The following is a 57,671-nucleotide window of genomic DNA, read 5'->3' on the forward strand; positions in this document are numbered from 1 at the left end:
TGTCCCGGTCGGACGTTCGGCCCGCCCGCGGACCCACACCAAGGCTAAATGTCGGTGGGGACGCTTAACCTGGTGACCATGGCTTTCGCTACCGAACATCCCGTGCTGGCGCATTCGGAGTACCGACCTGCCGCCGACGCCGTCGACGGCATCGTGCGTGCCGGCGGCCGGTTCGAGGTGGTCAGCGAGTACGAGCCCGCGGGCGATCAGCCGGCGGCCATCGAGGAACTGGAACGCCGGGTCCGGGCGGGGGAGCGCGACATCGTCCTGCTGGGCGCCACCGGCACCGGTAAATCGGCGACCACCGCCTGGCTCATCGAACGACTGCAGCGGCCCACCCTGGTGATGGCGCCGAACAAGACGCTGGCCGCCCAGCTGGCCAACGAACTGCGGGAGATGTTGCCGCACAACGCCGTCGAGTACTTCGTGTCGTATTACGACTACTACCAGCCGGAGGCGTACATCGCGCAGACCGACACCTACATCGAGAAGGACAGCTCGATCAACGACGACGTCGAGCGGCTGCGGCACTCGGCGACCTCGAGCCTGCTGTCCCGGCGCGACGTGGTGGTGGTGGCCTCGGTGTCCTGCATCTACGGCCTCGGCACCCCGCAGTCCTATCTGGACAGGTCGGTGGAACTGAAGGTCGGTGACGAGGTCCCCCGCGACGGGTTGCTGCGGCTGCTGGTCGACGTCCAGTACGACCGCAACGACATCGCGTTCACCCGCGGCTCCTTCCGGGTCCGCGGTGACACCGTCGAGATCATCCCGGCTTACGAGGAACTCGCGATCCGCATCGAGTTCTTCGGCGACGAGGTCGAAGCGCTGTACTACCTGCACCCGCTGACCGGTGACGTGGTGCGCCAGGTCGACTCGGTGCGTATCTTCCCGGCCACCCACTATGTGGCGGGCCCGGAGCGGATGGCCACGGCGATCTCCAGCATCGAGGCCGAACTCGAGGACCGACTGGCCGAACTGGAGGGCCAGGGCAAGCTGCTGGAGGCCCAGCGGCTGCGCATGCGCACCAACTACGACCTGGAGATGATGAAGCAGGTCGGGTTCTGCTCCGGCATCGAGAACTACTCCCGCCACATCGACGGCCGCGGCGCGGGAACGGCGCCGGCGACGCTGATCGACTACTTCCCGGAGGACTTCCTGCTGGTCATCGACGAATCGCACGTCACGGTGCCGCAGATCGGCGGCATGTACGAGGGCGATATGTCGCGTAAACGCAATCTGGTGGACTTCGGGTTCCGGCTGCCCTCGGCCGTCGACAACCGCCCGCTGACGTGGGAGGAGTTCGCCGAACGCATCGGCCAGACGGTCTATCTGTCGGCGACACCGGGCAACTACGAGATGGCGCAGGCCGGTGGTGAGTTCGTCGAGCAGGTGATCCGCCCGACCGGTCTGGTCGATCCGCAGGTGCACGTCAAGCCCACCAAGGGCCAGATCGACGACCTGATCGGCGAGATCCGGCTGCGCACCGAACGCGACGAGCGGGTGCTGGTCACCACGCTGACCAAGAAGATGGCAGAGGATCTCACCGACTATCTGCTGGAGATGGGCATCCGGGTGCGGTACCTGCACTCCGAGGTGGACACGTTGCGCCGGGTCGAACTGCTGCGCCAGTTGCGGCTCGGCGAATACGACGTGCTCGTCGGCATCAACCTGCTGCGTGAGGGGCTCGACCTGCCCGAGGTGTCCCTGGTGGCGATTCTCGACGCCGACAAGGAGGGCTTCCTGCGGTCCCCGCGCAGCCTCATCCAGACCATCGGTCGCGCGGCGCGCAACGTGTCCGGTGAGGTGCACATGTACGCCGACAAGATCACCGACTCGATGAAGCAGGCGATCGAGGAGACCGAGCGGCGCCGGGCCAAGCAGATCGCCTACAACGAGGCGCACGGGATCGATCCGCAGCCGCTGCGCAAGAAGATCGCCGACATCCTCGACCAGGTGTACCGGGAGGCCGACGACACCGAAGCGATCGAGGTCGGCGGCTCGGGGCGCAACGCCTCCCGGGGCCGGCGGGCGCAGGGCGAGCCGGGTCGTGCGGTCAGTGCGGGCATCGTCGAGGGACGCGACACCGCGAACATGCCGCGGGCCGAACTCGCGGACCTGATAAAGGATTTGACCGCGCAGATGATGACGGCGGCTCGCGACCTGCAGTTCGAGCTGGCCGCCCGGATCCGCGACGAGATCGCGGATCTGAAGAAGGAATTGCGCGGCATGGATGCGGCGGGGCTGAAATAGCCGGGCGTGCTTGAGCTCAACCTCGGTTGAGCCTTTACGGTGATGCCATGACCGAGACAACCGCATCGGCCGCAGGCAGCTGGCGCGAGCTGCTGGGCCGCGACTATCTCGGTGCTGTCATCGTGCTGGCCGGTGGCGTGGCGATCTACGCCATCAACGAGTTCATCACCATCAGCCTGCTCCCGAGCGCCGTCGCCGACATCGGTGGTGAGCGGCTCTACGCCTGGGTGACGACGGTGTATCTGGTTGCGTCGGTGACCGCCGCGACGACGGTGGGCCCGGTTCTGACCCGATTCGGCCCGCGCACCGCGTATCTGGGCGCGTTATTGTCCTTCGCCGCGGGCAGTGCGCTGTGCACGCTGGCGCCGTCGATGCCGCTGCTCCTCGGCGGTCGGGTCGTACAGGGCCTGGCCGGGGGTGTGCTGGCCGGCCTCGGCTATGCGGTGATCAGCGCGGCGCTTCCCGACCGGTTGTGGACCCGCGCATCGGCGGTGGTCTCGGCGATGTGGGGAGTGGGCACCCTGGTGGGGCCGGCCACCGGTGGCTTGTTCGCCCAATTCGGTTTGTGGCGAGGCGGATTCGGCTTACTTGCGGTTTTCGCGGTGGCGATGAGTGTGCTGGTGCCGCTGGCGTTGCCGGCACGGGCCGACACCGACCAGCAGCCGCCTCGGACGCGAATCCCGATGTGGTCGTTGCTGCTTCTCGGCGTGGCAGCGCTGACAGTGAGCGCGGCGGTGATTCCGCACAGCGTGGGCGTCATCGTGGGACTGCTGATCGCGGGCGCTGTGCTGGTGGGGGTGTTCATTGTCGTCGACCGCCGGGCTTCGGCGGCGGTATTGCCGCGCAAAGCATTTGAGCCGGGGCCGTTGAAGTGGATCTACCTGACCCTGGGTCTGTTGATGGCGGCCACGATGGTGGACATGTATGTGCCGCTGTTCGGTCAGCGGCTGGGCGGTCTGGCGCCGGTCGTCGCGGGCTTCCTGGGTGCGGCTCTGTCGGTGGGCTGGACGGTGGGGGAGATCGCCAGCGCGTCGATCACCAATGTGCGGATCACGGTGCGCGTGGTGGCGATCGCCCCACTGGTGATGGCCGCGGGTCTGGCGTTGGCGGCAGCGACCCAAACCGACGGTGCGCCAACAACAGTCGTAGCGCTATGGGCTGCGGCGCTGGTGATCACGGGCTCCGGTATCGGGATGGCGTGGCCGCATCTCTCGGCGTGGGCGATGGGTTCGGTGGTCGACGACGCTCCTCAGCAGGCGGTGGCCGCGGCCGCGATCAGCACCGTGCAACTGATGTGCGGAGCGTTCGGTGCCGGGTTGGCCGGTGTCGTGGTGAATCTGCGTGTTGCGCCCGATGCGAGCGCGAGCCGGCTGATGTTCGGTGCGTTCGCCGTTCTGGCGGCGGTGGGCTGCGTGGCCTCCTACCGTTCCGGGCGTGAACGGGCGGACTGAGGTCTACTCGTCCTTCTCGTCGAGCCGGTGCACCGTGGTGACGCCGGCTATCGCGGCGACTGTGGTTGGGGCGCGCAGGATTTGGCTGCCCGACAACGTCAACATGACACCGCCGTCGCTGTCGGTACTCAGCTCGGTGAGGCTCCACTGGTGCTTCTCGCAGGTGGCGAGGATGCGGGTCAGCACGCCGCGGTCGACGTCGTAGGTGACCCGCAGCCGCACCGAGCCGGCCAGCCGCGCGGTCAGACGCCTGCTGAGCGGGTTGAAGCCCAGGACGATGACGAAGTGCAGGATCGTGACGACTATCGCGAGCTTCACCAGCCCCGCGGCGGCGGCCATGCCGATGGCCGCGCACTCCCAGATCGCGGCCGCCGTGGTCAGCCCGTGCACGGCGCCCTGCCGGGTGATGATCAACCCGGCGCCGAGGAAGCCGATACCGGAGACGATCTGGGCGGCCACCCGCGACGGGTCGACCTCGACCAGGCCTGTGCTCAGCACGTCGGAGAAGCCGTACTTGCTGACGATCAGGATCAGGGCTGACGCGGTGCCGACGATCGCCTGGGTACGCAGGCCGGCGCTCTTGCCGTGAATCTCACGCTCCAGGCCGATCAACGCGGTCAGCCCGAACGCGATCAGGAGTTCGACCATCTGCCGCGTGCCCTGTCCGGGACCGCCGAGCAACGGCGGATCGGCCAACCAGATCTGCATGTCGACACCGTATTAGCCCTGTGGCGGCTCGGGCAGCAATCACGCTGAGCCAAAAGATGGGCGAGTCGCGGCAGCGCTGGAAAAGTTCCGCCTGACACGCGGGTGTGGCTGAGTGGCTAGGCACCGGCCTGCAAAGCCGTTTACACGGGTTTGAATCCCGTCACTCGCTCTGATCGTGCTCTCGGTACCGTTGCCTGCCGTGGCGAAGTCGAAGAACAAGTGCTGTCGAAGCACGCCACGCTGCAAGCGCTGCCCGCTGGTGCTGCACAAGGTCCGACAGGCCGAACGGAGAGGCGTCAGCGGCAAGGACCTCGACAAGGTGTTCCGGCGCGCCCGCAAGTCCTGATCTGGTTGGCCGCGTCGACCTGCAGTTCGGCGAGTGTTTGCGCGATCAAATTGTCGCCGGGGTAACCGCGACAACACCGCTTAGCAACAGTTCGGTAACCCCCTGAATGGCTGGTCCCGGTTAGGTACTTACACGTCTGTAGTTTCCCTGTCAGGCCTCTCACAGAAACGGGGAAATGATGTCTCGGACCACCTCTCGCGTGGCGGCGGTCACTGCCATGGCGACGGCGGGGTTTTTCTGGACGGCTCCGCTGTTCAGCCCCCGTGCGGTTGCCGACTTCGGCAGCCCCGGTGTTCCGTGCATGGGCATCCTTCACCAAGGTCTGACGACGCCCCCTGACCTCTCCCAAGGCATCCCCGGCACGTCGAACACGCTGTTCACGAACAATCCGCCGACCGCGGGCGGTCCTATCCCGCCCGCGACCGTGCCCGGCACCATTCGCGTCCCCCCGGCCAGCGCTCCCGGCTCGCCCGGGATGCCCGGCACCGGCGGCGTGACCGTCCCGCCGGCGTCCGTCCCCGGCGCGCCCGGGACCAGCACGACACGCGGAATCCCGACGCCGCCCGCCGCCGTTCCCGGCGCTCCCGGCGTTCCCGGTGGTGGGGGCGTCCCCGGTACGCCGCTCGGCGTTCCTGGCACTCCTCCCGGTGGTGGCGGTGGCGGTATCCCGGGTGTGCCCGGTGGTGTTCCCGGTACTCCTCCCGGTGGCGGGGGTGGCGGTATCCCGGGTGTGCCCGGTGGTGTTCCCGGTACTCCTCCCGGTGCTGGCGGTGGCGGCATTCCCACCCCGCCCGGAGGTGTGCCCAGCGCTCCGGTCAGTGATGCTGCGGGCGTTCCCAACGGCGGTGCCGGCGCGGCCGGCGCACCGGTGAGTGATGCGGCTGCCGGTCTGCCCGGTGGTGGTGGACCCGGTGGCGGGGCGGGCGGCCCGGGCGGCGGTGCCGGCGGTGGCTCGGGTGCCGGTGGCCCCGGCGCGCCCGGCGCTCTGCCTGCCGGTGCCGGCGATGCCGGTGCTCCGATCTCCGATGCCAACGGACTCGCTCCGGCCGGTGTTCCGGCCGCCCCGCTCGCCGACGCCTCCGGTCTGGCGCCTGCGCCGCCGGCCGCAGCTCCGCCCGCCGCCGTCCCCGGTGGCGGGGCAGTCCCGCCCGGGCCGCCCGCCGGCGTGCCGGGCATCCCCGGCGGCGGTGGAGGCGACGTCCCGGGTACTCCGCCTGCCGGTGTTCCGGGTGTTCCCGGTGGTGGCGGTGGCGACGTCCCGGGTACTCCGCCTGCCGGTGTTCCGGGTGTTCCCGGTGGTGGCGGTGGCGACGTCCCGGGTACTCCGCCTGCCGGTGTGCCGGGCGTCCCCGGTGGCGGAGGCGGTGGAACCCCGCCGGTTCCGCCGGCCGCGGTCCCGGGCGATGTTGTGCCCGAATCCGTTGTGACTCCGCCGGTTCCGCCGGCCGAGGTCCCCGGTGGCTCGATCCCGGGCTCCGGTGGAACCCCGCCGGCACCGCCGGCAGCGGTCCCCGGTGGCGACGTCAACGGCTCGGTGTCAACGCCTCCGGCCGAGGTTCCCGGCGCCCCCGGCGGCTCGAACCAGGTCACCGTCAACACACCAGGGGTTCCGCCGGCCGCGGTGCCCGGCAACGTGATCAACGATGCGTCCGGCACGCTTCCGCCGCCAGGAGCTTCGGTGCCGGGCGTCCCGCTTGGCGGCGGCATGCTCAACGTTCCCGGAACTCCGCCGGTCACCCTGCCGGGTGTGCCCAGCGCGGCGTCGACCCCGGGCCTCGTCACCCCACCCGCCGCGGTCCCGGGTGGCCCCGGCGTCCCGGTCAACGTGAATGTGCCGGGAACACCCGTGGCGGTGCCCGGCACCCCGGGAACCCCCGGCATGGAAATCCCGCCGACGCCGCCGCAGGTGATCCCCGGCACGCCGGGAACTCCTGGCGACGAATCGCTTCCGACCCCGCCGGCCGCCGTTCCCGGTGCCCCCGGTGAGGGCACCGGTGGTGGTCTGCCGACCCCGCCGGCCGCGGTCCCCGGTACTCCCGGAGGAAACATTGTCGAGACCGGTTCGACCCCGCCGGCCGCCGTTCCGGGTACGCCCGGTGAGGGCACCGGTGGTGGTCTGCCGACCCCGCCCGCGGCGGTTCCCGGTGGACCCGGCGAGGGCACCGGTGGTGGTCTGCCGACCCCGCCCGCGGCGGTTCCCGGTGGACCCGGCGAGGGCACCGGTGGTGGTCTGCCGACCCCGCCCGCGGCGGTTCCCGGTGGACCCGGCGAGGGCACCGGTGGTGGTCTGCCGACCCCGCCCGCGGCGGTTCCCGGTGGACCCGGCGAGGGCACCGGTGGTGGTCTGCCGACCCCGCCCGCGGCGGTTCCCGGTGGACCCGGCGAAGGCACCGGTGGTGGATTGCCGACGCCTCCGGCTGCCGTCCCAGGTGGTCCCGGTGGTGGCACCGGTGGCGGTGTGCCGACCCCACCGGCTGCCGTGCCCGGCGCGCCGGTCGGCGAAGGCGGCGGCATCCCCGGCCCCGCCGGCGTCCCGGCCGCGCCGATCACCGACAACGCAGGCGCCGCTGTGCCGGCGGCACCGATCACGGACAACGCCGGTGCAGCCGGTGCGCCGGCTGCCGCGGTCTCCGACAACTCCGGGCTCGCTGCCGCTGGAGCTGGAGCCGGTGGCGGTGGTGGCGCAGGCGCTGCCGGAGCTGGTGGCGCGGTAGGCGCGCCGGTCGCCGACGCTTCGGGTGTCGTCGCACCGTCGGCCGGTGTGCCCGCGGCGGACATCGCTGCTGCCGCAGCCGGTGTGCCGGCCCCGCCCGGGGCGCTGCCCGCGGCCGCGGACGCCGGCGGTGGCGCCGGCATCCCGACTCCGCCGGCTGCTGTTCCCGGTGGTCCGGGTGGTGGCGGCGGTGGTGGAGTTCCGACGCCTCCGGGTGCCGTTCCGGGTGGTCCGGGTGGTGGCGGCGGTGGTGGAGTTCCGACGCCTCCGGGTGCCGTTCCGGGTGGTCCGGGAGGTGGTGGCGGTGGTGGAGTTCCGACGCCTCCGGGTGCCGTTCCGGGTGGTCCGGGTGGTGGCGGCGGTGGTGGAGTTCCGACGCCTCCGGGTGCCGTTCCGGGTGGTCCGGGTGGTGGCGGCGGTGGTGGAGTTCCGACGCCTCCGGGTGCCGTTCCGGGTGGTCCGGGAGGTGGTGGCGGTGCAGGGCTGCCCACTCCGCCTGCCGCGGTGCCGGGCACTCCGTTCACCAACAACATCGTGACGCCGGGCACGCCGCCCGCAGCGGTGCCGGGCGGTCCCGGCGGCGGCGGAGGAGCCGGACTCCCGACTCCGCCCGCAGCGGTGCCGGGAACGCCGGGCGGCAATCGGGTGCCGACCCCACCGACCCCGCCGACAGTGCTGCCGGGTGGTCCGGGCAGCTACATCGGACCCACACCGGGTGGCCTCGGAACCCTGATCCCGTCGGCGCCGATCTCCGACGCCGCGGGCACCCTGCCCACTCCGCCGGCGCAGCTGCTGCCGACGATGGCGCAAGGTGTCGCGACGCTGCTCTCGCCGCCGCAGATCACGATCCCCGGCATCCCGGGCTTCGGGATTCCGTTGCCGTCGACCATCTCGACGCCGCGCGACCTGCTGTGCGTGGGCACCGGCTGGTCGGCGAAGGCGGGAACCGAGTCCGGTGCTCCGGCCGGGGCTCTGCTGGGCACCGAACTGCCGCCGGCGAACCGCTGGTTCGGTAACTGACGTCGGAAGCGAGCTCGGGGGTCAACCCTCGAGCAAGTGAGCGAAGATGTCCGGGTAGTAGAGGTGAGCCAGGAAGTGCCCGCCGGGTCGCTCGTGCAGGGTCGCGCCGGGAATGCGGCGGGCCAGCTCGGGCGGCCAGGCGTGGTCGACCAGTTCATCCTGCTGACCGCCCCAGACGTCGGTCGGGACGGTGATCTGCTCGGGGGCGAAACCCCACGGTCGCAGCCAGGCCCGGTAGTCCTCGGCGACGCCGTCGGGTCGGCGCAGTGCCTCGGCCGACATCCGGGCGAACTCGGCGTAGCCCTCGTCGCGCAACACGGCGGCGTCCGCGGCCCCCAGCTGACCGGCGGCGAGGCGCCCATATAGCGCGGGCGCCCGCCGCGCCGTCAGCGCCATCGCGGCGAAGCACGGTCTGACCAGCAGTGGCGCGCGGTGCGACAGCCGGGTGTAGATCCGGTCGAACGCCGGCAGGCGCGCGAACACTCCCGGCTCGGTCAGCGGCAGCACCCCGGCGACGATCGCCACCCGCCGCACCCGTTCGGGCAGCGCCCAGGCCAGCGCGGCCGCGTACTGGCCCCCCATCGACCAGCCCATCGCGGCGAAGTGTCCGACGCCGAGCTGGTCCATCAGGTCGGCCACGTCGTCGGCCCAGTCCAGGATGGTGCGGCCGGGCTGCGGGTCGGATCCACCGATTCCGGGCCGGTCCGGAGAGATCAACCGGACGCCGGCCGTACGCGCGGCGGCATCGGCGGCGGCCACATCCAGTCGGCAGGCCAGCCCGCCGTGGGCGTTGACGACGACCTCGCCGTCGGGTGCGCCGTACTGCGTGTAACACACCGCGCGCCCGTCACGCAGTCGCATGGTGAGGCTGTCGGCGGGTGCGGACATCGGCGCTCGCTTTCTCGTCAGCCGGATACCGGCCCCGCGGGCCCAAAGTCACTGCCCGGCAATACTTGTGCTGTTCTTCTCGGTGTTCGGCGGCGCATCAACGAACTGACTTGGTGACCTGTGCGAAATTGAACTGCCAGCGTTCGACGATGTGGAAGCCGAATCGGTAGGGCACCTGGTAGGCCAGCGCCCGCCCGAGTCGCGGACCCGCGTGCAGTGCGGGGCCCTGCTCGTGCCGCGGCAAGGACTTGTCGTGCTCGGACACTGTCCAGATCGCCGGGCAGTAGGGCATCTTGTCCGCCCACGCCCAGACGGCAATGTGGGCGTCCCACAACATGTTTCGTTGGATGCCTGTTGGGCCGCGGCCGTAGTCGCGCAGCTTGGCGAACGCCGCGGGTCGCGCGGCGATCAGCGGGCGGATCGGGCCGGGTTTCCACGCCGTCGAGTTGTCCATCACCAGGCAGTCGCCCGGTGCCGCATGCCGGGTGATGACGTCGGCGACCTGGCTGTAGTCCATGCCCTCCTTGGCATACGGCCCGCGCTGGGCCAGGTAGTTCGGCGTCGCCGCGATCGCGAACACCACGAGTAGGGCGGTGATCCACGCACGGGACGAGCGCCCGAGCGCCACGATGCACAGGCCGAGGATGAGCGCCATGGCGGGAGTGGTGAACGACAGGTAGCGCGGGTAGTAGAGCGGCTCGTGCAGCAGCGAATAGCCGAGCACGACCATAGTGGGCACAACGATCCACGCGAGAGCGACCACGGCCAGTCGTCGCGGGCGCCACCCGGACCGACGCCACGAGATCAGGCCGGCGAGAACCAGCAGTCCGCACAGCACCGCGACCGCTCGTGAACCGTCAAAGTACTGGTCTACCAAGATCATTCCGACGGTTCCGGCACTCAGCGGCGAAATCCACCCGACCTGGAACAGCTGGCTCTGGCTGAAGAACAGGAAAGGGCATGTCGCGGCGCCGACTGCCGCCGCTGCCAGCACCCAGTGCCACCGCGCCTTCCTGGATTCAGCCATGGTCGCGACCATCACGGCGTGCACCGGCAGCAGCAAAATCGAGAAGACATTCAACAGCGTCGCGGCGATCGCGAGAACCGCGTATCCGAACCACCACCTCGGCCGGTCGCGGCGCAGCGCCACCACACACAGCACCGTGAGCCAGACGGCGGCGACCATGGTCAGTGCATAGGAGCGGGCTTCCATACCTGCCCACGTCACGCGGGGGAGCATCGCGAAAACGACGCCTGCCGTGACCGCCACCGTGCGGGTCGACAGAAGGCGGCCCAGCACCACGACACCAGCGGCCGCCAGGCCCACGGCGACCGAACTGGACAACCGCGACCAGAACTCCGTCGCGGGGAACACCGCGAACCAGCCGTGCATGAGCACGTAGTACAGGCCGTGAACGGCGTCGATGTTGCCGAGCATCCGCCACAAGTCGGGCATCGGCCTGGTGGACGCCGAGATCGTCGCGGCTTCGTCGAACCACAGTGATGGCCGCGCCGCCCCGGCGGCGCTGAGCGCAGCGGCGAACACCGCCACCCACACGGCGTCCAGCGGCCGAGCGGGCGCGGTGCGCCGCTGCTCGTCGCCGAGGACCCGTTCGGGCCGAAGGGTGATACTCACGTGGGTCGTCCTGTACCGCGGTCGATGGTGCGCCAAACGTTAACCCGCAGCCCACCCATCCTGTTCGGCGAACTAAGGGTTGTGCCTGGCAAAATTCGTGAGGTTTGAATTGCGCTTATTGGTCATCATTGGTGTGGCAGCGCCGACAATCGCGAATCGGATGCGATGTGGATTTGCAATTTCGGGTGCTGTCGTACCGCTCACGCAACTGTCGAGGGCGCTATTTTCCCCGGTAGAGTGGCATCGCGCGGCGCGCCGGAATTGCCGCGTGACGTGAATCGCACCCTTGTGAGGTGCCAAAGCGATAGTGTTCCGGGTGGCGTTGAAATTGGAGACTGGAGGGTACGAATGGGCGGTTACAAGACCGTGGTCGTCGGCACGGACGGCTCGGATTCATCGCTGCGTGCAGTCGACCGGGCGGGTTACCTCGCCTCCGAACCTGGCTCCAAAGTCATCGTGGCGACCGCCTATTTCCCGGCCAACGAGGACACCCGCGCGGCAGACCTGCTGAAGGACGAGGGCTACAAGATGGCGGGCAATGCCCCCATCTACGCGATCCTGCGCGAGGCGCGTGACCGCGCGAAGGCCGCAGGTGCGGCCGAAGTCGAAGAGCGCGCAGTTGTCGGGGCTCCGGTTGACGCGCTGGTGGAATTGGCTGAAGAGGTCAGCGCCGATCTCCTCATTGTCGGCAACGTCGGCTTGAGCACGATCGCCGGCCGTCTGCTGGGTTCGGTGCCTGCCAATGTGGCACGCCGGTCCAAGTGCGACGTGCTGATCGTTCACACCACTGGTTAGCCAACCCGGTCGGGGGTAGGCGCAGACTGGTCTGATGACCTACTGCCGAACCCGCCTGTGGGTCGATGGCGAACTGAAGACGGAAGACTTTCCGCTCCAGGAAACCTCAGACCACCTTGCCGAGCGCAACGCGCTGGTGTGGGTGGACATGTGCAATCCGGATCACGAGGTGTTGTGCGAGCTTGCCCAGGAACTGGGCTTCGATCAGCACGCGATCGAGGACACCGTCGCGCACGCCGAACGCACGAAGGCGACTCGGTATGCGACGCATACGTTCCTGACGGTGTACGCCACCGCGCTGGCCCCGCCGCTGGCCAATGATCTGGAGTCGCGTCTGCTGCTGACGAGGGTGTCCATCTTCGTGCTGCCGGCCGGGATTGTCACCGTGCGCCACGAATTGGACCCGCAGAAACCGGTTTTCGACATCGACGAGGTGGTCCGGCGGTGGGATGAGAACGCCGATCTGCTGAAGATGGGTCCACCGGCGTTGCTGCACGGCTTGCTCGACGTAATCGTCGACGGACAGTTCGACACCATCCAGCAACTCGATGACGCCATCGAGGCGCTCGAGGACGGCTTGTTCGACGACCGGGCGGTGACCCGCACGATCCAACGTTCCACCTACCGGCTCCGTAAGGAACTCGTGGAGTTGCGCCGGGTCGTGCTGCCCATGCGCGAGGTCATCAACACGATCATGCGCCGTCGTGCCGAGCATGCCGACACCGTCGCACTCGACAGCTGGTATTCCGATCTCTACGACCACGTGATTCGCGCGGCAGAGTGGACGGAGTCGTTGCGCGACATGATCACGACGGTGTTCGAGACGAATCTGTCGCTGCAGGACGCGCGACTCAACACGATCATGAAGAAGCTCACCGGCTGGGCGGCGATCATCGCGGTGCCCACCGCGGTCACCGGGTGGTACGGACAGAACGTCCCCTACCCGGGCTTTCAAAGTGTGGTCGGCTTGGTGTCCAGCGCGGTGATCATCGTCTTGGTGTCGGGGCTCCTCTACGTCACCTTCAAACGACGCGGCTGGCTTTGAGACGTCAGACGCGCAGTGCGGTGAACGGCGCGAAAGGCAAGTTGCGCACGATGAACCATGCCGACACCAAGCCGAGCGCGATGAACGGGGCCCATCGATGGTGTTGCCATCCGACTAGCTGGCGGCCGGTGACCCGACCGTAGGTCCAGGTTCCGTAGGCGACAGCGAGAAAGCCGAGCCCCACCAACGCCAGTGCGTTGAACCGGATCGCCGCCAGCAGGTCGCCGTGCAGCAGCGAATAGATCATGCGTAGGGTGCCGCAGCCCGGACAGTCAACGCCCAGAAGGGCTTTCGTCGGGCACACGGGTAGAACGCCGCCCGGGGTGCGGAGGAGGCAATCATGACGGTCCGATTGCTGAGTTTCGTTGGCGCAGTGGGCAGGTCGGCAAGCCCTTCGAGGCCCTAGGGCCCGACCTGCCCCTAGGGTCCGGCCTCACGCATGTCGCCCAGTACGCGGACAACGACTTTCGCGGCCAACCACAGTGCCACCCGGTCGTCCTCGGGCACCCTCGTCATCCAGTCGGCGATGCGCTGCTTGCGGATCTCGGCGCGGGCATCCCAGTTCTGCTTGCCCTTCTCGCTGAGCATGACGCGCGAGGCACGGCCGTCCTCTGGATCGCTCGACCGCTCGAGAAGCCCTTGCCGCTCCAAGCGTTGGACCAACTGAGTCATCCCTGACTGACTGGCTCCCTCGGCCGCGGCCAGTGCCGTCACCCGCATCGGACCCTCGTGGGACAGTCGATTGAGCACCAACGCCGCGCTGGCACTGAGATCGTCGCGGTTGATCAGATACCGCCACAGGGTGTCCGTCGCCAGCGCAATCATCTCGGAAACCGACTCGACGCCGTCGCCGGCCGCTGATTCCATAGCCCAGTTATATCACTTAAGTGATGTGCTGGGAATAAATTGGCGCGGCCGGGCGTTGTCGCGCCCTCGACTAAATAGCCAAGTAGTGTGCTTCACAGCAACCCCAAAGGTGGAATATGCGGGTAGGACTTGCGTTCCCCAACTGCATTCTGCATAGGATGCAAATGTGGGGCAACGTCGTAACGGTCGGGCGGTCTTGGCCAGGACCTGGCTACCTCTGGTGGTTGTCATCGCGCTCGCCGTCGGCGCGTTGTGCATGTGGAAGGTGCGCGAGTCGTCGGCGCCGGGACCGATCCTGGCGGTCAGCCCACCGCAAGCCCCCGAGGAGTTCACGCCCAAGCGGCTGACCTACGAGTTGTCCGGTGATCTCGGCAGTAGCGGGATGCTGGACTACATCGACATCGACGGGCATCCGCACGAAGTCGATCTCACCGAACTGCCGTGGACGCACACCGAGACCACCACACTCACAGTGGTGTCGGGCAGCATCTCGGCTCACGTGCACGGTTCGCACATTGCCTGCCGGATGCTGGTGAATGACGTTGTGCGCGATCAGCAGTCGGCCGACCGTGAAGACGCGGACGTCACCTGCAGAGTGAAGTCCGCGTGAGTGCCCATCAGGCGAAGCGCCCGTTCTTCCCCAGGATGGTGCGGCTGTTCGCAATTCCCATCATCGTCTTCTGGGCACTGCTCGCCATCACGACCAATACGTTCGTGCCGAAGGTCGAAGACGTCGCCACCGAACTCGCGGGGCCCGAGATCCCCACCTACGCGCCATCTCAAGTGGCTCTGCTACACATCGGCGACAAATTTCACGAGTCCAACTCCACCAGCCTGACCATGGTCGTACTGGAAGCCGACCATCCTCTCGACGACCAGGATCACCAGTACTACGACGGCCTCGTCCAGCGACTGAAACACGACACCCGGCACGTGCAGTATGTGATGGATCTGTGGGGCAAGCCGATCACCGCGGCCGGCGCGCAGAGCATCGACGGCAAGGCCACGTATGTGTTGCTGCGGCTGGCCGGCAACGTCGGCCAGATACAAGCCAACGAATCGGTGCAAGCTGTCCGCGACATTGTCGACAACGACAGTCCGCCAACAGGTTTGAAGGTCTATGTCAGCGGTTCGGCGCCCATGGCGTCGGACACCCTGTCCATCGCGAACTCGAGCCTGAACAACATCACCATTGTCACGATCATTCTGATCTTCGTGATGCTGCTGCTGGTTTACCGCTCGCTGACCAACGTGGCCGTCCCGATGTACAGCGTGCTGTTCGAGATCCTCATCGCCAAGGGCGTCGTTTCCACCCTCGGTCATTGGGGCATCATCCCGATGTCATCATTCGCGGTGAACATCGTTGTCTCCCTGACCCTTGGTGCAGGAACCGATTACGGCATCTTCCTGCTGGGGCGCTACCACGAGGCCAGGCAGCTGGGGGAAAGCCGGGAAGAGGCCTACTACACCGCCTATCGTGGCGTCGCCCCGATCATCATCGGATCGGGGCTGACGATCGCGGGTTCGTGTTTCTGTCTGACGTTCGCGCGTCTTGACTACTTCCACACCATGGGCCCGGCCGTCGCCATCAGCATGCTGTTCACGATCGCCGCGGCGCTGACACTCGCGCCGGCTCTGCTTACGCTGGGATCCTTGTTCGGACTCTTTGATCCCAGGCAGTCCAGGCGGGGACGGTTGTACCGGCGAATCGGTGCCAGCGTGGTGCGCTGGCCGGTGCCGATACTGGTGGCCAGCACCGCGGTGGTGGCGCTCGGGGCGATTTTCGTGCCGAGCTACCGGGTGAGCTACGACGACCGCGCGTACCAGCCGGCGAGCGGCGCAGCCAACCAGGGCTTCACGGCATCGGATCGGCACTTCCCGCCCAGCAAGCTGTTCACCGAGATGATGATGATCGAGTCCGATCACGACATGCGCAATTCGGCGGACTTCATCTCGCTGGATCGGGTGGCCAAGGAGTTGATTCGGCTACCCGGCGTCGCCATGGTGCAGAGCATCACCAGACCGCTGGGCCGGCCACTGGACCATGCGAATATCCCGTACCTGTTCACGGTGCAGGGTGGTGCCGCCGGTCAACAACTGCCGTTCAACGAACAAGCCAACAACAACACCGATCAACAGGCGCAGATCCAGGCGGACACCGTGGCGACGCTGGGTAAGACCATCGACCTGACCCAGAAGTTGGCCGATGATCTGCACACCACGGTGCTCACGTTCGAGAACCTGCAGCAGGTCACCGATGAGATCAACCAGGACATCTCGAATCTCGACGATTTCATCAGACCGCTGAAGAGTTATTTCTATTGGGAGCCTCACTGTTACGACATCCCGATCTGCTACTCGTTCCGGTCGTTGTTCGACGGGCTCGACGGTATCGACGCCCTGGACGCGCAGATCCACAACGCCGTCACCGACTTTCAGGCTGTCGATGCCCTCATGCCTCAGATGGTCGCCCAGTTGAAGGTCACGCGCGATGAGACGCGGGCGTTGCAGGCGGTCATTGTCAACAGTTACGGTCCGGCGCATCTGCAATCAGCCCAGACTGATCAGACCTTCGAGGATCAGATCAATGTCGGCAACGACTTCGACAAGTCGCGCAGCGACGACTACTTCTACATGCCTCGAGAAGCGTTCGACAACGAAGACGTGAAAACTGGTATGCAACTGATGATGTCGCCGGACGGCAAGGCCGCACGGTTTGTCATCACCCACGAGGGCAACGCGATGGCGCCCGAGGGTATCGACAACGTCAACGCGTTCCCGGACGCGGTGAAGGCGGCGCTGAAGGAGACGTCGCTGGCCGGAGCGAAGATCTACATCGGCGGCGCGGCGTCGAACAACAAGGACATCAAGGAGTACGCCGCGTCGGATCTGAAGATCGTGGCCATCGCAGCGTTCGTACTGATCTTCCTGATCATGCTGGTGCTCACCCGCAGTCTGATCGCCGCGATGGTGATACCCGGCACCGTGGCATTCTCGTTCGCCGGAGCGTTCGGTCTGTCAACGCTGGTGTGGCAGCACCTCATCGGCCTGCATCTGCACTGGCTGGTGCTGCCGATCACCTTCGTCATCCTGGTCGCGGTCGGATCTGACTACAACCTGTTGCTGATCGCCAGGGTCAAGGAGGAAATCGGGATCGGATATCAGACCACCGGCTTGCACACCGCGCTGATCCGGGCGCTTGGCAGTACCGGCGGCGTGGTGACATCAGCCGGTCTGGTGTTCGCGTTCACCATGCTGGCGATGCTCGCCAGCGACCTGAAAACCATTGCGCAGGTGGGCACTACGGTGTGTATAGGCTTGCTGCTGGACACATTGATCGTGCGGTCGTTCATCGTGCCGGCGCTGATCCGCGTTCTCGGTCCGTGGTTCTGGTGGCCGACGCTGGTTCGCGCGCGCCCGTCGCCGGCGCGATTTCTGGCGGTGACTCGATGAGTCTCAGTACACACACCGCGGGACTCGGGCTGTGGGGCCTGTTGATGTTCGTCGCCCTGGGATTCGAATTGATCTTTGCCAGTTGCGCGTTCGTCTACACCCGACGCCTGCTGCGGCTGAAGACCTTGCCGCTCGGCGACGAGCTCAACGGCTATCAGAAGGCGCTGCGCAGTGTGCGCAAGAACGAACCCATGTCGCGCGACGAGTGGAATCTGGCCGAGCGGATCATCGACGTCCGCCGCTCGCCGTTGGCGTACACGGTGCCACTGTCGTTCATGACGATGGGCCTGTTCTATGTATTCGGCAGCCTGGAGTACCTGCACGGCCACACCCCGTCGGAGCGGACGTTCCTCGGGGTGATCCCCATGTTCACCGCCACCAACCTGATCATCCAGATGCGCAAGAGCGCGCGGCTCAAGAAGCGACTGTCGCGTGCCACGATCGTAGAGTCGAACGCTGAAGCAGAGTCCTCGCCCGCCGGGGCGCGTTAGAAACTGAACGCCAGGAAGTTGTACTGCCGGGAGTCGACCTCGAACACGGCCAGGGAGGTGGCTCCGAGTTTCGTAGTAGTGGTGTGCAGCGACCGGGGGTTGTCCGCGGCGACAAAGAGCACTCCCAGGTCGAAGCGGTCTCGATAGGCCGCCCGGGTGGCCGCATTGAATGCCGAATAGACGCCGCGGCCTCGGACGGACTCGTCTAGGCAGACCGGTCCGCGCAGCGCGAAGCGCTGCTGCGCAATTGGTGTGCCGTTGAATGTCAGTGACTCGGCGAGATCAAGCACCGCCTGGAGGATCGGCGACGACCCTACCTGTGAGCGGCTGGGCGGATCGGTTACGCCGATGAATCCGACGACACTGTCGTCATCGGTGACCGCGACGTGTATTCCGGCGGAATCCACCGCCCAGGTGAACCAATCCTTCGATTGGAGATTGGAGATGAAGCCCTTGGCGCGCTCGGACGGATCGAGGTTGCCGATGTAGTACTTGGCTTCCAGCGCCATCATTGCGGGAATGTCGTGCCGGGTCGCCACCCTTATCGCCACAGCAGGCGTCATTCAGATGTTCTTAGTCGCCGTTGTAGACCGCGTTCCCGGAATCGACAATCTGCACGCGCGTTCGTCGGCAGCTGCGCACCGAGGGACGGGACCGATCACCATCCGCGCTCACGCCACTCGGCCAGGTGTGGGCGCTCGGCGCCCAGCGTGGTGTCGTCACCGTGTCCGGGGTAGACCACCGTGTCGTCGCCGTACCGCCCGAACACCTTGCTGTCCACGTCACCGAGTAATTGCTCGAACGCGCCGGGCTCCCACGTCTTGCCGACGCCCCCCGGGAATACCGAAGGGGTCTAAAGCATGAATGTGAATTGTGAGAGCTGTCTACGGGCCAGAGCGCAGAGCTGAGTGCGCTGGGCTCGGTGGGCCAAGCCGCGCCACCTGAAGAATTTGATTCTCAACAATTTGACGACCGCGACATTAGAGTTCGACCCGCATCCCGGCGGCGTGAGAGGTGAGGTCAGGCATGGACGTTTTCGGTGATTTCGATGTGCCGATCGATCGGTCGGGTGATCCGCACCGGGAGCCTGGGCCGATTAATCTGCGGCGCTACCAGTACACGCCAGCGTTTGCGGGTATCGCGACCTTTCTCGGGGTTCCGTTGTGTCTCAACCAGGAAGACCTGCGTGCGGGCAAGGTCGACGTGGCCATCGTCGGTGCGCCTGTGGACATGTCGCTTGGACACCGGGGCGCCGCGTATGGGCCCCGAGCGCTACGGGCGGACGAGAGACTTCTGCCGAACATGCCGGAGATGTTGATCAATGCCTCGACCCGGACGAAGCCGTTCGAGACGTTGACGGTGGTGGACTACGGCGATGCCGCGGTTGACGGGATGAGCATCGAACGATCGATGGAGCCGATCCGGAAGCTGGTCCGCGAGATCGCCGAGGTGGGTGCCATCCCGGTCGTGCTCGGCGGGGATCACTCGATTCTCTGGCCGGATGCCGCGGCGATCGCCGACGTGTACGGAGCCGGCAAGGTGGGGGTGATCCACTTCGACGCCCACCCGGACTGTGGCCACACCACGCTCGGTCACCTGGTGTCGCACGGGACTCCGGTTCGCCGATTGATCGAGGACGAACACATTCCAGCGCGGAACTTCATCCAGATCGGCCTACGTAGTGCCGTTGCGCCCGACGATGAGCTGTTCGAATGGATGCGCGACAACGGATTGCGGACGCACTATATGGCTGAGATTGACGAGCGTGGATTCAACGCGGTACTGGACGACGCCATCGCCGAAGCGCTGGATGGACCGGAGTACCTGTTTTTGTCGCTGGACATCGACGTCCTCGATCCGGCCTTCGCCCCAGGCACCGGCACGCCAGAACCGCCGGGTTTGACGAACCGCGAGTTACTGCCTGCCCTGCGGCGGATCTGTCACGAAACTCCGGTCGTCGGAATGGAAGTGGTGGAGGTGGCTCCCCATCTTGATCCCGGGTACACCACCACGATGAACGCTCGCCGGGCGATCTTTGAGTGCATCAGCGGCTTCGCGATGCGCCGTGAAGGTGTACCCGGCCCGAACTACATCCACCCGGATGTCGCAGGAAGGGCCTCGGTCCAGCCAATCAGCGAGTAGCGCGCCCTTCAGGCCAGGATCGTGCGAACGTAGTCTGCTGCTACCAGCCGCGCTCACGCCATTCGGCGACGTGCGGGCGCTCGGTGCCGAGGTTCGTGTCGTCGCCGTGCCCGGGATAGACGATCGTGTCGTCGCCGTACGGGGCGAACACCTTGGTTTCGAGATCTCCCATGAGTGAGTCGAACTCTTCTGGGCGTGTTGTCCGTCCAGGACCCCCCGGGAACAGGCAGTCGCCGGTGAACAGGTGGGTGGCGCTCCGTTCGCCGGCCGGGCGCAGCGCCAACGCGACCGAGCCGGGGGTGTGCCCGCGCAGGTGGATGACGTCGAAGACCAGGTCGCCGACGGTGATCGTGTCACCGTCGGCCAGGTAGCGCTGCGGCGTCACCGGCAGCGGCTCGGCGTCGAGCGGGTGGGCGGCGGTCGGAACGCCGGTGGCCTCGGCCAGCGCTTCGAGCGCCCGCCAGTGATCGAAGTGCTGGTGGCTGGTCACGATGAGGGCCAGCTTCGGTGCGTGCTCGCGTACCAGGTCGACCAGCAGCTCCGCATCGTTGGCGGCGTCGATCAATAAACTTTCCCCGGAGTGGGAACAGGTCACCACGTAGGTGTTGTTGTCCATCGGGCCCACGGACATTTTCACGATGGTGGCGCCGGGCACCGTCCTGCGAGCTGCGGTCTGCGGTTCGACGTGTCCGGTGTAGGTGTCGGCGACGACTGTCATGGTCGCCACGTTACTTGTCGGTGGGTCGACATAGCATGGGGAGCGGCGTCCTCTCGCCAACAAACCCGCAGGAAGGGGGGCCGGTGGCTGACCGGCTGATCGTCAAAGGCGCGCGTGAGCACAACCTGCGCGGCATCGACCTGGACCTGCCCCGCGACAGTCTGATCGTCTTCACGGGGCTGTCCGGATCGGGCAAGTCCTCGTTGGCGTTTGACACCATTTTCGCCGAGGGGCAGCGCCGCTACGTCGAGTCGCTGTCGGCCTACGCGCGCCAGTTCCTCGGTCAGATGGACAAGCCGGACGTCGACTTCATCGAGGGGCTCTCCCCGGCGGTGTCGATCGACCAGAAGTCCACCAACCGCAACCCGCGGTCCACGGTCGGCACCATCACCGAGGTTTATGACTACCTGCGCCTGCTCTACGCCCGCGCCGGCACCCCGCACTGCCCGGTATGCGGGGAGCGCATCGCACGGCAGACCCCGCAGCAGATCGTCGACCAGGTTCTCGCCATGGACGAAGGTCTGCGGTTCCAGGTGCTGGCGCCGGTGGTGCGCACCCGCAAGGGTGAATTCGTAGACCTCTTCGACAAGCTCAACAGCCAGGGCTACAGCCGGGTCCGGGTGGACGGCGTCGTGCATTCGCTGACCGAACCGCCGAAGCTGAAGAAGCAGGAAAAGCACGACATCGAGGTGGTCATCGACCGCCTGACGGTCAAGACCAGCGCCAAGCAGCGCCTCACCGACTCGGTTGAGACGGCGTTGAACCTGGCCGACGGCATCGTCGTGCTGGAGTTCGTCGACCGCGAAGACGACCACCCACACCGCGAGCAGCGGTTCTCCGAGAAGCTGGCCTGCCCCAACGGACATCCGCTGGCCGTGGACGACCTGGAGCCGCGGTCGTTCTCGTTCAACTCGCCCTACGGCGCCTGCCCGGAATGCAGCGGCCTGGGCATCCGCAAGGAAGTCGACCCCGAGCTGGTGGTTCCCGACCCGGACCTCACCCTCGCCGAGGGTGCGGTGGCGCCGTGGGCGATGGGTCACACCGCCGAGTACTTCACCCGGATGATGGCGGGTCTGGGTGAGTCGATGGGGTTCGACGTCAACACCCCCTGGCGCAAGCTTCCGGCCAAGGCGCGCAAGGCAATTCTGGAAGGCTGCGACGAGCAGGTCCACGTCCGCTACAAGAACCGGTACGGACGGACCCGGTCCTATTACGCCGAGTTCGAAGGTGTGATGGCGTTTCTGCACCGGCGGATGGAGCAGACCGAATCCGAGCAGATGAAGGAGCGCTACGACGGATTCATGCGCGACGTGCCGTGCCCGGAGTGCCAGGGCACCCGGCTCAAGCCGGAGATTCTCGCGGTCACGCTGGCGGCGGGGGAGTACGGCGCGAAGTCGATCGCCGAAGTGTCCGAGCTGTCCATCTCCGATTGCTCGGAGTTCCTCAACGCGCTCACCCTGGGCGCCCGCGAGTCGGCCATCGCAGGCCAGGTGCTCAAGGAGGTGCAGTCGCGGCTGGGCTTCCTGCTCGACGTCGGGCTGGATTATCTGTCGTTGTCCCGCGCGGCGGGCACACTGTCCGGCGGTGAGGCGCAGCGCATCCGGCTGGCCACCCAGATCGGATCGGGCCTGGTCGGTGTGCTCTACGTGCTCGACGAACCGTCGATCGGGCTGCATCAGCGCGACAACCGTCGTCTCATCGAAACCCTCACGCGGCTACGGGATCTGGGCAACACCCTCATCGTCGTCGAACACGACGAAGACACCATCGCGCACTCCGACTGGGTGGTCGACATCGGGCCTGCGGCCGGCGAGCACGGCGGCCAGGTGGTGCACAGCGGTCCGTATGCCGACCTGCTGCGTAACCCTGACTCGATCACGGGCGCCTACCTGTCGGGCAAGCTGAGCATCGACGTGCCGGCCATCCGGCGCCCGGTGGATCGCCGCAAACAGGTCACCGTCATCGGTGCGCGGGAGCACAACCTGCACGAAATCGACGTCGCGTTCCCGCTCGGGGTGCTCACGTCGGTGACGGGAGTGTCCGGCTCCGGAAAGTCGACCCTGGTCAACGACATCCTGGCCACGGTGCTGGCCAACAAGCTCAACGGGGCCCGCCAGGTCCCGGGCCGTCACACCCGGATCAACGGTCTGGAACACCTCGACAAGCTGGTCCGGGTCGACCAGTCGCCGATCGGGCGCACACCGCGCTCCAATCCGGCCACCTACACCGGCGTGTTCGACAAGATCCGCACTCTGTTCGCGGCCACCACCGAGGCGAAAGTTCGCGGCTATCAGCCGGGCCGGTTCTCGTTCAACGTCAAAGGTGGCCGCTGCGAAGCCTGTTCGGGCGACGGCACCATCAAGATCGAGATGAACTTCCTGCCCGATGTCTACGTCCCGTGCGAGGTGTGCCACGGCGCCCGCTACAACCGCGAGACGCTCGAGGTGCACTACAAGGGCAAGACCATCTCCGAGGTGCTCGACATGTCCATCGAGGACGCCGCGGAGTTCTTCGAACCGATCAGCAGCATCCACCGCTACCTGCGCACACTGGTCGACGTGGGGCTGGGCTATGTCCGGTTGGGTCAGCCGGCGCCGACCTTGTCCGGCGGCGAGGCGCAGCGCGTCAAGCTCGCCGCCGAACTGCAGAAACGCTCGACCGGCCGCACCGTCTACATCTTGGACGAGCCGACCACCGGCCTGCACTTCGAGGACATCCGCAAGCTGCTCAAAGTCATCAACGGCCTTGTCGACAAAGGTAATTCGGTGATCGTCATCGAACACAACCTGGATGTCATCAAGACCTCGGACTGGATCATCGATATGGGGCCCGAGGGCGGCTCCGGTGGCGGCACCGTCGTCGCGCAGGGCACTCCGGAAGAAGTGGCGGCGGTGCCGAACAGCTACACCGGAAAGTTCCTCGCCGACGTGTTGCCTGCGGCGCCGGCACCCAAGCGGACAACCCGGCGGCGCAAGGTCAGCTAGCCCTGGACTGTCGGGCGGATCGTGATGTCACCGATTTCGACATCACGCGGCTGGTCGATCGCGAACGCGATCGCCCGGGCGACCGCCTCGGGCGGCAGGCCGAAACTCTCCATCGCCGCACGGGCCTGTCGCCGCGCCTCGGGATCCTCGATCGAGGAGTCCAGTTCGGTGTTGACATATCCCGGAGAGATCGAGGTGGTGCGGATGACCCCGTCGGTGGATTCCTGACGCAACGCCTCCAGCAGGGTGCGCACGGCGTTTTTGGTTGCTGCGTACACGCCCATACCCGGCAGGATCTTCAGCCCGGCGGTCGACACGACCGTGACGAAATCGCCGTGGCCCTGCCGCCGGAACACCGGCAATGCGGCCGCGATCCCGTTCAGGACCCCACGTAGGTTCACGTCGATCATCTCCGACCAGCCGTCGACATCGAGATCGGCTGTCGGCCCGATCCTGCTGATGCCGGCGTTGCCGACGAACACGTCGAGCCGACCGAACTCCTGCACCGCCGCTGCCACCAACCGGTCGGCATCGACCTGTCGGGTCACATCGGTCGGTACGGTCAGCGCCGTCCCGCCGGATTCGCGGATCTCGTCGGCCAGGCCGCGCAGCCGGTCCTCGCGGCGCGCGCCGAGCACAACGGACGCTCCCTGCTGCGCCAGTAGCCGCGCCGTCGCCGCACCGATCCCGCTGCTGGCGCCGGTGATCGCGACGATCTTGCCGGTCAGGATTGGTCCGGCCTGTGCATCGACGCGCGGATCTCTTTCAGCCGCTCGGCCGCCGCCCGCTGACGGGCGTCGTACTGCTCCTCGACGGTGCGGCACTCCGGTGTCTCGGCGTCCAATTCCGCTGAGCCGAGCGCAGTTCCATACCGCGTCTCGATCTTCTCCTGCACCGATTCGAAGGTGGGCACCCCGGACGCGTTGTAGCCGGTGTCCAGCGGTGGTTCGGCAACGGATTCGTCGGGCATGACGATCACCGTACTCCCGGCGGCCTCCCGGCGGCAGCGATCGTGACCGGCCCCGGTGGCGGCACCGGCGGGCCCGGCAGGGCGACCGTCGGGATACCGGGCGTCCCGATCTGCCCGGCCAGCCAGGGCAGCGCGTCGGCGAAGGCGCGTGCGGCGAACGGCCAATCGTGCTTGCCGGGCTGAGCCACCACCGAGCAGTTGATGCCGTTGGCGGCGCCCAATCCGCACAGGGTCTTCGCCGCGCCGGTCTGGTCGTTGGGATTGGGGTTGCTGTCGCGGCCACCGAGGCCGCTCGCGCCTATCTCGACGGTGCTGGGGCTCGTTCGCTGCGCGGACGGTGCGCCCGAGATCGCAAACCACCCCGAGACACCCTGATAGGAGCCATGTCTGGTGATGACGGTGGCGGGGTCGAAGTTCGCGTAGGCGGCGGCGTCACCCCCGAACAGCCGGGAGATCGTCTGGGTCCTGGTGCCGGAGTTGGGGGTCAGATCGCCTGCGATGTCCTCGAAGGTGCTGAACATGTCCGGATGCATGGTGGTGAGGTCGACCGCGCAGGTCCCGCCCATCGACCAGCCGACCAGGCCCCAGTTCGCGCGGTCGGCGCTGACACCGAAGTTGGAAAGCATGAACGGGACAACGTCTTTGGTCAGGTGGTCGGCAGCATTGCCGCGCGGGCCATTGACGCATTCGGTGTCGTTGTTGAATGCCCCGCCGGAGTCGACGAACACGAACACCGGGGCGTTACCGTGATGAGCGGCCGCGAAGTCGTCGATCGTCTTGATCGCATTGCCTGCCCGTAGCCAGTCAGCGGGGGTGTTGAACTCACCGCCGATCATCATCACCGTCGGCAGCTTCGGCGGTGGGTTGGTGGCGTAGTACGCCGGTGGCAGATAGACGAGCTCGTCGCGATGCGCGAAATGCGAGGCGTCCGAAGGGATCGTCACCTTCACGACACTTCCCTTGGCGGGGATGGCGTGTTGTTGCACCATCGCGGTCACCGTGGCGCGGTCGGTCTGATCGGGCAATGGGCCCGCGCTGACCTGATTCCAGGCAGTCTCCACGGTAGGGAGATAGCCGACCCACAGGTTGAGCATCAATGCCGTAGCAAGCCCGCACAGCGGTATCGCCAGCACCGACATGCCCCGACGCCACCAGCGGGTGCCGCGCCAGCCTACGACCGCGACCACCGCGGCCAAGCCCGTGGCGGCGATCCACACCCACAGCTGCTGCGGGGCGGGGTCGCCTGCCAGGCCGTCATCGGCGATGCTCCATTGGGCGAACCACGCGACGGCGATACCGACGATGGCGGCCAGCGGCAGCCACAGCAGCCGCCAGCGCCGGGTGCGCCAGCCCACAGCGAACACCAGGACCAGGCCGGCCACGATCTGCACCGTGAGAGGCAACCATCCGTGCATCAACGAAATGTGTTGGTGATCAGTCGCGGTCACGTTCTCATGGTGACGACACTTCCTGGCTGGTGGCTGTGAAGTTCCTTCGGCGGGCTACCTGGGTTTGGCCAGCGGGAACGGGAGGGTCTCGCGGATGCTGCGGCCGGTGATCAGCATGACCACGCGGTCGACACCGACGCCGAGGCCGCCGGTCGGTGGCATGGCGTATTCCATTGCCTGCAGGAAGTCCTCGTCGAGTTCCATCGCCTCGGCGTCGCCGCCGGCGGCCAGCAGGGACTGCTCCTGCAGCCGGCGTCGCTGTTCGACCGGATCGGTCAGCTCGCTGTAGGCGGTGCCCAGTTCGACGCCCCACGCCACCAGGTCCCACCGCTCGGCGACCCCTGGCTTGCTGCGATGCGGGCGGGTCAGCGGCGACACCGAGGTCGGGAAGTCGGTGTAGAACGTCGGTGCCTCGGTGTGTTCCTCCACCAGCCGCTCGTAGAGCTCGAGCACCACCGCCCCGCAGTCCCAGTGGGTCAGATACGGAATCCGCGCCGCATGGCACAACCGGCGCAGAACCTCCAGATCGGTGTGGGCGTCGATCTGTTCGCCGAGGGCTTCGGAGACGGCGTCGTGCACGGTCTTGACCGTCCACGTGCCGGAGATGTCGATCGGCTCGAGCACGTCGGGGGAGTCCTGGCTGGGCCGCATCACCACCGCGGAGCCGTTGGCGGCGATCGCGGCGTTCTGGATCAGTTCGCGGCAGCCGTCGATCCACACCCGGTAGTCGGCGTGCGCCTGGTAGGCCTCGAGCAGGGTGAACTCCGGGTTGTGGCTGAAGTCGACGCCCTCGTTGCGGAACGCCCGGCCCAACTCGAAGACCCGCTCGACGCCACCGACGCACAACCGCTTGAGATACAGCTCAGGGGCGATGCGCAGATAAAGGTCGAGGTCGTAGGCGTTGATGTGGGTTTTGAACGGCCGGGCGTTGGCTCCGCCGTGGATCTGCTGCAGGATCGGTGTCTCGACTTCGAGAAAACCCTTGTTGAACAAGGTGTCCCGGATCGAGTGCAGGACGTTGCTGCGTGCCCGGATGAGGTCGCGGGCTTCGGCGTTGATGGCGAGGTCGACGTAGCGCGCCCGGACCCGGGCTTCGGGATCCTGCAGGCCTTTCCACTTGTCGGGCAAGGGGCGCAGGCACTTTCCGAGCATGCGCCACTGCTGGACCAGCACCGATCGGGTGCCGTTCTTGCTGTAGCCCATGTGCCCGGTCACCTCGACGAGATCACCGAGGTCGACGGCGGCGAAGTCGTCGGCGCCGCCGTCGAGCGTCGCCTTGTCCAACAGCAGTTGTACGTCGCCGGACCAGTCGCGCAGCTGGGCGAACACCACGCCGCCGTAGTCGCGGGCACGCAGGATTCGTCCCGCGACGCTGAGGGTGACGTCGTCGGCGGCGGCAAGTGCCTGGGCGACGGTATGGGTCGGCGGGCTACCCACCGGGTATGCGTCGATTCCGTTGCGCTGCAACGCTTCCAGTTTCGCCATCCGAACGCGGACCTGGTCCGGGAGGCGGTTGCGATGCCGGGTCTCGGGGTCGTGGGCGGGTTCGTCGACCGCATCGGGCGCCGTGCCGTCGGCGTGCAGCCGTCCCGACGCGGCCAGGTCCTCGGGGACTGCCGAATAGTGGCCGGTGTGCTGCTTGGTGCGCCGGGAGAACGGCAGCACCAGGAAGCCTTCGGCGATGACCGACGCGACGCCGACCCGCGGTACCAGCCGCGCGTCCTCGTAGCAGGCGTAGCGGGGTACCCACTGCGGTTGGTACTTCATGTTGGAGCGGTACAGCGTCTCCAGCTGCCACCACCTCGAGAAGAACACCAGCACGGCGCGCCACAGCCGAGCCACCGGGCCGGCGCCCAGCTGGGCGCCATGCTCGAACGCGGCGCGGAACATCGCGAAGTTCAGCGAAACGCGGCTGACGCCAAGCTCTTCGGCGTTCTGCAGCAGTTCGGTGACCATGAGCTCGATGGTTCCGTTGGGGGACTGCGGCGAGCGGCGCATCAGATCCAGCGACAGCCCGTTGTTACCCCACGGCACCAGAGAGAGCATGGCGACCACGTCTTTTTCACCCTGTACGGCCTCGACCAACAGGCAGTCGCCGTCGGCGCGGTCACCGAGCCGGCCGAGCGCCATCGAGAAGCCGCGTTCGGTTTCGGTGTCGCGCCAGCCGTCGGCCCGGCTGATCACGGCGGCCATCTCCTCCGGAGAGAAGTCGCGATGCCGCCGGAACCGCACCGTCAGGCCTGCGCGGCGGGCACGGGTGACGGCCTGGCGCACCGCGCGCATGTCGGACCCGGACAGATGGAACTGGTCGGGGTAGAGGATCGCCTCGTCACCGAGTTGGAGCGCGTTGAGCCCGGCTTCGCGGAAAGCTTGGGCGCCTGTGGAACTCGCGCCCATCACCCCGGGTGCCCAGCCGTACTCCTGGCATAGCGACAGCCATGCGGCGATGGCCTGCGGCCAGGCGCGCGGGTCGCCGATCGGGTCCCCGCTGGCCAGGCAGACCCCGACCTCGACGCGGTAGGTGATCGCGGCGCGCCCGGTGGCGGCGAACACCACGGACTTGTCCCGACGGGTGGCGAAATAGCCGAGGGAGTCGTTCTTGCCGTACACCTGCAGCAGTCCGCGGATGGCGGACTCGTCCTCTCCGGTCAGCGCGTTCTCGGCGCGCTGGGATTGGAACAGCACGATCGCGGCCACCATCAGCGCCATGGCGCCGAACAGGCCGAGCAGTGCGTTGACGAAGGTGTGCGGATGGCCGGTGAAGGATTCGGAGCCGGCACCGGCGAACGCGCTGACGCGGTTGAGTGCGTACAGGAATCGGTCTTCGCGGGCCAGGGTGCCGGGGAAGAATTCGAGAACGGCCCAGCCGATCGCGGTGCCGACGGCCAAGCCGGCCACCAGCGCCGCGGCGGCCTTGACGAGAGCCCCACGGCGGACGCGCGCCCAGAATTCCTTGTAGGCCAGCACCAGTGCGATCGCCGCGGCGACGTGGAACACCAGGCCGATGACCTCGCCGGCGTCCACGGCCGCGGTCTCGTCGCCGGTCAGCAGATCGGTGATGTTCCACACCGACGCGGCCAGCATGTAGAACACGAGAATCCACCAGGCGATGCGTTTGCGCGCCGCGAGCGCGGCGGCCAGCAGTATCAGGACGAAAGCCCACGCGAAGCTGGTGTCGGGAAAGTTGAACAGATAGCTGTTGATGAACTCCCGCGGTATCGCTATAACATGCCGCAAGATCGTCGAGACGCTCGACAGCAGCGACAGCGTTGCGATCACGCCGATGATCCAGCCGGCCGCCGCGGGCACCCAGCGGAACCGTGAAGTTGGCCGACTCGTGGTGACGGTCATAGTGCCGCCGAGGATATTACTTCGACATTCGGATTGTCTGTGGTGTGCTACCAGACAGGCCCGGTGTATTTCTCGCCCGGACCGTGGCCAGGTTCATCCGGGGCAACGCTGGCTTCCCGGAACGCCAGCTGCAGACTCTTGAGTCCATCGCGCACCGGGCCGGCGTGCGGGCCGAGATACTCCGCGGAGGCGGTCACCAAGCCGGCCAGCGCGGTGATCAGCCGGCGGGCCTCGTCGAGGTCGCGGTGTTCGCTGGTGTCGGGATCAGGGGAGGAGAGCCCGATTTTCTCCGCCGCCGCGCTCATCAGCATCACGGCGGCACGGGTGATCACTTCCACGGCCGGGATGTCGCCCAGCTCGCGGATGCTAGTTGGATCCGTCATGCCTGCTAGACTGGCATGCACGACCGTCCCGGCGTACGCCAGGACAGCAAGTGGAGTCCCGCTCCCACCGTCGGCCACGGATGTTTCCGCAGGTACAACGGTTCCGGTCGCGGATACCGCAATGGTATCCGTTCTGCGGTTTCGCAGGCGGCGTCAGCCGCGATCGGTCGGCATCGGGCCCTGCTTTATGCAGGGCCTTCTCGCTGATGGCGTGGTTTCTCCCGGCTGTTTCCTTGTGACATCGCGGTGGTCCGAAAAGGAAACCGAACCAGGGAGGCCCCATCAGCACTGAGACCCGTGTCAACGAGCGCATCCGCGTACCTGAAGTCCGACTGATCGGACCCGGCGGGGAGCAGGTAGGCATCGTGCGCATCGAAGACGCTCTTCGCGTCGCCGCGGATGCCGATCTTGACCTCGTCGAAGTAGCCCCCGACGCCAAGCCGCCGGTTTGCAAGATCATGGACTACGGCAAGTTCAAGTACGAGACAGCCCAGAAGGCGCGCGAGTCCCGCAAGAACCAGCAGCAGACCGTCGTCAAGGAGCAGAAGCTCCGGCCCAAGATCGACCCGCACGACTACGAGACCAAAAAGGGTCACGTGATCCGCTTCCTCGAAGCCGGGTCCAAGGTCAAGGTCACGATCATGTTCCGCGGCCGCGAGCAGTCGCGACCGGAACTGGGGTTCCGACTCCTGCAGCGGCTGGGTGCCGATGTCGCCGATTACGGCTTCATCGAGACCTCCGCCAAGCAGGACGGCCGCAACATGACGATGGTGCTGGCACCCCACCGCGGCGCGAAGACTCGCGCCAAGGCGGCGCACGACGCCGACGCCCCCGCGGGGCGCCCGGCCGAGGCGCAACCCACCGACCAAGACACCACCAATTAGGCCCCGAGACTACGTAGAACTGAGGACCAATGCCCAAGGCCAAGACTCATAGCGGAGCATCGAAGCGCTTCCGCAAGACCGGCACCGGGAAGATCGTGCGGCAGAAGGCGAACCGTCGCCACCTGCTCGAGCACAAGGCCACCAAGCGCACCCGTCGCCTGGACGGTCGCACTGTCGTGGCGGCGAACGACGCCAAGCGCGTCAACGCGATGCTGAACGGCTAAGCGCCGTAACCCTCAACTTTCTGACCGAACGAGAATAGGAACACCCCAATGGCACGCGTGAAGCGCGCACTCAATGCCCAGAAGAAGCGGCGCACAGTACTCAAGGCGTCGAAGGGCTACCGCGGCCAGCGCTCGCGGCTCTACCGCAAAGCCAAAGAGCAGCAGCTGCATTCGCTGACCTACGCCTACCGGGACCGTCGCGCCCGCAAGGGTGAGTTCCGCAAGCTGTGGATCTCCCGCATCAACGCGGCTGCCCGCGCCAATGACATCACCTACAACCGGTTGATCCAGGGCCTGAAGGCCGCCGGTGTCGAGGTCGACCGCAAGAACCTCGCCGAGATCGCCGTCAGTGATCCCGCTGCGTTCACCGCGCTGGTCGAGGTCGCCAAGGCTGCGCTGCCGGAGGACGTCAACGCTCCCTCCGGTGAAGCCGCCTGACATTTCGGAGTCAGAGGCACTCACTGAACGATCCGCCCGGGTGGCGGCTGCAGTAAAACTGCAGCGCCACACCGGGCGTCGTCGTGCTGGGCGCTTTTTGGCCGAGGGGCCCAACCTGGTCGAGGCTGCGGGCCGGCGTGGACTGGTGATCGAGGTGTTCGCCACCGATGCCGCCGTGCAGCGCCATGCCCAGTTGCTCACCGGGTTGACTGTCCACCGGGTGACCGAGCGCGCGGCCAAAGCGCTCTCGGAGACGGTGACGCCCTCGGGGCTGGTCGCGGTGTGTACGACGCCCGACGGCGATATAGATGCGGTGCTGGCTGACCAGCCGCCGTTGGTGGTGGTGGCGGTCGAACTGTCGGAGCCGGGTAACGCCGGAACCCTGATCCGGTTGGCCGACGCGATGGGAGCCGCGGCGGTGGTGTTCACCGGGCACAGCGTGGATCCCTACAACGGCAAGGTCTTGCGGTCCTCGGCGGGCAGCATCTTCGCGGTACCGGTGGTGGTCGCCGACGATGTCGAGGACGTTTTCGCCCGGCTGCGCGACGCGGGCCTGCAGGTGCTGGCGACGACGCTGGACGGCGAGACGAGCCTGGACGACGCCGATCCGGTCCTGGCCGCGCCGACCGCCTGGGTGTTCGGGCCAGAAGCGCAAGGCCTGTCGGCTGAGGTTGCCGCGCTGGCCGACCGGCGGGTGACGATCCCGATGACCGGCGGCGCTGAAAGCCTGAATGTTGCTGCCGCTGCGGCTATTTGCCTGTATCAGAGCGCGCGTGTCCAGCGCGCCGGCGACAGCTCATGCACAATGGCGGAATGAGTTCGGCTCGGCACATCGGATTACCAGTCACCCGGATCGAGGGTCGGGACAAGGTGACCGGGCGTGCCCGCTACACGGCCGACACCGTCGTGAAGGGGGTGGCCTATGCCACGGTGGTGCAGTCCCGGATCGCCCATGGCGCCGTGACCGTCGAATCGCTGCGGGAGAGCGCAGCACGCGCGGCCGCGGCACCGGGCGTGCTGCATGTGGTGACTCCGTTGAACTGTCCCGTGCTGCATCGACTGCCGGATGACGTCACGTTCGACCTGCCGATGGAGCGCCGGCCGCCGCTGTCGGATCTGACGGTCCAGCACGTCGGCCAGCACATGGCCGTGGTGGTGGCCGATTCGCCGGAAAACGCCACCCATGCGGCATCGTTGTTCAACCTGCGTTACGAGGTGCAACCGGCTGCGTTGGCCATCGACGAGGTGCTCGGCGCCACCCCGGCGCCGGATGAGAAGGACGGCCAGATCCGTTACGGCAGTTACCTTCCGGATCACTTCGTGAAGCTGGCCGAGGAAAAACTGCAAGACCATCGCGGACCCGGTGACGAACCGACCGGCGCGGCACGCGTCGATGTCAGTTACACGACACCGCTCAATGCGCACTATCCGATCGAACTCTCGGCCACCATTGCGGCGTGGGACGGCGATCAGCTCACCGTGCATGACACGACTCGGTGGATCACGGGTGAACGTGCGGCGCTGGCCGCCTACCTGGGCATCCCGGAACCTCACGTCCGGGTGATCGCACCCCTGGTCGGCGGCGCGTTCGGGTCGAAAAGCTTTCTGTGGATGCATGTGGTGTTGTGCGCGGTCGCCGCGCGGGAGATCGGGCGTCCGGTCAAACTCGTCCTCACCCGCGACCAGATGTTCTCCTCGACCGGGCATCGGCCTCGGACCCGCCAGCAGATCCGTCTGGTCGCAAGCGAAGACGGCGCGCTTCGCAGCGTCGAGCATCACACGGTCACCGAGACGTCCACGGTGGCCCACTTCTGCGAGCCTGCCGGGCTGTCCAGCCGCATCCTCTACCAGACACCGCGACTGGTGGTCTCCCACCGGACCGCTCGAATCAACGCTCCCACACCATGTTTCATGCGCGGACCGGGGGAGGCGCCCGGACTTTTCGCGCTGGAATCCGCGATGGACGAACTCGCCGTCGACCTCGGTATGGACCCGTTGGAACTCCGCATCCGCAACCACGCCGATGCCGACCAGGCCAGCGGCAAACCATGGTCGGGTAAGCATCTCCTGGACTGTTACGACCTCGGGGCGCGGCGGTTCGGCTGGGATAAACGCCCTCTGCAACCGCGATCGTTGTCCGACAACGGAATTCAACTCGGCTGGGGCATGGCCACCGCGACGTATCCAGGTCGTCGGATGCCGGCCTCGTGCAGCGTGACCACGGCCGCTGACGGTTCGGTGCGGTTCGCTTCGGCCACCCACGAGATCGGCACCGGGGTGCGCACCGTGATGTGTCAGGTCGCCGCCGACGCCACGGGTCTGTCGTTGTCGTCCGTCACATTCGATTCCGGCGACTCGGTGTTTCCGGATGCCCCGTACAGCGGAGCGTCGCAGACCACGGCCACGGTCGGGTCGGCCGTCCATGCCGCGGCCACCCGATGGGGAGATCGGTTGCGCGCATTGCTGGCTGCCGATGAGAGCACACCGTTCCACCGGGCAGGCGACATCCGGTTGGTCGACGGCGATGTGGTCTCTGCGGGCCACCGGATGGCGGTCGCCGACGTGATCGCGAACGGTGGACAGCATTACCTGGACGAGCTGAGTTTCACCGCCTCGGTCGACGGCGGTCAGCAGCGCGACAGCGTCTCGCAGTCGTTCGGCGCGCACTTCTGCGAAGTCGAGGTCGACGAGGACATCGGACGGGCGACGGTGACCCGCTGGGTTGCGGTGATGGACTGCGGCCGCGTCCTCAACCCCGCACTGGCCCGCAATCAGGTGATGGGCGGCATCACGTTCGGCGTCGGGATGGCGCTGCTGGAACAGGTGCCGTACGACTCCAGGACCTCGCAACTCATCGGTGAGTACTACGTCCCGACGCACGCCGACCGGCCTGACTTCGACATCACGTTCATCGACGAGCCCGACCTCGGCCTGGACCCGATCGGCGTCCGTGGGATCGGTGAGATCGGCGCCTGCGGCGTCGCCGCCGCGGTGGCCAACGCGACCTTCCACGCCACCGGCCGCAGGATCCGCGACCTGCCGATCACAGTGGAACAGTTGATGATTCACGACGTCGCGAGTCAGGGGAGCTGATGGTATCCGAACACGGGATCGCCCTTCGCATCAACGGGACGCTGCACGAGATCACCGTCGACGTCCGGACCACACTGTTGGACCTGCTGCGTGAGCGGTTTGGGATGACCGGCACCAAGAAGGGGTGCGACCACGGCTTGTGCGGCGCCTGTACGGTGGCCGTCGACGGCGAGCGGATCGTCAGCTGCCTGGCGCTGGCCGTGTCGGTGGACGGGTCGGCGGTGACGACGATCGAAGGGATCGGGAGCGGCGATGCACTCGATCCGGTGCAAGAGGCCTTCCTCGACCACGACGGGTTTCAGTGCGGCTATTGCACTCCGGGCCAGATCTCGTCGGCGCATGCCATGCTGCGTGAGCACGCCCGCGGCGATCTGTCCGCGGCATCGTTCGACGGTGACCGCGACGCCGCGCTCGCGGGTCACCCGGAGCTGACCGAGCACGAGATCCGGGAGCGGATGGCGGGCAACATCTGCCGATGCGGCGCCTACTCGAACATCGTCGATGCCGTCGCAGCAGCCGCGAAGGTGACGTCGCAGTGAAAACCTTCGACTTCCGGCATGCGGTGTCGGTCGACGACGCGATCCGTTCCGTCGTCGAGACCGGCGGCGCGTACCTCGCCGGTGGCACGAACCTGGTCGACCTGATGAAAAACGGTGTGCTGCAGCCATCGGCGCTCGTCGACGTTCGACGCCTCGGGTTGACCTCGGTGGTGAGTACCGACGCCGGCGGTGTGCGCATCGGTTCCGGGGTCACGAACAGCGCGTTGGCCAACCATCCGTTGATTCGGCGCCAGTACCCGGTGTTGTCGCACGCGATTCTCAGCGGCGCCACCACGCAGTTGCGCAACATGGCGACCGTGGGTGGCAACCTGCTGCAACGGACCCGCTGCCCCTACTTCATGCAAACCGAATTCGACCGCTGCAACAAACGGGTGGCCGGATCGGGATGCTCCGCACTCGAGGGGTTCAACCGCGAACACGCGCTGTTCGGGGGCAGCGAGCAGTGCGTGGCGACCAATCCCTCCGACATGGCCGTGGCGCTGGCGATCCTCGACGCCGTCGTCCATGTGCAGGGCCCAGACGGCGCCCGCAGTATCCCGATCGCGGACTTCTTCACGCTGCCCGAAGATACCCCGGATCGCGAAAATTGTTTGCGGACAGCGGAACTCATCACCGCTCTCGAGCTGCCACCGTCCGCATTTGCGGCGCACTCCTGGTACCTCAAGCTGCGTGATCGACACAGCTACGCCTTTGCGCTGGTGTCGGCGGCGGTAGGAGTCGAGCTGGTCGACGGGGTGATCGCATCCGCAGCGATCGCGTTGGGTGGGGTCGCCCCGCGGCCGTGGCGGGTGCCCGCGGCCGAAGCGGCGTTGGTCGGCCTGCGGCCCGAGGATGCGGCGCTGCGCAGGGCCGGCGAGCAGGCGATGGCAGGCGCCCGGCCGCTGAGCCAGAATGCGTTCAAGGTCGCGCTCGGGCGCAGCGCGGTGCATCGAGCGCTGGTCCGGGCACTCGGTGCGGGCGGGGGGCCGGCCCACTAGGGTTGGTGCCCGCCTCCGAGCGACAATCCAGTCCGTGTCAGTGTGCTGTGCCACGGTGGCGGCATGGCCGACTCGCTACTGCTGCGAGGGACAAATCTTCGCTACGTGCTGACCCGATATCTGCAGCTCAACGGTCCCACGGACTGTTGCCGACTTGGTCGTGGCGCTCGACGACTGGGGCTTTGCCGTCGCCGGCAGGCCGTCCAAGGCGATCTCGGACGCGCTGCGATGGGAAAGGGTCCACGACCGAGTCCGTCCCCTCGGCCGCGGACGATATGCGGCCAAGTGGGGGATCCCGCGCGGGACGGAGCACCGCATACATCAGCGGGTCGCGGCGCTGCGGTCGCAAGCCCGACACCTGTCGCTCGGAGGCGGGCACCAACCCTGATGCTCATGCCAGAGCTGCCCCGTGGGAGCTCAGGCCCCGAGCAGTCCCTTGGCCACGTGGGTGATCTGCACCTCGTTGCTGCCGGCATAGATCATCAGCGACTTCGCGTCGCGGGCAAGCTGTTCCACCCGGTATTCGGTCATGTACCCGTTACCGCCGAACAGCTGGATCGCTTCCATCGCCACATCCGTGGCAGCCTGCGAGCAGTAGTACTTCATCGCCGACGCCTCGGACAGCGAGATCGGCGTGCCGGTCTGCCCGCATTCGATCACCCGGAACAACATGTTGCGCACGTTCATTCGCGCCACCTCCATGTTGGCCAGCTTGAGCTGGATCAACTGGAATTGACCGATCTCCTTGCCCCACAACGTGCGTGTCTTGGCGTAATCGGTGCACAACCGCAGGCATTCCTCGATCACCCCGAGCGCCATCGACACCACACCGATCCGCTCCGCGGCGAAACTCGATCGGGCACTGTCACGGCCGTCGCCGGACTTGTTCTCCTCGGTCTCGCCCAGCAGCCGGTCGCGACCGAGCCGCACGTTGTTGAAGAACAGCTCACCGGTGCGCGAGCTGTGGATCCCCATCTTGCGGAACGGCTTCGCCTGAACAAAGCCTTCCATTCCGCGGTCCAACACGAAGGTCAGCACCTTGCGATCCCGCTTGTCGGCGCCGTCGCCCTCGTCCAGCTTGGCGTACACCACGACGACGTCGGCGTCGGGTCCGTTGGTGATGAACGTCTTCTGTCCGTTGAGGATGTAATCGCCTGACCCATCGGCGGCACGCACAACATTAGATCTCATGCCGCCGAACGCATCCGAACCCGAATCCGGCTCGGTGATCGCCCATGCACCGATCTTGTCGTAGGTCACCAGCTCCGGCAGCCAGCGCTCCTGCTGGGCCAGCGTTCCGCGGCTCTGGATCGTCGGGACCGTGAGTCCCAGGCTGACACCCATCCCGGTGACCAGGCCCATGCTGACCCGGCACAGCTCACTGATCAGGACGAAACCCATTCCGGCCGAGCCACCGTCGCCGAACATGCCACCGCCGCCGCCGGACTTCGACTCGGAGCCGGCCCGCAGCCGGTCCAGGCGCTTGTCCAGCGACTCGCGCGCCATCTCGGCAATACCGAAGGTGGCGAACAGTTTGCGGATGATGGGGTACGGCTCCATATCGCCGCTCTCCAGCTCGTCGAGGTGCGGGCGCACCTCTTTGTCGACGAACTCACGGACGGCGTCGCGCACAGCGATATCGACGTCGGACCATTCGATCATGGGTTCTCCGGTTCAGGCGGCGGCGGAACGTCCTCGGGCGGGCCGCAAACCGGCGAGTGAGAACGTCGTGTGAACCAGCGACCCCGCACGCGCGACGAGGCTCTTGGTCCGAGGGACATAGTGCATGGACAGCCCCCGGCGATCTTTAGGGGGTGCCATGAAACCGGGCGCTTCGACCAGCGGCGCGTCCGCGGGAATGTGTCCCGAGGCGCGCCGGTAGGCCGACAGCGCGCGGGGGTGCAGCCGGATCTCGTCGGGCACCGCCCAGAACGCGACCTCGACCGCCTTGCCGAGTAACCGCAGCACCACCTCGTCGCCGGGCGTCCAGCGCATTCCGGCCTTCTCGCGGACCACCGGGTCGAACAATCCGGCGGCGATCCACCGCTGGCCGGCCACCATCGGCTTGAACAACTGATCCCACACCGGAGTCGGCATCAAGACGAACTTCGGCTTCGGGATGCGGATATCGAAGATGTCGAGCGTCGCCCGGTTGATCTCCAATTCGTCGCGGCACACCCGGTCCCAGTACTCGCAGAAGTCCTCCCAGGTTTCCGGAACCGGCTTCATGCTCATGCCGTACATCGCGTACCACTGCACGTGTTCGTCGAACAGCTGGCGCTTTTCGGCCTCGGTCAGGCCGCCGCAGAAGTATTCGGCCACCTTCAGGATCAACATGAAGAAGGTGGCGTGCGCCCAGTAGAACGTTTCGGGGTCCAGCGCGTGATAGCGCCGGCCCGCGGCGTCGACGCCCTTGATACCGCGGTGGAACCCCTTGATCTGCTCGCCGGTCAGACGGGCTCGGTCCCCGTCATACACCACGCCCATGATCGGATACACCGACCGGGCGACCCGCTGAAGCGGCTCGCGGTGCAGGATCGAGTGTTCTTCCACTCCGGCGCCCAGCTGCGGGTACATGTTCTGTAGCGAGCCGATCCACACCCCGAGCATCCCGGTGCGCAGATCGCCGAAGTACTTCCACGTCAGGGAGTCCGGCCCGAGCGGCTCGGCGCTATTTCCGGTCGACGTTGACCTCATCGCCTAACGATAGAACTGACAACGAGTGTTGTCTACGACGGCGATGAAGCTGTGACCAGTCGTTTGGCATAGCGAGACGTCGACCGCGTCACACCTGGTTGGCCGCCCGAAAAGCGTTGCCTAGGCTTGATCTTGTGGACGTCGAGCCGTTCGACGATCAACCCGATTCCCTCGTTGACGTCAACCAACTTGTGCGGCCCGGGCGTGGGCCCGCGGCGTGGTGGCACAACACCAATCACAACCCCGGTGTCATCGCCCTCGTTCGTCGTGCCCGGCGGATGCTGCCCGGCGATCCCGACTTCGGCGACCCGCTGTCCGCGGCGGGCGATGGCGGGGCTCGTGCCGCCGCGCGGGCCGCCGACCGGCTGTTGCGTGACCGTGAGGCAGCCACCCGCGAGGTGAGCTTGGCCACACTGCAGATCTGGCAGGCGCTCACCGAACGCGTGTCCGGGCGCCCCGCCAACCCTGAGGTCACGCTGGTCTTCACCGACCTGGTGGGCTTCTCCAGTTGGTCGCTGCAGGCCGGTGACGACGCCACCTTGCGGCTGCTGCGCCGCGTCGCTCAGGTCGTCGAACCGCCGCTGCTCGACGCCGGCGGCCACATCGTCAAGCGGATGGGCGACGGCATCATGGCCGTCTTCGCCGACCCCGCGACCGCCGTGCGCGCCACCATGGCGGCCCGCGAGGCGGTCCGAACAGTCGAGGTGGACGGCTATACGCCGCGTATGCGCGCCGGGATCCACACCGGCAGGCCGCAGCGCATCGGCTCGGACTGGCTCGGCGTCGACGTCAACATCGCCGCCCGGGTGATGGACCGCGCGACCCGGGGCGGATTGGTCGTATCGGGGGAGACGCTGGAAAGCATCAGCCCCGACGAACTCGACGCGCTGGGCGTCACGGTCAAGCGGATCAGGCGTCAGGTGTTCGCCCCGCGCGCCACCGGAGTGCCGACCGATCTGGCGATGTACCGGCTCAAAACCCGCAGGGATCTGCCAGTCGAGGACGATGGAGACGATCTCGAAGCCCAGGCATAGTGGATGGAGATGGTCGTTTCACTGCTGAGGAGGCTGGTCCGCCTCCGAGTCACCCTTGGTTACACCGCCGCGCTCGTGGCGGTGGCGGCCATGCTGCTGGCGCTCGGGCCGCACTTCCGTGAACAGGTCATCTGGCATGCGAGCACCAACCTGCACAATCTCGCGCACGGCCGTCTCGGCACGCTGATCGGCAGCGCGTTCGTCACCGAGACCGGACCCATCTACGTCTGGCTGCCCGGCTTGTTCGCGATCCTCGGCCTGGCCGAGCTGTTGTGGCACAGCCGCCGGATGGTGGTGGCGTTCGTCGTCGGCCATGTCGGTGCGACGCTGCTGGTAGCAGCGGGCCTGGCAGGCGCGCTGGCCGCCGGGTTGGCATCGTGGTCGATCGTCAACGCCACTGACGTCGGCATGAGCTACGGGGCCGTCGGTGTCCTCGGCGCGTTGACCGCGGCGATCCCGCGCCAGTGGCGCGCGGCCTGGACCGGATGGTGGCTGGCGGTCGCGGTCGGTTCGGCCGTCGGAACTTTCGGTGACTTCACCAACGTCGGCCACGGCGTGGCACTGGTTCTCGGCATGGTGGTCGGCACCCGATTCGGCCATCCCGCGCAGTGGACCACCGCGCGCTATGCGCTGCTCGCTGTGGCGGCGGCGTTCGGCTACCTGATCATGGCCAACACCGGGTTGTCGATCCTCACGACATCGACGCTGGGCGTGCTGGGCGCATTGACCGCGGCGCACGTTTCGCGTCGGCGCGCGGTGCGCCGGGCGTTGATCGTCGCGCCCTCGCCGCAGCCCGCCTAGTTAGCGGAATTCCTCGGCGCAGGCCTCGATCCAGTCCGATCGCCACGACTCCGGTGGATCCTCGAGCAGCTCCCCGGGCATCAACCAGTCGTATATCTCAGCGTAGGTGCGGGTGCGCTGACCCTCGATGCGGCGGTTGAGCATCGAGGGCTCCAGCTCGTCGAATCCGTTGAGTCCCATGGAGGCGACGATCTGGGCGGCGCTGGCCACCGTCGCGCGTTGGAAGTTGACCACCCGCTCGGTCTTGTCGGGAACATAGAGCGCCCGGGCCCTGGCCTTGTCCTGGGTGGTGACACCGGTCGGGCATCTGTTGGTGTTGCACTTCATCGCCTGAATGCACCCGATCGCGAACATCATCGCTCGGGCGGACATCGTGAAATCCGCACCCTGGCAGATGCGGCTGACGATGTCGACCCCGCTGGCGACCTTGCCCGAGGCCCCGACCCTGATGTGGCGGCGCAACCCGGTCCCGACCAGGCAGTTGTGCACCAGCATCAGTCCCTCCGTCAGTGGCATGCCGACGTGATCCTCGAATTCCTGTGGCGCCGCACCGGTTCCGCCCTCAGAGCCGTCGACGATGATGAAGTCCGGCGTGATCCCGGTGTGCAGCATCGCCTTGCAGATCGACAGGAATTCGGTGCGCGCGCCGATGCACAGTTTGAACCCGACCGGCTTACCGCCGGACAGGCTTCGCAGCGTCGCGATGAAATGCAGCATCTCCAGCGGTGTGCTGAATGCGGTGTGTGCGGGCGGGGACACCACCGTCTGCCCGATCGGCACACCACGGGTGGCGGCGATCTCCGCACTCACCTTGGCGCCGGGCAGCACCCCGCCGAGGCCGGGCTTGGCGCCCTGGGACAGCTTGATCGAGATCGCTTTCACCGTCGGCAAGGATGCCTTCTCCTCGAACAGTCCGGCGTCGAAGTGGCCGCCGGCGTCGCGGCAACCGAAATAGCCGGAGCCGATCTCCCAGATCAGATCGCCGCCGTGCTTGAGGTGATAGGGGCTGATGCCGCCCTCGCCGGTGTCGTGGGCGAATCCGCCGCGGGCGGCGCCGCCGTTGAGAGCCTCGATCGCATTTCCCGACAGCGCACCGAAGCTCATCGCCGAGACGTTCAGCAGCGCGATGTCGTAGGGCTGCGCGCAGTCCGGACCGCCCAGCCGCACCCGGGGTGGCAGTTCGGACGCGATGTGGGCCCGCAGGGAGTGGCGGAGGAATTCGTAACCCAGTGCGTTGACGTCCCGTTCGGTGCCGAACGGCTCATCGCTCTTGGTGCCCTTCGCCCGTTCGTAGACCATGTCACGGGTCTCTCGATCGAACGGACTGGCCTCGGTGTTCGACTCGATGAAGTACTGCCTGATCTCGGGGCGCAGCGCCTCGGCGAGCCAGCGGGCGTGCGCGAGCACCGGGTAAGACCGCAGGAGGGTGTGCCGGGTCTGCAGCAGGTCCCAGGTGCCCAATGCCGCGATCGCCCCCATCGGCGCGGCGATCAGCCACCACCAGGGGCTGAATGCCAGTGCGAGCCCCGCGGCGGCCAGTGCCACCACCCACAGGGACGTGACGGCGAGGGCTCTGAGCATCGGGCTCCCTTGAGGGTGAAATGCCTGCGGGGCGTCATTCTGGCATCACCTATGATCGGCACTTGCGTCACATCCGTGGCGGAAATAAGCCCAGCTGCGAAAAAGGAGTGTCTTGCCGCGTGGGTTCCCAACCCGTCGACTTGTCGCAGGAATCGCTGACCGAGGCCGTCAGCGCGGCCCGGCACGCCTTCGAAGAGGCGGCTGACCTGGACGCGCTGGCCCGCGCCAAGACCGATCACCTGGGCGACCGCGCTCCGCTCGCATTGGCCCGTCAGGCGCTGGCGACTCTGCCGAAGGCCGACCGCGCCGAGGCGGGCAAGCTGGTGAACGTCGCCCGCGGCGATGCCCAGCGGAGCTACGACGAGCGCCTGGCAGTGCTGCGCGCCGAACGCGACGCGGCGGTCCTGGTTGCCGAGGCCATCGACGTCACGCTGCCCTCGGCGCGGCAGCCCGTCGGGGCGCGGCACCCGATCACCATCCTGGCCGAGCACGTCGCCGACACCTTCGTCGCGATGGGCTGGGAGCTGGCCGAAGGCCCCGAGGTCGAGACCGAGCAATTCAACTTCGACGCGTTGAACTTTCCGCCCGACCATCCGGCCCGCAGCGAGTCCGACACTTTCCACATCGCTCCGGAGGGGTCGCGCCAGTTGCTGCGCACCCACACCTCGCCGGTCCAGGTGCGCACGCTGCTCGACCGTGAGCTGCCGGTCTACATCGTGTCGATCGGGCGGACGTTCCGCACCGACGAACTGGACTCCACCCACACCCCGGTCTTCCATCAGGTCGAGGGGCTCGCCGTCGATCGCGGGCTGACGATGGCCCACCTGCGGGGCACGCTGGACGCGTTCGCCCGTTCCGAATTCGGCGAGGGCGCCCGCACCCGGATGCGGCCGCACTTCTTCCCGTTCACCGAGCCCTCGGCCGAGGTGGACATCTGGTTCCCGAACAAGAAGGGCGGCCCCGGCTGGGTCGAGTGGGGTGGTTGCGGCATGGTCAATCCGAACGTGTTGCGCGCCGCGGGTATTGATCCGGAGGTCTACTCGGGCTTCGCATTCGGGATGGGCCTCGAACGCACGCTGCAGTTCCGCAACGGCATCCCCGACATGCGCGACATGGTCGAAGGCGACGTGCGGTTCTCGTTGCCGTTCGGGGTCGGTATCTGATGCGTCTTCCCTACAGCTGGCTGCGTGAAGTCGTGCAGCGCGGCGCACCCGACTGGGATGTCGAACCGCACGACCTCGAACACGCCCTCATCCGCGTCGGCCACGAGGTCGAGGACATCATCGCCCTCGGCCCGGTGAGCGGTCCGCTGACCGTCGGGCGGGTCACCGCGATCGAAGAGCTCACCGAGTTCAAGAAGCCCATCCGGGCCTGCAAGGTCGATGTGGGCGAAGCCGAGGACCGCGATATCGTCTGCGGTGCAACGAACTTCGCCGTCGGGGATCTCGTCGTCGTCGCGCTCCCGGGTACCACGCTTCCGGGTGACTTCCATATCGCCAGCCGCAAGACCTATGGCCGGCTCTCCGACGGCATGATCTGCTCGACGGCCGAATTGGGTTTGGGTTCCGATCATTCCGGCATTCTCGTGCTGCCGCCGGACACCGCCGAACCCGGCGCGGACGGTATCGCCGTGCTCGGACTCGACGACGTGATCTTCGACCTGGCGGTGACGCCGGACCGCGGATACGGCATGTCGGTGCGCGGCATCGCCCGCGAAATCGCCTGTGCCTACGACCTGGACTACAACGACCCGGCCGATATCCCGCCGCTGCCCGCTGAGGGTGTGGCGCTGCCGGTCACCGTCGAACCGGAGACCGGTGTCAGCCGTTTCGCGTTGCGGCCGGTCACCGGAATCAATCCGAATGCATTGTCGCCGTGGTGGTTACGCCGGAGACTGATGCTCTGCGGTATCCGGCCCATCTCACCTGCCGTCGACGTCACCAACTACGTGATGCTCGAGCTCGGCCACCCGATGCACGCCCACGACCGCAGCCGCATCAACGGCGCATTCGTGGTCCGGTTCGCCAAGCCGGGGGAGACCGTCGTCACGCTCGACGACATCGAGCGCAAACTCGACCCGGCCGACGTGCTGATCGTCGACGATGTCGCGACGGCCGCCATCGGCGGGGTGATGGGCGCGGGCACCACCGAGATCGACGACGACTCCACCGACATCCTGCTGGAAGCGGCGGTCTGGGATCCGGCCGCGGTATCGCGAACCATCCGCCGTCTGCACCTGGTCAGCGAGGCGGGCCGGCGCTACGAACGCTCCGTCGACCCTGCCATCTCCGTTGCCGCGGTCGATCGCTGCGCGCGACTGCTCGCCTCGATCGCCGGTGGCACCATCGAACCCACGCTCACCGACTGGCGCGGGGACCCGCCACGCGACAACTGGTCCCCGCCACCGGTGCGGATCCGCTTCGATCTGCCCGATCAGCTCGCCGGGGTGGAATACGACGGTGGCACCACGGTCAGGCGGTTGACCCAGATCGGCGCCGAGGTGACCGAGGACGAGGCCGACCCGGCCATCCTCGTCGTCACGCCGCCCAGCTGGCGCCCGGATCTGGCGCAGCCCGCCGACCTGGTCGAAGAGGTGCTGCGGCTGGAAGGCCTGGACAAGATCCCGTCGGTGTTGCCCACCGCACCCGCCGGCCGCGGCCTGACCGCGGCGCAGAAGCGGCGACGGGCGGTCGGCAGGGCGCTGGGCCTGTCCGGCTTTGTCGAGGTGCTGCCCACTCCGTTCCTGGCCGCCGGCGTCTTCGACGCCTGGGGCCTGCCGGACCGCGACCCGCGCCGGGTCACCACCACGGTGCTCAATCCGCTGGAGGCCGACCGGCCCAGCCTTGCCACCACGCTACTGCCGGCTCTGCTGGAAGCGCTGTCCCGCAACGTGTCCCGAGGCTTCGGCGACGTCGCGCTGTTCTCCATCGCGCAGGTGGTGTACCCCACCGACCAGACCACGGGTGTCGAGTTGATCCCGACGCACCGCAGGCCGAGCGACGAGGAGATCGCGGCACTGGACGCCTCGCTGCCCAGTCAGCCGGTGCACGTCGGTGCGGTGCTGACGGGGCTGCGCGAGCCCCGCGGACCCTGGGGTCCCGGGCGTGCGGTGGAGGCCGCCGACGCTTTCGAGGCGGTGCGGACCATCGCCCGCGCCTGCGGTGTCGACGTGACGCTGCGCGCAGCGCAGTACCTGCCGTGGCATCCCGGCCGCTGCGCTGAGGTTCTCGTCGACGGGCAGGTGGTCGGCCATGCCGGGCAGCTGCATCCGTCGGTCATCGAGCGCTCCGGGTTGCCGAAGGGCACCTGCGCATTCGAACTGGACCTGGATGCCGTGCCGATCGTCGCGACGCTGCCCGCCCCGCGGGTGTCGCCGTTCCCGGCGGTGTTCCAGGACGTCAGCCTCGTCGTCGCCGGTGATGTCCCCGCTGCGGCGGTGATCGACGCCGTCCGTGACGGCGCCGGTGAGCTGCTGGAGGATGTTGCGCTGTTCGACGTCTACACCGGGCCGCAGATCGGCGCGGACCGAAAGTCGCTGACGCTGGCGCTGCGCTTCCGGGCACCGGACCGGACGCTGACCGAGGACGAGGCCAGCGCGGCCCGCGATGCGGCGGTGGCCGCGGCTACCGAGCGGGTCGGCGCCGAGCTGCGGGGCTGATCCCTCGCCGCGCCCAAACCGACGTTTGGCCGACGTTGTGCGAGGAGATCGCAGCATTTCGTCGATCTCGACAAGGGGTTCAGAATGAATTTGCATACGGTTGCATAACCATGCAAAATTACGGGATGACTTCGGTGGCGATTGCCGGTGCTAGTGGCTACGCCGGCGGTGAGATCCTGCGCTTGTTGCTCGGACACCCGGCGTATGCCGACGGCCGTCTGACCATCGGCGCGCTGACCGCCGCCGCCAGTGCGGGCACTCAGCTGTCCGAACATCACCCGCACCTGCTGCCGCTGGCCGGCCGGGTAGTCGAGCCCACCGAGACCGAGATCCTGGCGGGTCACGACGTGGTGTTCCTGGCCCTTCCGCACGGCCACTCGGCGGCGCTGGCCGAGCAGCTCGGCTTTGACACCGTGATCATCGACTGCGGCGCCGATTTCCGGCTCACCGACGCCGGCGACTGGCAGCGGTTCTACGGTACGGAGCATGCGGGCAGCTGGCCCTACGGGCTGCCCGAACTGCCCGGCGGGCGGGACCGGCTGCGGGACGCCACCCGAATCGCTGTACCCGGCTGCTATCCGACCGCAGCGCTGCTCGCATTGCTGCCCGCGGTCGCCGCCGACCTGGTCGAGCCTGCGGTCACGGTGGTGGCGGTCAGCGGCACTTCCGGCGCGGGCCGCGCCGCCAAGGTCGACCTGCTGGGCTCGGAGGTCATCGGGTCGGCGCGCGCGTACAACATCGCCGGTGCGCACCGGCACACCCCGGAGATCGCGCAGGGCCTGCGGGCGGTCACCGATCGCGACGTCACGGTCTCGTTCACTCCGGTGTTGATCCCGACGTCCCGCGGCATTCTGGCCACCTGCACCGCCCGCACCCAGGCGTCGGTGTCCGAGATCCGCACGGCGTACGAAAAGGCCTATGACGCCGAACCGTTCATCCACCTGCTGCCCGAAGGCCAATTGCCCCGCACCGGTGCCGTCATCGGCAGCAATGCCGCCCAGCTGGCGGTCGCCGTCGACGCCGACGCAGGCGTGCTGGTCGCGGTGTGCGCCATCGACAACTTGGTGAAGGGCACCGCCGGTGCGGCGGTGCAGTCGATGAACCTGGCGCTCGGCTGGGGCGAGACCGAAGGACTGTCGATCGTGGGAGTGGCGCCATGACAATCGGAGGGCAGGAGCGGAGCGACCTGGGAACGGGCACCGCGGATCAGGCCAAACTGGTTCGTACCCAGGGGGTTACCGCGCCTGCGGGGTTCCGCGCAACCGGAATCGCGGCCGGTATCAAGAAATCCGGCGCGCTCGACCTGGCGCTGGTGTTGAACGAAGGTCCCGACTATGCGGCCGCCGGGGTGTTCACCCGCAATCAGGTCAAGGCGGCCCCGGTGTTGTGGAGCCAGCAGGTCCTGACCACCGGCCGGCTGCGCGCGGTGTTGTTGAACTCCGGTGGCGCCAACGCCTGTACCGGTGCGGGAGGCTTTCAGGACACCCACGCCACCGCCGAGGCGGTCGCCGCGGCGCTGTCGCAGTGGGGCACCGAGACCGGCCCGGTCGAGGTCGCAGTCTGTTCGACGGGCCTGATCGGCGATCGGCTGCCTCTTGCCAAGGTGCTGGCCGGCGTCACGGAGATCGTCCACGAACTCGGCGGTGGGCTGACCGGCGGTGATGAGGCTGCGCGGGCCATCATGACCACCGATACTGTGCCGAAACAGGTTGCCCTGCATCACGCCCCGGAAACGGGGGAGAACTGGACCGTCGGCGGGATGGCCAAGGGTGCGGGCATGCTGGCCCCGTCGCTGGCGACGATGCTGGTGGTGCTGACCACTGATGCGGTGGCCGACTCCGCCGCGCTGGACACCGCATTGCGCAGGGCCACCGCCAAGACCTTCGACCGCCTCGACGTCGACGGCAGCTGCTCGACCAATGACACGGTGCTGCTGCTGGCCTCCGGCGCCAGTGAGATCGCGCCCAGCCAGGACGATCTGGATGCGGCCGTGCTGCGGGTGTGCGACGACCTCTGCGCGCAGCTGCAGGCCGATGCCGAAGGCGTCACCAAGCGCGTCGCGATCACCGTCACCGGGGCACCCAGTGACGACGACGCGGTGACCGCAGGCCGGATCATCGCGCGCGACAGCCTGGTCAAGACGGCGCTGTTCGGCTCCGACCCGAACTGGGGACGGGTGCTCGCCGCCGTCGGAATGGTGCCGTTCAAGATCGACGCCGAGCGGATCACCGTGTCCTTCAACGGTTTCCCGGTGTGCATCGACGGGGCCGGCGCCCAGGGGGCCCGCGATGTGGACCTGTCGGGCCCGGACATCGAGGTGACGGTCGATCTCAAGCTCGGCGGCGGGCGCGCGACCATCCGCACCACCGACCTGTCCCACGCGTACGTCGAGGAGAACTCGGCTTACAGCTCATGACCGCGACCGTGAACACCAAGGCGGCGGTCCTCGCCGAGGCGCTGCCGTGGCTCAAGCAGCTGAACGACAAGATCGTCGTCATCAAATACGGCGGCAACGCCATGACCGACGCCCGGCTCAAGGCCGCATTCGCCGATGACATGGTGTTCCTGCGCAACGCCGGTATTCACCCGGTCGTGGTGCACGGCGGCGGTCCGCAGATCAGCGCCATGCTCAAAAGGCTGGGCATCGAAGGAGAATTCAAAGGCGGGTTCCGGGTCACCACCCCCGAGGTGCTCGACATCGCCCGGATGGTGCTGTTCGGTCAGGTCGGCCGCGAGCTGGTGAACCTCATCAACGCCCACGGCCCGTATGCGGTCGGCATCACCGGGGAGGACGCACATTTGCTCACCGCGGTACGACGCGGCGTCACCGTCGACGGTGTTCTCACCGACATCGGCCTGGTGGGCGACATCGATCACGTCAACTCCGCCGCCGTCCTGGATCTCATTGCGGCCGGGCGCATTCCGGTGATCTCGACCATCGCGCCCGACGCCGACGGTGTGGTGCACAACATCAACGCCGACACCGCCGCAGCTGCGGTGGCCAAAGCCCTTGGCGCCGAGAAGTTGCTGATGCTCACCGACGTCGAAGGCCTCTACACCCGCTGGCCCGACCGGGATTCGCTGGTCAGCCAGATCGACACCGTCACCCTTGCCGAGATGCTGCCCAACTTGGAGACCGGGATGATCCCGAAGATCGAGGCCTGCCTGCGGGCCGTCGAGGGTGGGGTGCCCAGCGCGCACGTGATCGACGGACGGGTCGAACACTGCGTGCTGGTCGAACTTTTCACCGATGAAGGCACCGGAACGAAGGTGATGAACCCGTGACGCTGACCGAGCGTTGGAAGTCCGTCATGATGGACAACTACGGCACCCCGCCGTTGGCATTGGCCAGCGGCGACGGCGCCGTCGTCACCGACGAGAACGGCAAGAGCTACCTCGATCTGCTCGGCGGTATCGCGGTCAACATCCTCGGCCACCGCCACCCGGCGATCATCGACGCGGTCACCACCCAGCTCAACACGCTGGGGCACACCTCGAACCTGTATGCGACCGAGCCGGGTATCGCGCTGGCCGAGGCGCTGGTCGACCAGCTCGGCGCGCCGGCGCGGGCGTTCTTCTGCAACTCCGGCACCGAGGCCAACGAGGTCGCCTTCAAGATCACCCGGCTGACCGGCCGCACGAAACTCGTTGCCGCCCAGAACGCCTTCCACGGCCGCACGATGGGCTCGCTCGCGTTGACCGGCCAGCCCGCCAAGCAGGCGCCGTTCGAACCGCTGCCCGGCTTCGTCACTCACGTGCCCTACGGCGATGTCGATGCGCTCGCAGCAGCTGTCGGCGATGACACCGCGGCGGTCTTCCTGGAGCCCATCATGGGCGAAGGCGGCGTGGTGGTGCCGCCCGAGGGCTATCTTGTCGCCGCACGCGAGATCACCAGCCGCCACGGCGCACTGCTGGTGCTCGACGAGGTGCAGACCGGTGTCGGGCGCACCGGTGCGTTCTTCGCTCACCAGCACGACGGCATCACACCCGACATCGTCACGCTGGCAAAGGGACTCGGCGGCGGACTGCCGATCGGGGCCTGCCTGGCCATCGGCCCGACCGCCGACCTGTTGACCCCCGGCCTACATGGCAGCACCTTCGGTGGCAACCCGGTGTGCACCGCGGCCGCCCTGGCGGTGCTCACGGTGCTTGACCACGACGACCTGGTCACCCGCGCCGACGTCCTCGGCAAGACGCTGAGCCACGGCATCGAGGCGCTGGGCCACCCGCTGGTCGACCATGTCCGGGGACGGGGTCTGTTGCGCGGTGTGGTGCTGACCGCGCCGCAGGGCAAGATCGTCGAAACCGCCGCCCGTGACGCCGGTTTCCTGGTCAACGCCGCCGCACCCGACGTGGTGCGACTGGCCCCGCCGCTGATCATCACCGAAGCGCAGATCGACAGTTTCCTGCACGCACTACCCGCGATCCTGGACGAGGCGGCCCGATGAGCACCCTGAGACATTTCCTGCGTGACGACGACCTGAACCAGCAGGAGCAGGCCGAGATCCTGGAACTGGCGGCCGTTCTCAAGAAGGAGCCGATGAGCCGGCGCCCGCTGGAGGGCCCGCGCGGCGTGGCGGTGATCTTCGACAAGAACTCCACCCGCACCCGGTTCTCGTTCGAGGTGGGCATCGCCCAACTCGGCGGGCACGCCGTCGTGGTCGACGGCCGTGCCACCCAGTTGGGTCGAGAAGAGACCCTCGAGGACACCGGCCGGGTGCTGTCCCGCTACGTCGACGCGATCGTCTGGCGAACCTTCGCGCAGCAGCGGCTGAACGCAATGGCCTCCGCGGCAACGGTTCCCGTGGTCAACGCGCTGTCGGACGAGTTCCACCCGTGCCAGGTGCTGGCGGATCTGCAGACCCTGGCCGAGCGCAAGGGCTCGCTGAACGGCCTACGGATGACCTACTTCGGCGACGGCGCCAACAACATGGCGCACTCGCTGATGCTCGGCGGCGTGACCGCGGGCATCCACGTGACAATCGCCGCGCCGGCCGGATTCGAGCCGCACCCGATGTTCGTGGCCGCCGCCGAACACCGTGGCGCGCAGACCGGCGCCACCGTCACACTCACCACCGATGCGGTCGCCGGCGCGAAAGGCGCCGACGTCCTGGTCACCGACACCTGGACGTCGATGGGGCAGGAGAACGACGGCCTCGACCGGGTGGTGCCGTTCCGGCCCTTCCAGCTCAACGCCGGCCTTCTCGACCACGCCGACTCCGATGCCGTTGTGCTGCACTGCCTGCCGGCCCACCGTGGACACGAGATCACCGACGAGGTGATCGACGGCCCGCACAGTGCGGTGTGGGACGAAGCCGAGAACCGGCTGCACGCTCAGAAGGCGCTGCTGGTGTGGTTGCTGGAGAACAGGTGACCAGCGAGGTCAGCACCACACGGGCCGGGCGGCAGGCCCGGATCGTGGCGCTGCTGTCCTCCCAGTCGGTCCACAGCCAGAGTGAGCTCGCCGCGCTCTTGGCCGACGAGGGCATCGACGTCACCCAGGCGACGTTGTCGCGTGACCTCGAGGAACTGGGCGCGGTCAAGCTGCGCGGTGCCGACGGCGGCAGCGGCGTCTACGTCGTGCCCGAGGACGGCAGCCCGGTGCGGGGGATATCCGGCGGCACCGAGCGGGTGTCCCGCCTGCTCGGCGATCTGCTGGTGTCCACCGACGCCAGTGGCAACCTGGCCGTGCTGCGCACCCCGCCCGGTGCGGCGCACTACCTGGCCAGTGCGATCGACCGGGCGGCGCTGCCCGACGTCGTCGGCACCGTCGCCGGCGATGACACCATCCTGGTGGTGGCCCGCGAGCCGATGACCGGCGCGCAACTGGCCACCATGTTCGAGACCATTCACTAGAACCCAAAGGCAAAGGAGCACTTCATGTCCGAACGCGTCATCTTGGCGTATTCCGGCGGCCTGGACACCTCGGTGGCCATCAGCTGGATCGGCAAGGAGACCGGCAAGGAGGTGGTGGCCGTCGCCATCGACCTCGGCCAGGGCGGCGAGGACATGGAGGTCGTCCGCCAGCGTGCCCTCGATTGCGGTGCCGTCGAAGCGGTCGTGGTCGATGCCCGCGACGAGTTCGCCGAGCAGTACTGCCTGCCGGCTATCAAGTCCAACGCCCTGTACATGGATCGCTACCCGTTGGTGTCGGCGCTGAGCCGGCCGCTGATCGTCAAGCATCTGGTGACCGCGGCCCGCGAACATCGTGGTGGCATCGTCGCGCACGGCTGCACCGGCAAGGGCAACGACCAGGTTCGCTTCGAGGTCGGATTCGCCTCGCTGGCACCAGATCTCGAGGTGCTGGCCCCGGTCCGCGACTACGCCTGGACCCGGGAGAAGGCGATCGCGTTCGCCGAGGAGAACGCCATCCCGATCAACGTCACCAAGCGCTCGCCGTTCTCCATTGACCAGAACGTGTGGGGGCGCGCGGTGGAAACCGGCTTCCTGGAACATCTCTGGAACGCGCCGACCAAGGACGTGTACGACTACACCGAAGACCCGACGCTGAACTGGAGCACCCCTGACGAGGTGATCGTCGGCTTCGAGAAGGGGGTGCCTGTCTCCATCGATGGACGCGGCGTTTCCGTTTTGCAGGCCATCGAGGAGCTCAACCGCCGCGCCGGTGCCCAGGGGGTGGGTCGCCTCGACGTCGTCGAAGACCGGCTGGTCGGCATCAAGAGCCGGGAGATCTACGAAGCCCCGGGCGCGATGGTGCTGATCACCGCCCACACCGAACTCGAGCACGTCACGCTGGAGCGTGAACTCGGGCGGTTCAAGCGCACCACCGATCGCAAGTGGAGCGAGTTGGTGTACGACGGACTGTGGTTCTCGCCGCTCAAGCGGTCCCTGGAGGCTTTCGTCGCCGACACCCAACAGCATGTGACCGGCGAGATCCGGATGGTGTTGCACGGCGGGCACATCGCGGTCAACGGCCGGCGCAGCCCGACGTCGCTGTACGACTTCAACCTCGCCACCTACGACGAGGGCGACACCTTCGACCAGTCGTCGGCCAAGGGATTCGTCCATGTGCACGGGTTGTCGTCGAAGATCGCCGCCCGCCGGGACTTGGCAGGCAATCAGACGTGAGCACCAACGAGGGCTCGCTGTGGGGCGGCCGCTTCGCCGACGGCCCGGCGCCCGCCCTGGCGGCGCTGAGCAAGTCCACCCATTTCGACTGGGTGTTGGCGCCCTACGACGTGGCCGCCTCCAAGGCGCACGCCAAGGTGCTGCACACCGCGGGCCTGCTGACCGACGAGCAGCGCGACGGATTGCTCGCCGGCCTGGACAGCCTGGGACAGGACGTCGCCGACGGCAGCTTCACGCCGTTGGTCACCGACGAGGACGTGCACGGGGCGCTGGAGCGCGGCCTCATCGACCGGGTCGGTCCGGATCTCGGTGGCCGGCTGCGGGCAGGACGGTCACGAAATGACCAGGTGGCCACCTTGTTCCGGATGTGGCTGCGGGACGCGATGCGACGCGTCGCCGACGGCGCCCTCGAAGTGGTCGCCGCATTGTCGATGCAGGCCGCCGCTCACCCGACGGCGATCATGCCGGGCAAGACCCACCTGCAGGCCGCGCAACCGGTGCTGCTGGCCCACCACCTCCTGGCACACGCCCACCCGCTGCTGCGTGACGTCGACCGTATCGCCGACTTCGACGACCGCACCGCGGTATCGCCCTATGGTTCGGGCGCTCTCGCCGGCTCGTCGCTGGGGTTGGATCCGGACGCCATCGCCGAGGAGCTGGGATTCGCTGCCGCAGCCGACAATTCGATCGACGCTACTGCTTCTCGCGACTTCGCCGCCGAGGCTGCCTTCGTGCTGGCGATGATCGGAGTCGACCTGTCCCGGCTGGCCGAGGACATCATCCTCTGGAGCACAACCGAATTCGGCTATGCGACGCTGCACGACGCCTGGTCGACGGGCAGCTCCATCATGCCGCAGAAGAAGAACCCGGACATCGCCGAACTCGCCCGCGGCAAGTCGGGCCGGTTGATCGGTAACCTCACCGGCCTGCTGGCGACCCTGAAGGCTCAGCCGCTGGCCTACAACCGGGACCTGCAGGAAGACAAGGAGCCGGTGTTCGACTCGGTGGCTCAACTCGAGCTCGTGCTGCCCGCGATGGCCGGACTGGTCGCGACCCTGCGATTCGACACCGACCGGATGGCCGCACTCGCGCCGGCCGGCTACACCCTTGCCACCGACGTCGCCGAGTGGCTGGTGCGCCGCGGGGTGCCGTTCCGGGTGGCCCACGAAGCGGCAGGTGCCGCGGTGCGGACCGCCGAGGGCCGCGGGGTCGGCCTCGATGAGCTCACCGATGCGGAACTGGCCGAGATCAGCGGCGAGCTGACCCCGGATGTGCGCAGTGTGCTGACCGTCGACGGGTCGGTGTCCTCCCGCGACGCCCGCGGCGGCACCGCGCCGACCCAGGTGGCCGCTCAGCTGGGCGTGGTGCGGGACAGTGTCGAGAAGCTGCGGTTGCGTCTGCGGCGCTGAATCACTCGAGTTGTTCCGAAAGATCCAGCCAGCGCGCCTCGGCCGCGGCGACTTCGTTTTCTAGTGCGCGCAATTCCGTTGTCAAACGGCCGATTTCGACGTGGTCGGACTGATCGTGCGCGGCCAGCTCGGCATGCATCGCGGTGATGCGGCCGTCGAGTTTGGCCAACGACCGCTCGATCGACGTGATCTCTTTCTGCACACTGCGTAATTCGGCGCCCGACAGCGCTTCGGACGACGGTGCAGAGCCGGATCGGGTGGGGGAGCCAGGCGTCGCGGCGGCGGGTTGCGCCTTCGCCAGCCGCAGGTACTCGTCCACGCCGCCCGGAAGGTGGCGTAGCCGCCCGCCGAGGATCGCGTACTGCTGATCGGTGACGCGCTCGAGCAGGTAGCGGTCGTGGGATACGACGATCAGGGTGCCCGGCCAGGAGTCCAGCAGATCCTCGGTGGCCGCCAACATATCGGTGTCGACATCGTTGGTGGGCTCGTCGAGGATCAGCACGTTCGGCTCCGACAAAATCGTGAGCAACAGCTGGAGCCGACGTCGTTGGCCGCCGGACAGTTCCCCGACTCGCGCGGACAGGTGTTCGCGGCGGAAGCCGAGCCGTTCCAGCAGCTGAGCCGGTGTGACGTCCTTGCCGTCGACAGAGAAATCGGTCTGCAGCTGGGCGAGAACCTCGCGGACCATATCGCCCTCGAACCCGGCGAGAATGCCTGCCTGCTGGTCGAGCATCGCGAGCTTGACGGTCTTGCCGCGCTTGACCCTGCCGCTGTCGGGTGTCACCGTGCCCGCGATCAGGCCCAGCAGCGTCGACTTGCCTGCACCGTTAGCGCCGAGGATCCCGGTGCGCTCGCCGGGCGCGATCCGCCACTCGATGTCGCGCAGCACCTGTCGTCCGTCGTAGGTCACGCCGACGTCGAGGAGGTCGACGACTTCTTTACCCAGCCGGGCGGTCGCCAGTTTGGCGAGTTCGATCGGGTTGCGCAGTGGCGGCACGTCTTCGATCAGCTGGTTGGCGGCTTCGATGCGGAACTTCGGTTTGGACGTCCGCGCGGGCGCACCGCGCCGCAACCAGGCCAGCTCCTTCTTCATCAGGTTCTGGCGCTTGGCTTCCACTGTCGCGGCCTGCCGGTCCCGTTCGACCCGCTGCAGAATGTAGGCGGCGTAGCCGCCGTCGAACGGTTCGACGATGCCATCGTGAACCTCCCAGGTGGTGAGGGCCACCTCGTCGAGGAACCACCGATCGTGGGTCACGACGAGCAGCCCGCCGCCGGTGCGGGCCCACCGCGTCTTGAGGTGCCCGGCCAGCCAGGTGATGCCCTCGACATCGAGGTGGTTGGTGGGCTCGTCGAGTGCGATCACATCCCAGTCGCCCATCAACAGCCGGGCCAGCTGAACGCGGCGGCGCTGACCGCCGGACAGCGTCGACACCAGCGCATCCCACGCGATATCCGCGACCAGTCCACCAACGACGTCACGGACCTTGGGGTCACCGGCCCACTCGTGATCAGCCAGGTCGCCCACCAGGACGTGCCCGACCGTGCTGGCGTCGTCGAGGGTGTCGGATTGGTCGAGTGCGCCCACGTGGACGCCGGTGCGACGGGTCACCCGCCCCGAATTCGGTGTCAGTTGCCCGGTCAGCATGCTCAGCAGGCTCGATTTGCCGTCGCCGTTGCGGCCCACGATGCCGATGCGGTCGCCTTCGTTGACTCCGACGGTCACGGAGTCGAAGACCACCTGGGTCGGGAATTGCAGGTGCAGGGCTTCAGCTCCGAGCAGGTGTGCCACTGGCATGAGGCTACTGGGGAGCACTGAAAGCGACGGGACGCGGATCGGCGTTATGCCATGATGTGCTGGCTGTCGGGGCCTCATGCAGCAGCGACGTGGGACAGGGGAACACCCGTGGATCTGAACTTGTCGGCGGTCACCAGGCCTGTGGAGCGCCTGATGGCGACGGCGCAGAACGGTTTCGAGGTACTGCGGCTGGGGGGTCTGGAAACCGGGGCGGTGCCGTCACCGTTCCAGATCGTCGAGAGCAAGCCGATGTACAAGCTCCGGCGCTACTTTCCGCCGGACAGCAGGCCCGGCCAGCGGCCCGCGGGCCCGCCGGTGCTCATGGTCCACCCGATGATGATGTCGGCGAACATGTGGGACGTCACCCGGGAGGACGGCGCTGTCGGCATCCTGCACGAGGCGGGCCTCGACCCGTGGGTGATCGACTTCGGCTCACCCGACGAGGTCGAGGGTGGCATGGAACGCAACCTCACCGACCACATCGTCGCGCTCAGCGAGGCCATCGACACTGTCAAGGAATCCACCGGTCAGAGCGTCCATCTGGCGGGCTATTCGCAGGGCGGCATGTTCTGCTACCAGACCGCCGCCTACCGGCGGACCAAGGACATCGCCAGCATCGTTGCATTCGGCTCCCCGGTCGACACCCTGGCTGCGCTGCCGATGGGGATCCCGCCCAACATCGGTGCGGTGGCCGCGGACTTCATGGCCGACCACGTGTTCAACCGCATCGACGTTCCGGGATGGTTGGCCCGCACCGGTTTTCAGATGCTCGACCCGCTCAAGACGGCGAAGGCCCGCATCGACTTCCTGCGCCAGCTGCATGACCGCGACGCGCTGCTGCCGCGCGAGCAGCAGCGGCGCTTCCTGGATTCCGAAGGCTGGATCGCCTGGTCGGGCCCCGCGGTTTCCGAGCTGCTCAAGCAGTTCATCTCGCACAACCGGATGATGTCGGGCGGGTTCAACATCAACGGTCAGCTGGTGACGTTGTCCGATATCACCTGCCCGGTGCTGGCGTTCGTCGGTGAGGTCGACGACATCGGTCAGCCCGCCTCGGTGCGCGGCATCAAGCGCGCCGCCCCCGGCGCCGACGTCTACGAGGTGATGATCCGGGCCGGCCACTTCGGTCTGGTGGTCGGATCCAAGGCGGCGACGGCGACGTGGCCGACGGTGGCGGACTGGGTGCGCTGGCTGTCCGGGCAGGATTCCCGGCCCGCCGCGATCGCGCCCATGCAGGACAGCGACGCCGAGCCGGACGAGTCCGGGGTGGCGCTGTCCGCGCGGCTGATGCACGGCGTTGCCGAGGCGTCGGAAGTCGCCTGGTCGTTGGCGCGCGGTGCGGCCGGGGCGGTGGTGAACACCAGGAAGTCGATGCGCACGCTCGCGGTCGAGACCGCCCGCACGCTGCCGCGCCTGACCCGGCTGGGCCAGATCAACGACCACACCAGAATCTCGCTCGGCCGCATCATCGACGAGCAGGCCGACGGCGCGCCCAACGGTGAGTTCCTGTTGTACGACGGGCGGGTGCACACCTACGAGGCGGTGAACCGACGGATCAACAACGTTGTCCGCGGCCTGATCTCGGTCGGCGTGCGTCAGGGCGTACGGGTCGGTGTCCTGATGGACACCCGGCCGTCGGCGCTGGTGGCGATCGCCGCGTTGTCCCGCCTCGGTGCGGTCGCGGTGCTGATGCCGCCGGACGCCGACCTCGACGAAGCGGTCCGCATCGGTGGCGTCAGCGAGGTCATCACCGACCCGGGCAACCTCGACGCGGC

Annotated in this window: 47 protein-coding genes, 1 tRNA gene and 2 pseudogenes (1 of these 50 running past the window's edge); 33 read left to right on the forward strand and 17 right to left on the reverse strand. The window is 67.4% G+C overall.

Annotated elements, in window-relative coordinates; translation table 11 throughout:
- The first annotated feature begins 78 nt into the window (after nt 1–78).
- On the forward strand, nt 79–2,250 hold the full coding sequence (gene uvrB, locus CRM90_RS23895; protein WP_199190024.1) for an excinuclease ABC subunit UvrB: 2,172 nt from the start codon (nt 79–81) through the stop codon (nt 2,248–2,250).
- Nucleotides 2,251–2,297: 47 nt separating this feature from the next.
- Nucleotides 2,298–3,701, forward strand: coding sequence for an MFS transporter (locus CRM90_RS23900; RefSeq protein ID WP_102809421.1), 1,404 nt, complete (start codon nt 2,298–2,300; stop codon nt 3,699–3,701).
- A gap of 3 nt (nt 3,702–3,704) precedes the next feature.
- Here the strand turns inward: CRM90_RS23900 and CRM90_RS23905 are convergent, their stop codons facing one another.
- Complete coding sequence (locus tag CRM90_RS23905) at nt 3,705–4,409, reverse strand: MgtC/SapB family protein (RefSeq protein WP_102809422.1); 705 nt, start codon at nt 4,407–4,409, stop codon at nt 3,705–3,707.
- Between the two features lie 98 nt (nt 4,410–4,507).
- Between CRM90_RS23905 and CRM90_RS23910 the strand changes: the two genes are divergently transcribed.
- From CRM90_RS23910 to CRM90_RS30330, 3 genes are all read left to right on the forward strand, one after another.
- A tRNA-Cys gene (locus CRM90_RS23910) sits at nt 4,508–4,578 on the forward strand.
- Between the two features lie 30 nt (nt 4,579–4,608).
- On the forward strand, nt 4,609–4,755 hold the full coding sequence (locus tag CRM90_RS30540; RefSeq protein ID WP_199190031.1) for a hypothetical protein: 147 nt from the start codon (nt 4,609–4,611) through the stop codon (nt 4,753–4,755).
- Nucleotides 4,756–4,930: 175 nt separating this feature from the next.
- Nucleotides 4,931–8,488 carry a hypothetical protein gene (locus tag CRM90_RS30330; protein ID WP_142391438.1) on the forward strand — a complete coding sequence of 1,186 codons (3,558 nt, stop codon included), beginning with the start codon at nt 4,931–4,933 and terminating at the stop codon, nt 8,486–8,488.
- Between the two features lie 21 nt (nt 8,489–8,509).
- On the opposite strand, the gene CRM90_RS23925 is transcribed toward CRM90_RS30330, so the two are convergent.
- On the reverse strand, nt 8,510–9,376 hold the full coding sequence (locus tag CRM90_RS23925) for an alpha/beta fold hydrolase (RefSeq protein ID WP_102809425.1): 867 nt from the start codon (nt 9,374–9,376) through the stop codon (nt 8,510–8,512).
- 97 nt (nt 9,377–9,473) lie between these two features.
- On the reverse strand, nt 9,474–11,012 hold the full coding sequence (locus tag CRM90_RS23930; protein WP_102809426.1) for a glycosyltransferase family 39 protein: 1,539 nt from the start codon (nt 11,010–11,012) through the stop codon (nt 9,474–9,476).
- Between the two features lie 348 nt (nt 11,013–11,360).
- Here CRM90_RS23930 and CRM90_RS23935 point away from each other — a divergent pair, with 348 nt between their 5' ends.
- Both CRM90_RS23935 and CRM90_RS23940 read left to right on the forward strand, forming a co-directional pair.
- Entirely contained in the window at nt 11,361–11,807 is a 447-nt protein-coding gene (locus CRM90_RS23935) for a universal stress protein (protein ID WP_102809427.1), read from the forward strand.
- Nucleotides 11,808–11,841: 34 nt separating this feature from the next.
- Nucleotides 11,842–12,852: a magnesium transporter CorA family protein gene (locus tag CRM90_RS23940; protein ID WP_102809428.1), complete on the forward strand. Its 1,011-nt coding sequence runs from the start codon at nt 11,842–11,844 to the stop codon at nt 12,850–12,852.
- Nucleotides 12,853–12,856: 4 nt separating this feature from the next.
- Here the strand turns inward: CRM90_RS23940 and CRM90_RS23945 are convergent, their stop codons facing one another.
- Complete coding sequence (locus tag CRM90_RS23945) at nt 12,857–13,156, reverse strand: DUF2752 domain-containing protein (RefSeq protein ID WP_102809429.1); 300 nt, start codon at nt 13,154–13,156, stop codon at nt 12,857–12,859.
- A gap of 116 nt (nt 13,157–13,272) precedes the next feature.
- Nucleotides 13,273–13,719, reverse strand: a complete 447-nt coding sequence (locus CRM90_RS23950; protein ID WP_102809430.1) for a MarR family winged helix-turn-helix transcriptional regulator — start codon at nt 13,717–13,719, stop codon at nt 13,273–13,275.
- Between the two features lie 166 nt (nt 13,720–13,885).
- Here CRM90_RS23950 and CRM90_RS23955 point away from each other — a divergent pair, with 166 nt between their 5' ends.
- The 3 genes from CRM90_RS23955 to CRM90_RS23965 are packed head-to-tail and all read left to right on the forward strand — an operon-like array spanning nt 13,886 to nt 17,663.
- The gene (locus tag CRM90_RS23955; RefSeq protein WP_102809431.1) at nt 13,886–14,329 is read left to right on the forward strand and encodes an MmpS family transport accessory protein; all 444 of its coding nucleotides are present in this window, start codon (nt 13,886–13,888) and stop codon (nt 14,327–14,329) included.
- Between the two features lie 35 nt (nt 14,330–14,364).
- The gene (locus CRM90_RS23960) at nt 14,365–17,172 is read left to right on the forward strand and encodes an MMPL/RND family transporter (RefSeq protein WP_199190030.1); all 2,808 of its coding nucleotides are present in this window, start codon (nt 14,365–14,367) and stop codon (nt 17,170–17,172) included.
- Nucleotides 17,169–17,663, forward strand: coding sequence for a hypothetical protein (locus CRM90_RS23965; protein ID WP_199190025.1), 495 nt, complete (start codon nt 17,169–17,171; stop codon nt 17,661–17,663). The genes CRM90_RS23960 and CRM90_RS23965 overlap by 4 nt, the downstream gene beginning before the upstream one ends.
- Here CRM90_RS23965 and CRM90_RS23970 read toward each other — a convergent pair.
- Nucleotides 17,660–18,226, reverse strand: a complete 567-nt coding sequence (locus tag CRM90_RS23970) for a hypothetical protein (protein WP_142391439.1) — start codon at nt 18,224–18,226, stop codon at nt 17,660–17,662. The genes CRM90_RS23965 and CRM90_RS23970 overlap by 4 nt on opposite strands.
- A 95-nt stretch (nt 18,227–18,321) precedes the next feature.
- Nucleotides 18,322–18,507 (reverse strand): annotated as a pseudogene (locus tag CRM90_RS23975) (MBL fold metallo-hydrolase); the annotation flags it as partial.
- Nucleotides 18,508–18,689: 182 nt separating this feature from the next.
- On the opposite strand from CRM90_RS23975, the gene CRM90_RS23980 reads away from it, so the two are divergent.
- Entirely contained in the window at nt 18,690–19,805 is a 1,116-nt protein-coding gene (locus CRM90_RS23980; protein ID WP_102809434.1) for an agmatinase family protein, read from the forward strand.
- A 40-nt stretch (nt 19,806–19,845) separates the two neighbouring features.
- Here CRM90_RS23980 and CRM90_RS23985 read toward each other — a convergent pair whose 3' ends face one another.
- Nucleotides 19,846–20,523 carry an MBL fold metallo-hydrolase gene (locus CRM90_RS23985; RefSeq protein WP_102809461.1) on the reverse strand — a complete coding sequence of 226 codons (678 nt, stop codon included), beginning with the start codon at nt 20,521–20,523 and terminating at the stop codon, nt 19,846–19,848.
- 83 nt (nt 20,524–20,606) lie between these two features.
- Here CRM90_RS23985 and uvrA point away from each other — a divergent pair, with 83 nt between their 5' ends.
- Nucleotides 20,607–23,507 (forward strand): excinuclease ABC subunit UvrA, encoded by a 2,901-nt coding sequence (gene uvrA, locus CRM90_RS23990; protein WP_102809435.1) that lies wholly within the window; start codon nt 20,607–20,609, stop codon nt 23,505–23,507.
- Here uvrA and CRM90_RS23995 read toward each other — a convergent pair.
- The 5 genes from CRM90_RS23995 to CRM90_RS24015 all read right to left on the reverse strand — a co-directional run bounded on the left by CRM90_RS23995 (nt 23,504) and on the right by CRM90_RS24015 (nt 29,659).
- A complete protein-coding gene (locus tag CRM90_RS23995; RefSeq protein ID WP_102809462.1) occupies nt 23,504–24,238 on the reverse strand; it encodes an SDR family oxidoreductase in 735 nt (244 codons plus the stop codon). The two genes, uvrA and CRM90_RS23995, sit on opposite strands and share 4 nt — an antisense overlap.
- Nucleotides 24,232–24,477, reverse strand: a complete 246-nt coding sequence (locus CRM90_RS24000) for a hypothetical protein (RefSeq protein WP_102809463.1) — start codon at nt 24,475–24,477, stop codon at nt 24,232–24,234. Before CRM90_RS24000 ends, CRM90_RS23995 begins: the two co-directional genes overlap by 7 nt.
- A 5-nt stretch (nt 24,478–24,482) precedes the next feature.
- On the reverse strand, nt 24,483–25,892 hold the full coding sequence (locus CRM90_RS24005) for an alpha/beta hydrolase (RefSeq protein WP_102809464.1): 1,410 nt from the start codon (nt 25,890–25,892) through the stop codon (nt 24,483–24,485).
- Between the two features lie 87 nt (nt 25,893–25,979).
- Nucleotides 25,980–29,276 (reverse strand): bifunctional lysylphosphatidylglycerol synthetase/lysine--tRNA ligase LysX, encoded by a 3,297-nt coding sequence (gene lysX, locus CRM90_RS24010; protein ID WP_102809436.1) that lies wholly within the window; start codon nt 29,274–29,276, stop codon nt 25,980–25,982.
- Between the two features lie 47 nt (nt 29,277–29,323).
- Nucleotides 29,324–29,659 carry a DUF1844 domain-containing protein gene (locus CRM90_RS24015; protein WP_102809437.1) on the reverse strand — a complete coding sequence of 112 codons (336 nt, stop codon included), beginning with the start codon at nt 29,657–29,659 and terminating at the stop codon, nt 29,324–29,326.
- Nucleotides 29,660–29,940: 281 nt separating this feature from the next.
- Here CRM90_RS24015 and infC point away from each other — a divergent pair, with 281 nt between their 5' ends.
- The 8 genes and pseudogenes from infC to CRM90_RS31065 all read left to right on the forward strand — a co-directional run.
- The gene (infC, locus tag CRM90_RS24020; RefSeq protein WP_102809438.1) at nt 29,941–30,543 is read left to right on the forward strand and encodes a translation initiation factor IF-3; all 603 of its coding nucleotides are present in this window, start codon (nt 29,941–29,943) and stop codon (nt 30,541–30,543) included.
- Nucleotides 30,544–30,572: 29 nt separating this feature from the next.
- Nucleotides 30,573–30,767 (forward strand): 50S ribosomal protein L35, encoded by a 195-nt coding sequence (gene rpmI, locus CRM90_RS24025; RefSeq protein WP_036344784.1) that lies wholly within the window; start codon nt 30,573–30,575, stop codon nt 30,765–30,767.
- Nucleotides 30,768–30,815: 48 nt separating this feature from the next.
- A complete protein-coding gene (gene rplT, locus CRM90_RS24030) occupies nt 30,816–31,205 on the forward strand; it encodes a 50S ribosomal protein L20 (protein ID WP_011780528.1) in 390 nt (129 codons plus the stop codon).
- Between the two features lies 1 nt (nt 31,206).
- Complete coding sequence (locus CRM90_RS24035) at nt 31,207–32,022, forward strand: TrmH family RNA methyltransferase (protein ID WP_102809465.1); 816 nt, start codon at nt 31,207–31,209, stop codon at nt 32,020–32,022.
- On the forward strand, nt 32,019–34,298 hold the full coding sequence (locus CRM90_RS24040) for a xanthine dehydrogenase family protein molybdopterin-binding subunit (protein ID WP_233209485.1): 2,280 nt from the start codon (nt 32,019–32,021) through the stop codon (nt 34,296–34,298). The genes CRM90_RS24035 and CRM90_RS24040 overlap by 4 nt, the downstream gene beginning before the upstream one ends.
- Nucleotides 34,298–34,837, forward strand: a complete 540-nt coding sequence (locus tag CRM90_RS24045; protein ID WP_102809440.1) for a (2Fe-2S)-binding protein — start codon at nt 34,298–34,300, stop codon at nt 34,835–34,837. Before CRM90_RS24040 ends, CRM90_RS24045 begins: the two co-directional genes overlap by 1 nt.
- Complete coding sequence (locus CRM90_RS24050; protein ID WP_199190026.1) at nt 34,834–35,835, forward strand: FAD binding domain-containing protein; 1,002 nt, start codon at nt 34,834–34,836, stop codon at nt 35,833–35,835. Before CRM90_RS24045 ends, CRM90_RS24050 begins: the two co-directional genes overlap by 4 nt.
- Nucleotides 35,836–35,898: 63 nt before the next feature.
- A pseudogene (locus CRM90_RS31065) lies at nt 35,899–36,215 on the forward strand (hypothetical protein); the annotation flags it as partial.
- Between the two features lie 37 nt (nt 36,216–36,252).
- On the opposite strand, the gene CRM90_RS24060 reads toward CRM90_RS31065, so the two are convergent.
- Nucleotides 36,253–37,497: an acyl-CoA dehydrogenase family protein gene (locus CRM90_RS24060; protein WP_102809442.1), complete on the reverse strand. Its 1,245-nt coding sequence runs from the start codon at nt 37,495–37,497 to the stop codon at nt 36,253–36,255.
- 12 nt (nt 37,498–37,509) lie between these two features.
- A complete protein-coding gene (locus tag CRM90_RS24065) occupies nt 37,510–38,532 on the reverse strand; it encodes an oxygenase MpaB family protein (protein WP_102809443.1) in 1,023 nt (340 codons plus the stop codon).
- Between the two features lie 191 nt (nt 38,533–38,723).
- Between CRM90_RS24065 and CRM90_RS24070 the strand changes: the two genes are divergently transcribed.
- Both CRM90_RS24070 and CRM90_RS24075 read left to right on the forward strand, forming a co-directional pair.
- A complete protein-coding gene (locus CRM90_RS24070) occupies nt 38,724–39,566 on the forward strand; it encodes an adenylate/guanylate cyclase domain-containing protein (RefSeq protein WP_102809466.1) in 843 nt (280 codons plus the stop codon).
- Between the two features lie 9 nt (nt 39,567–39,575).
- Nucleotides 39,576–40,367, forward strand: a complete 792-nt coding sequence (locus CRM90_RS24075; protein ID WP_102809467.1) for a rhomboid-like protein — start codon at nt 39,576–39,578, stop codon at nt 40,365–40,367.
- Here the strand turns inward: CRM90_RS24075 and CRM90_RS24080 are convergent, their stop codons facing one another.
- Nucleotides 40,368–41,948: an FMN-binding glutamate synthase family protein gene (locus tag CRM90_RS24080; protein WP_102809444.1), complete on the reverse strand. Its 1,581-nt coding sequence runs from the start codon at nt 41,946–41,948 to the stop codon at nt 40,368–40,370.
- 119 nt (nt 41,949–42,067) lie between these two features.
- Here CRM90_RS24080 and pheS point away from each other — a divergent pair, with 119 nt between their 5' ends.
- The 10 genes from pheS (at nt 42,068) to argH (ending at nt 54,104) form a co-directional block, all read left to right on the forward strand.
- Nucleotides 42,068–43,111 (forward strand): phenylalanine--tRNA ligase subunit alpha, encoded by a 1,044-nt coding sequence (gene pheS / locus CRM90_RS24085; protein ID WP_199190027.1) that lies wholly within the window; start codon nt 42,068–42,070, stop codon nt 43,109–43,111.
- A complete protein-coding gene (pheT, locus tag CRM90_RS24090; protein ID WP_102809446.1) occupies nt 43,111–45,606 on the forward strand; it encodes a phenylalanine--tRNA ligase subunit beta in 2,496 nt (831 codons plus the stop codon). The genes pheS and pheT overlap by 1 nt, the downstream gene beginning before the upstream one ends.
- A 125-nt stretch (nt 45,607–45,731) precedes the next feature.
- Entirely contained in the window at nt 45,732–46,766 is a 1,035-nt protein-coding gene (gene argC / locus CRM90_RS24095) for an N-acetyl-gamma-glutamyl-phosphate reductase (RefSeq protein ID WP_199190028.1), read from the forward strand.
- On the forward strand, nt 46,763–48,022 hold the full coding sequence (argJ, locus tag CRM90_RS24100) for a bifunctional glutamate N-acetyltransferase/amino-acid acetyltransferase ArgJ (RefSeq protein WP_102809448.1): 1,260 nt from the start codon (nt 46,763–46,765) through the stop codon (nt 48,020–48,022). The genes argC and argJ overlap by 4 nt, the downstream gene beginning before the upstream one ends.
- Nucleotides 48,019–48,891, forward strand: coding sequence for an acetylglutamate kinase (gene argB, locus CRM90_RS24105; RefSeq protein WP_102809449.1), 873 nt, complete (start codon nt 48,019–48,021; stop codon nt 48,889–48,891). The genes argJ and argB overlap by 4 nt, the downstream gene beginning before the upstream one ends.
- A gap of 26 nt (nt 48,892–48,917) precedes the next feature.
- Nucleotides 48,918–50,054, forward strand: coding sequence for an acetylornithine transaminase (locus tag CRM90_RS24110; protein WP_233209487.1), 1,137 nt, complete (start codon nt 48,918–48,920; stop codon nt 50,052–50,054).
- The gene (gene argF / locus CRM90_RS24115) at nt 50,051–50,980 is read left to right on the forward strand and encodes an ornithine carbamoyltransferase (RefSeq protein ID WP_102809451.1); all 930 of its coding nucleotides are present in this window, start codon (nt 50,051–50,053) and stop codon (nt 50,978–50,980) included. The genes CRM90_RS24110 and argF overlap by 4 nt, the downstream gene beginning before the upstream one ends.
- Nucleotides 50,959–51,462: an arginine repressor gene (locus tag CRM90_RS24120; RefSeq protein WP_081845212.1), complete on the forward strand. Its 504-nt coding sequence runs from the start codon at nt 50,959–50,961 to the stop codon at nt 51,460–51,462. Before argF ends, CRM90_RS24120 begins: the two co-directional genes overlap by 22 nt.
- A 24-nt stretch (nt 51,463–51,486) precedes the next feature.
- On the forward strand, nt 51,487–52,695 hold the full coding sequence (locus CRM90_RS24125) for an argininosuccinate synthase (RefSeq protein ID WP_036344796.1): 1,209 nt from the start codon (nt 51,487–51,489) through the stop codon (nt 52,693–52,695).
- Complete coding sequence (argH, locus tag CRM90_RS24130) at nt 52,692–54,104, forward strand: argininosuccinate lyase (RefSeq protein ID WP_102809452.1); 1,413 nt, start codon at nt 52,692–52,694, stop codon at nt 54,102–54,104. The genes CRM90_RS24125 and argH overlap by 4 nt, the downstream gene beginning before the upstream one ends.
- 1 nt (nt 54,105) lies before the next feature.
- On the opposite strand, the gene CRM90_RS24135 is transcribed toward argH, so the two are convergent.
- Entirely contained in the window at nt 54,106–55,893 is a 1,788-nt protein-coding gene (locus tag CRM90_RS24135) for an ABC-F family ATP-binding cassette domain-containing protein (protein ID WP_102809453.1), read from the reverse strand.
- 159 nt (nt 55,894–56,052) lie between these two features.
- On the opposite strand from CRM90_RS24135, the gene CRM90_RS24140 reads away from it, so the two are divergent.
- Nucleotides 56,053–57,671, forward strand: the 5' portion of a protein-coding gene (locus CRM90_RS24140; protein ID WP_233209488.1) for an acyl-CoA synthetase. 1,327 nt of this gene lie beyond the right edge of the window; 1,619 of the gene's 2,946 nt are visible here — the first part of the coding sequence; it begins with the start codon at nt 56,053–56,055; its stop codon lies beyond the right edge, outside the window.

It is taken from the genome of Mycobacterium sp. ENV421 (assembly GCF_002887815.1).
In the GTDB taxonomy this organism is placed as follows: Bacteria; Actinomycetota; Actinomycetes; order Mycobacteriales; family Mycobacteriaceae; genus Mycobacterium.

Bases quoted from the DNA above. Each gene is read 5' to 3' on its own strand.
- uvrB (WP_199190024.1), top strand. From the start codon at position 79: ATGGCTTTCGCTACCGAACATCCCGTGCTGGCGCATTCGGAGTACCGA.
- CRM90_RS23900 (WP_102809421.1), top strand. From the start codon at position 2,298: ATGACCGAGACAACCGCATCGGCCGCAGGCAGCTGGCGCGAGCTGCTG.
- CRM90_RS23905 (WP_102809422.1), bottom strand. From the start codon at position 4,409: ATGCAGATCTGGTTGGCCGATCCGCCGTTGCTCGGCGGTCCCGGACAG.
- CRM90_RS30330 (WP_142391438.1), top strand. From the start codon at position 4,931: ATGATGTCTCGGACCACCTCTCGCGTGGCGGCGGTCACTGCCATGGCG.
- CRM90_RS23925 (WP_102809425.1), bottom strand. From the start codon at position 9,376: ATGTCCGCACCCGCCGACAGCCTCACCATGCGACTGCGTGACGGGCGC.
- CRM90_RS23935 (WP_102809427.1), top strand. From the start codon at position 11,361: ATGGGCGGTTACAAGACCGTGGTCGTCGGCACGGACGGCTCGGATTCA.
- CRM90_RS23940 (WP_102809428.1), top strand. From the start codon at position 11,842: ATGACCTACTGCCGAACCCGCCTGTGGGTCGATGGCGAACTGAAGACG.
- CRM90_RS23950 (WP_102809430.1), bottom strand. From the start codon at position 13,719: ATGGAATCAGCGGCCGGCGACGGCGTCGAGTCGGTTTCCGAGATGATT.
- CRM90_RS23960 (WP_199190030.1), top strand. From the start codon at position 14,365: ATGGTGCGGCTGTTCGCAATTCCCATCATCGTCTTCTGGGCACTGCTC.
- CRM90_RS23965 (WP_199190025.1), top strand. From the start codon at position 17,169: ATGAGTCTCAGTACACACACCGCGGGACTCGGGCTGTGGGGCCTGTTG.
- CRM90_RS23970 (WP_142391439.1), bottom strand. From the start codon at position 18,226: ATGACGCCTGCTGTGGCGATAAGGGTGGCGACCCGGCACGACATTCCC.
- CRM90_RS23980 (WP_102809434.1), top strand. From the start codon at position 18,690: ATGGACGTTTTCGGTGATTTCGATGTGCCGATCGATCGGTCGGGTGAT.
- CRM90_RS23985 (WP_102809461.1), bottom strand. From the start codon at position 20,523: ATGACAGTCGTCGCCGACACCTACACCGGACACGTCGAACCGCAGACC.
- CRM90_RS24000 (WP_102809463.1), bottom strand. From the start codon at position 24,477: ATGCCCGACGAATCCGTTGCCGAACCACCGCTGGACACCGGCTACAAC.
- CRM90_RS24005 (WP_102809464.1), bottom strand. From the start codon at position 25,892: ATGCACGGATGGTTGCCTCTCACGGTGCAGATCGTGGCCGGCCTGGTC.
- lysX (WP_102809436.1), bottom strand. From the start codon at position 29,276: ATGACCGTCACCACGAGTCGGCCAACTTCACGGTTCCGCTGGGTGCCC.
- CRM90_RS24015 (WP_102809437.1), bottom strand. From the start codon at position 29,659: ATGACGGATCCAACTAGCATCCGCGAGCTGGGCGACATCCCGGCCGTG.
- rpmI (WP_036344784.1), top strand. From the start codon at position 30,573: ATGCCCAAGGCCAAGACTCATAGCGGAGCATCGAAGCGCTTCCGCAAG.
- rplT (WP_011780528.1), top strand. From the start codon at position 30,816: ATGGCACGCGTGAAGCGCGCACTCAATGCCCAGAAGAAGCGGCGCACA.
- CRM90_RS24040 (WP_233209485.1), top strand. From the start codon at position 32,019: ATGAGTTCGGCTCGGCACATCGGATTACCAGTCACCCGGATCGAGGGT.
- CRM90_RS24045 (WP_102809440.1), top strand. From the start codon at position 34,298: ATGGTATCCGAACACGGGATCGCCCTTCGCATCAACGGGACGCTGCAC.
- CRM90_RS24060 (WP_102809442.1), bottom strand. From the start codon at position 37,497: ATGATCGAATGGTCCGACGTCGATATCGCTGTGCGCGACGCCGTCCGT.
- CRM90_RS24065 (WP_102809443.1), bottom strand. From the start codon at position 38,532: ATGAGGTCAACGTCGACCGGAAATAGCGCCGAGCCGCTCGGGCCGGAC.
- CRM90_RS24075 (WP_102809467.1), top strand. From the start codon at position 39,576: ATGGTCGTTTCACTGCTGAGGAGGCTGGTCCGCCTCCGAGTCACCCTT.
- CRM90_RS24080 (WP_102809444.1), bottom strand. From the start codon at position 41,948: ATGCTCAGAGCCCTCGCCGTCACGTCCCTGTGGGTGGTGGCACTGGCC.
- pheT (WP_102809446.1), top strand. From the start codon at position 43,111: ATGCGTCTTCCCTACAGCTGGCTGCGTGAAGTCGTGCAGCGCGGCGCA.
- argC (WP_199190028.1), top strand. From the start codon at position 45,732: ATGACTTCGGTGGCGATTGCCGGTGCTAGTGGCTACGCCGGCGGTGAG.
- argJ (WP_102809448.1), top strand. From the start codon at position 46,763: ATGACAATCGGAGGGCAGGAGCGGAGCGACCTGGGAACGGGCACCGCG.
- argB (WP_102809449.1), top strand. From the start codon at position 48,019: ATGACCGCGACCGTGAACACCAAGGCGGCGGTCCTCGCCGAGGCGCTG.
- CRM90_RS24110 (WP_233209487.1), top strand. From the start codon at position 48,918: ATGATGGACAACTACGGCACCCCGCCGTTGGCATTGGCCAGCGGCGAC.
- argF (WP_102809451.1), top strand. From the start codon at position 50,051: ATGAGCACCCTGAGACATTTCCTGCGTGACGACGACCTGAACCAGCAG.
- CRM90_RS24125 (WP_036344796.1), top strand. From the start codon at position 51,487: ATGTCCGAACGCGTCATCTTGGCGTATTCCGGCGGCCTGGACACCTCG.